The organism is Pseudomonas sp. N040 (assembly GCF_015637705.1).
Lineage (GTDB): Bacteria > Pseudomonadota > Gammaproteobacteria > Pseudomonadales > Pseudomonadaceae > Aquipseudomonas.
Genome location: NZ_JADOBE010000001.1, coordinates 57,672 through 114,069 on the forward strand (window position 1 = coordinate 57,672; position 56,398 = coordinate 114,069).

52 protein-coding genes and 3 tRNA genes (2 of these 55 only partly in view) are annotated in these 56,398 nt (G+C 62.8%); 23 read left to right on the forward strand and 32 right to left on the reverse strand.

All coding sequences use genetic code 11. The annotated features are described in order from the left end of the window. A protein-coding gene (locus ISX93_RS00255; protein ID WP_195776691.1) for a LuxR C-terminal-related transcriptional regulator crosses the window boundary here: on the forward strand, positions 1-494 show its final stretch. 2,239 nt of this gene lie to the left of the window's left edge; 494 of the gene's 2,733 nt are visible here — the last part of the coding sequence; its start codon lies off the left edge, out of view; the stop codon is at positions 492-494. Positions 495-673: 179 nt separating this feature from the next. Continuing rightward, entirely contained in the window at positions 674-1,003 is a 330-nt protein-coding gene (locus tag ISX93_RS00260) for a hypothetical protein (RefSeq protein WP_195776692.1), read from the forward strand. 29 nt (positions 1,004-1,032) lie between these two features. Here ISX93_RS00260 and folK read toward each other — a convergent pair whose 3' ends face one another. Together folK and folB are read right to left on the reverse strand one after the other, a co-directional pair. Next, positions 1,033-1,590 (reverse strand): 2-amino-4-hydroxy-6-hydroxymethyldihydropteridine diphosphokinase, encoded by a 558-nt coding sequence (folK, locus tag ISX93_RS00265; protein WP_195776693.1) that lies wholly within the window; start codon positions 1,588-1,590, stop codon positions 1,033-1,035. Next, positions 1,581-1,934, reverse strand: a complete 354-nt coding sequence (folB, locus tag ISX93_RS00270) for a dihydroneopterin aldolase (RefSeq protein ID WP_195776694.1) — start codon at positions 1,932-1,934, stop codon at positions 1,581-1,583. The genes folK and folB overlap by 10 nt, the downstream gene beginning before the upstream one ends. 178 nt (positions 1,935-2,112) lie before the next feature. Here folB and plsY point away from each other — a divergent pair, with 178 nt between their 5' ends. Further along, positions 2,113-2,682, forward strand: a complete 570-nt coding sequence (gene plsY / locus ISX93_RS00275) for a glycerol-3-phosphate 1-O-acyltransferase PlsY (protein WP_195776695.1) — start codon at positions 2,113-2,115, stop codon at positions 2,680-2,682. Positions 2,683-2,695: 13 nt separating this feature from the next. On the opposite strand, the gene tsaD is transcribed toward plsY, so the two are convergent. After that, positions 2,696-3,721, reverse strand: coding sequence for a tRNA (adenosine(37)-N6)-threonylcarbamoyltransferase complex transferase subunit TsaD (gene tsaD, locus ISX93_RS00280; protein WP_195777170.1), 1,026 nt, complete (start codon positions 3,719-3,721; stop codon positions 2,696-2,698). Positions 3,722-3,917: 196 nt separating this feature from the next. On the opposite strand from tsaD, the gene rpsU reads away from it, so the two are divergent. From rpsU to ISX93_RS00305, 5 genes are all read left to right on the forward strand, one after another. Then, positions 3,918-4,133 (forward strand): 30S ribosomal protein S21, encoded by a 216-nt coding sequence (rpsU, locus tag ISX93_RS00285; RefSeq protein ID WP_090192604.1) that lies wholly within the window; start codon positions 3,918-3,920, stop codon positions 4,131-4,133. A 163-nt stretch (positions 4,134-4,296) separates the two neighbouring features. Continuing rightward, on the forward strand, positions 4,297-6,183 hold the full coding sequence (gene dnaG, locus ISX93_RS00290) for a DNA primase (protein ID WP_195776696.1): 1,887 nt from the start codon (positions 4,297-4,299) through the stop codon (positions 6,181-6,183). A gap of 65 nt (positions 6,184-6,248) precedes the next feature. Then, complete coding sequence (gene rpoD, locus ISX93_RS00295; RefSeq protein WP_195776697.1) at positions 6,249-8,084, forward strand: RNA polymerase sigma factor RpoD; 1,836 nt, start codon at positions 6,249-6,251, stop codon at positions 8,082-8,084. A 97-nt stretch (positions 8,085-8,181) separates the two neighbouring features. After that, the gene (locus tag ISX93_RS00300; protein WP_195777171.1) at positions 8,182-11,904 is read left to right on the forward strand and encodes a PAS domain S-box protein; all 3,723 of its coding nucleotides are present in this window, start codon (positions 8,182-8,184) and stop codon (positions 11,902-11,904) included. A gap of 16 nt (positions 11,905-11,920) precedes the next feature. Further along, positions 11,921-11,997 (forward strand) — tRNA-Ile (locus tag ISX93_RS00305). A 173-nt stretch (positions 11,998-12,170) separates the two neighbouring features. Here the strand turns inward: ISX93_RS00305 and ISX93_RS00310 are convergent. The 8 genes from ISX93_RS00310 to bioB form a co-directional block, all read right to left on the reverse strand. Beyond that, a complete protein-coding gene (locus tag ISX93_RS00310; RefSeq protein ID WP_195776698.1) occupies positions 12,171-13,949 on the reverse strand; it encodes an acyl-CoA dehydrogenase C-terminal domain-containing protein in 1,779 nt (592 codons plus the stop codon). Positions 13,950-14,077: 128 nt separating this feature from the next. After that, positions 14,078-15,367, reverse strand: a complete 1,290-nt coding sequence (locus tag ISX93_RS00315; protein WP_229731957.1) for a GGDEF domain-containing protein — start codon at positions 15,365-15,367, stop codon at positions 14,078-14,080. A gap of 162 nt (positions 15,368-15,529) precedes the next feature. Further along, entirely contained in the window at positions 15,530-17,335 is a 1,806-nt protein-coding gene (locus ISX93_RS00320) for a phenylacyl-CoA dehydrogenase (protein ID WP_195776699.1), read from the reverse strand. Between the two features lie 399 nt (positions 17,336-17,734). After that, complete coding sequence (gene bioD / locus ISX93_RS00325; RefSeq protein WP_195776700.1) at positions 17,735-18,424, reverse strand: dethiobiotin synthase; 690 nt, start codon at positions 18,422-18,424, stop codon at positions 17,735-17,737. A gap of 2 nt (positions 18,425-18,426) precedes the next feature. Next, positions 18,427-19,236 carry a malonyl-ACP O-methyltransferase BioC gene (gene bioC / locus ISX93_RS00330; protein WP_195776701.1) on the reverse strand — a complete coding sequence of 270 codons (810 nt, stop codon included), beginning with the start codon at positions 19,234-19,236 and terminating at the stop codon, positions 18,427-18,429. Next, a complete protein-coding gene (locus tag ISX93_RS00335) occupies positions 19,229-19,960 on the reverse strand; it encodes an alpha/beta fold hydrolase (protein WP_195776702.1) in 732 nt (243 codons plus the stop codon). The genes bioC and ISX93_RS00335 overlap by 8 nt, the downstream gene beginning before the upstream one ends. Continuing rightward, on the reverse strand, positions 19,953-21,131 hold the full coding sequence (gene bioF, locus ISX93_RS00340) for an 8-amino-7-oxononanoate synthase (protein ID WP_195776703.1): 1,179 nt from the start codon (positions 21,129-21,131) through the stop codon (positions 19,953-19,955). The genes ISX93_RS00335 and bioF overlap by 8 nt, the downstream gene beginning before the upstream one ends. A 92-nt stretch (positions 21,132-21,223) precedes the next feature. After that, positions 21,224-22,279: a biotin synthase BioB gene (gene bioB, locus ISX93_RS00345; protein ID WP_195776704.1), complete on the reverse strand. Its 1,056-nt coding sequence runs from the start codon at positions 22,277-22,279 to the stop codon at positions 21,224-21,226. Between the two features lie 222 nt (positions 22,280-22,501). On the opposite strand from bioB, the gene ISX93_RS00350 reads away from it, so the two are divergent. Both ISX93_RS00350 and ISX93_RS00355 read left to right on the forward strand, forming a co-directional pair. Continuing rightward, complete coding sequence (locus ISX93_RS00350) at positions 22,502-23,236, forward strand: ComF family protein (RefSeq protein ID WP_195776705.1); 735 nt, start codon at positions 22,502-22,504, stop codon at positions 23,234-23,236. A gap of 43 nt (positions 23,237-23,279) precedes the next feature. After that, entirely contained in the window at positions 23,280-24,257 is a 978-nt protein-coding gene (locus ISX93_RS00355) for a serine/threonine protein kinase (RefSeq protein ID WP_195776706.1), read from the forward strand. A gap of 74 nt (positions 24,258-24,331) precedes the next feature. Here the strand turns inward: ISX93_RS00355 and ISX93_RS00360 are convergent, their stop codons facing one another. Beyond that, positions 24,332-27,253: an EAL domain-containing protein gene (locus tag ISX93_RS00360; protein ID WP_195776707.1), complete on the reverse strand. Its 2,922-nt coding sequence runs from the start codon at positions 27,251-27,253 to the stop codon at positions 24,332-24,334. 329 nt (positions 27,254-27,582) lie between these two features. On the opposite strand from ISX93_RS00360, the gene desA reads away from it, so the two are divergent. Next, positions 27,583-28,770: a delta-9 fatty acid desaturase DesA gene (gene desA / locus ISX93_RS00365; RefSeq protein ID WP_195776708.1), complete on the forward strand. Its 1,188-nt coding sequence runs from the start codon at positions 27,583-27,585 to the stop codon at positions 28,768-28,770. Between the two features lie 33 nt (positions 28,771-28,803). Here the strand turns inward: desA and ISX93_RS00370 are convergent, their stop codons facing one another. Beyond that, positions 28,804-29,910 (reverse strand): helix-turn-helix domain-containing protein, encoded by a 1,107-nt coding sequence (locus ISX93_RS00370; RefSeq protein WP_195776709.1) that lies wholly within the window; start codon positions 29,908-29,910, stop codon positions 28,804-28,806. A gap of 128 nt (positions 29,911-30,038) precedes the next feature. On the opposite strand from ISX93_RS00370, the gene ISX93_RS00375 reads away from it, so the two are divergent. Both ISX93_RS00375 and ISX93_RS00380 read left to right on the forward strand, forming a co-directional pair. Then, positions 30,039-30,878 (forward strand): alpha/beta fold hydrolase, encoded by an 840-nt coding sequence (locus ISX93_RS00375; RefSeq protein WP_219840968.1) that lies wholly within the window; start codon positions 30,039-30,041, stop codon positions 30,876-30,878. Continuing rightward, a complete protein-coding gene (locus ISX93_RS00380; protein ID WP_195776710.1) occupies positions 30,875-31,552 on the forward strand; it encodes a hypothetical protein in 678 nt (225 codons plus the stop codon). The genes ISX93_RS00375 and ISX93_RS00380 overlap by 4 nt, the downstream gene beginning before the upstream one ends. Positions 31,553-31,657: 105 nt before the next feature. On the opposite strand, the gene ISX93_RS00385 is transcribed toward ISX93_RS00380, so the two are convergent. Beyond that, positions 31,658-33,295 (reverse strand): AMP-binding protein, encoded by a 1,638-nt coding sequence (locus ISX93_RS00385; protein ID WP_195776711.1) that lies wholly within the window; start codon positions 33,293-33,295, stop codon positions 31,658-31,660. Positions 33,296-33,599: 304 nt separating this feature from the next. Here ISX93_RS00385 and ISX93_RS00390 point away from each other — a divergent pair, with 304 nt between their 5' ends. Continuing rightward, the gene (locus tag ISX93_RS00390) at positions 33,600-34,421 is read left to right on the forward strand and encodes a tetratricopeptide repeat protein (protein ID WP_195776712.1); all 822 of its coding nucleotides are present in this window, start codon (positions 33,600-33,602) and stop codon (positions 34,419-34,421) included. Positions 34,422-34,492: 71 nt separating this feature from the next. Continuing rightward, the gene (locus ISX93_RS17060) at positions 34,493-35,017 is read left to right on the forward strand and encodes a tetratricopeptide repeat protein (RefSeq protein WP_308705263.1); all 525 of its coding nucleotides are present in this window, start codon (positions 34,493-34,495) and stop codon (positions 35,015-35,017) included. A gap of 109 nt (positions 35,018-35,126) precedes the next feature. On the opposite strand, the gene ISX93_RS00400 is transcribed toward ISX93_RS17060, so the two are convergent. The 7 genes from ISX93_RS00400 to ISX93_RS00430 all read right to left on the reverse strand — a co-directional run bounded on the left by ISX93_RS00400 (position 35,127) and on the right by ISX93_RS00430 (position 39,744). Further along, positions 35,127-35,202 (reverse strand) — tRNA-Thr (locus tag ISX93_RS00400). A 44-nt stretch (positions 35,203-35,246) separates the two neighbouring features. Beyond that, entirely contained in the window at positions 35,247-35,471 is a 225-nt protein-coding gene (locus tag ISX93_RS00405) for a hypothetical protein (protein WP_195776713.1), read from the reverse strand. A 15-nt stretch (positions 35,472-35,486) separates the two neighbouring features. Beyond that, entirely contained in the window at positions 35,487-36,710 is a 1,224-nt protein-coding gene (locus tag ISX93_RS00410; RefSeq protein ID WP_195776714.1) for a methyltransferase, read from the reverse strand. A gap of 61 nt (positions 36,711-36,771) precedes the next feature. Next, positions 36,772-37,461 (reverse strand): ABC transporter permease, encoded by a 690-nt coding sequence (locus ISX93_RS00415; protein ID WP_195776715.1) that lies wholly within the window; start codon positions 37,459-37,461, stop codon positions 36,772-36,774. Then, complete coding sequence (locus tag ISX93_RS00420; RefSeq protein WP_195776716.1) at positions 37,458-38,153, reverse strand: ABC transporter permease; 696 nt, start codon at positions 38,151-38,153, stop codon at positions 37,458-37,460. The genes ISX93_RS00415 and ISX93_RS00420 overlap by 4 nt, the downstream gene beginning before the upstream one ends. Before the next feature lie 50 nt (positions 38,154-38,203). Then, a complete protein-coding gene (locus ISX93_RS00425) occupies positions 38,204-38,956 on the reverse strand; it encodes an ABC transporter substrate-binding protein (RefSeq protein WP_195776717.1) in 753 nt (250 codons plus the stop codon). Positions 38,957-38,970: 14 nt separating this feature from the next. Next, positions 38,971-39,744 carry an ABC transporter ATP-binding protein gene (locus ISX93_RS00430; protein WP_195776718.1) on the reverse strand — a complete coding sequence of 258 codons (774 nt, stop codon included), beginning with the start codon at positions 39,742-39,744 and terminating at the stop codon, positions 38,971-38,973. Positions 39,745-40,016: 272 nt separating this feature from the next. Between ISX93_RS00430 and ISX93_RS00435 the strand changes: the two genes are divergently transcribed. Continuing rightward, positions 40,017-40,451: a CBS domain-containing protein gene (locus ISX93_RS00435; protein ID WP_195776719.1), complete on the forward strand. Its 435-nt coding sequence runs from the start codon at positions 40,017-40,019 to the stop codon at positions 40,449-40,451. Between the two features lie 127 nt (positions 40,452-40,578). On the opposite strand, the gene ISX93_RS00440 is transcribed toward ISX93_RS00435, so the two are convergent. The 6 genes from ISX93_RS00440 to ISX93_RS00465 form a co-directional block, all read right to left on the reverse strand. Next, entirely contained in the window at positions 40,579-40,920 is a 342-nt protein-coding gene (locus ISX93_RS00440) for an excalibur calcium-binding domain-containing protein (RefSeq protein WP_195776720.1), read from the reverse strand. A 160-nt stretch (positions 40,921-41,080) separates the two neighbouring features. Then, a tRNA-Phe gene (locus ISX93_RS00445) sits at positions 41,081-41,156 on the reverse strand. 77 nt (positions 41,157-41,233) lie between these two features. Then, positions 41,234-41,506: an oxidative damage protection protein gene (locus ISX93_RS00450; protein WP_195776721.1), complete on the reverse strand. Its 273-nt coding sequence runs from the start codon at positions 41,504-41,506 to the stop codon at positions 41,234-41,236. Then, the gene (gene mutY / locus ISX93_RS00455; RefSeq protein ID WP_195776722.1) at positions 41,503-42,570 is read right to left on the reverse strand and encodes an A/G-specific adenine glycosylase; all 1,068 of its coding nucleotides are present in this window, start codon (positions 42,568-42,570) and stop codon (positions 41,503-41,505) included. The genes ISX93_RS00450 and mutY overlap by 4 nt, the downstream gene beginning before the upstream one ends. Next, positions 42,567-44,783, reverse strand: coding sequence for an AsmA family protein (locus ISX93_RS00460; RefSeq protein ID WP_195776723.1), 2,217 nt, complete (start codon positions 44,781-44,783; stop codon positions 42,567-42,569). Before ISX93_RS00460 ends, mutY begins: the two co-directional genes overlap by 4 nt. Positions 44,784-44,845: 62 nt before the next feature. Continuing rightward, entirely contained in the window at positions 44,846-45,952 is a 1,107-nt protein-coding gene (locus ISX93_RS00465; protein WP_195776724.1) for an NAD(P)/FAD-dependent oxidoreductase, read from the reverse strand. 211 nt (positions 45,953-46,163) lie between these two features. Between ISX93_RS00465 and hisB the strand changes: the two genes are divergently transcribed. The 4 genes from hisB (at position 46,164) to hisF (ending at position 49,114) form a co-directional block, all read left to right on the forward strand. After that, positions 46,164-46,757 (forward strand): imidazoleglycerol-phosphate dehydratase HisB, encoded by a 594-nt coding sequence (hisB, locus tag ISX93_RS00470; RefSeq protein ID WP_195776725.1) that lies wholly within the window; start codon positions 46,164-46,166, stop codon positions 46,755-46,757. Further along, the gene (gene hisH / locus ISX93_RS00475; RefSeq protein ID WP_195776726.1) at positions 46,758-47,396 is read left to right on the forward strand and encodes an imidazole glycerol phosphate synthase subunit HisH; all 639 of its coding nucleotides are present in this window, start codon (positions 46,758-46,760) and stop codon (positions 47,394-47,396) included. 111 nt (positions 47,397-47,507) lie between these two features. After that, positions 47,508-48,245 carry a 1-(5-phosphoribosyl)-5-[(5-phosphoribosylamino)methylideneamino]imidazole-4-carboxamide isomerase gene (gene hisA / locus ISX93_RS00480; RefSeq protein WP_195776727.1) on the forward strand — a complete coding sequence of 246 codons (738 nt, stop codon included), beginning with the start codon at positions 47,508-47,510 and terminating at the stop codon, positions 48,243-48,245. Positions 48,246-48,343: 98 nt separating this feature from the next. After that, complete coding sequence (gene hisF / locus ISX93_RS00485; RefSeq protein WP_195776728.1) at positions 48,344-49,114, forward strand: imidazole glycerol phosphate synthase subunit HisF; 771 nt, start codon at positions 48,344-48,346, stop codon at positions 49,112-49,114. Positions 49,115-49,222: 108 nt separating this feature from the next. Here hisF and ISX93_RS00490 read toward each other — a convergent pair whose 3' ends face one another. The 3 genes from ISX93_RS00490 to gpmI all read right to left on the reverse strand — a co-directional run bounded on the left by ISX93_RS00490 (position 49,223) and on the right by gpmI (position 53,443). Further along, complete coding sequence (locus ISX93_RS00490; protein ID WP_195776729.1) at positions 49,223-50,536, reverse strand: S41 family peptidase; 1,314 nt, start codon at positions 50,534-50,536, stop codon at positions 49,223-49,225. Positions 50,537-50,561: 25 nt separating this feature from the next. Continuing rightward, positions 50,562-51,794 carry a murein hydrolase activator EnvC family protein gene (locus ISX93_RS00495; RefSeq protein ID WP_195776730.1) on the reverse strand — a complete coding sequence of 411 codons (1,233 nt, stop codon included), beginning with the start codon at positions 51,792-51,794 and terminating at the stop codon, positions 50,562-50,564. Between the two features lie 113 nt (positions 51,795-51,907). Then, positions 51,908-53,443, reverse strand: a complete 1,536-nt coding sequence (gene gpmI / locus ISX93_RS00500; RefSeq protein WP_195776731.1) for a 2,3-bisphosphoglycerate-independent phosphoglycerate mutase — start codon at positions 53,441-53,443, stop codon at positions 51,908-51,910. A gap of 138 nt (positions 53,444-53,581) precedes the next feature. Here gpmI and ISX93_RS00505 point away from each other — a divergent pair, with 138 nt between their 5' ends. The 3 genes from ISX93_RS00505 to secB are packed head-to-tail and all read left to right on the forward strand — an operon-like array spanning position 53,582 to position 54,776. Further along, positions 53,582-53,995 carry a rhodanese-like domain-containing protein gene (locus ISX93_RS00505; protein WP_195776732.1) on the forward strand — a complete coding sequence of 138 codons (414 nt, stop codon included), beginning with the start codon at positions 53,582-53,584 and terminating at the stop codon, positions 53,993-53,995. After that, positions 53,996-54,247 (forward strand): glutaredoxin 3, encoded by a 252-nt coding sequence (grxC, locus tag ISX93_RS00510; protein WP_195776733.1) that lies wholly within the window; start codon positions 53,996-53,998, stop codon positions 54,245-54,247. A 52-nt stretch (positions 54,248-54,299) separates the two neighbouring features. After that, positions 54,300-54,776 carry a protein-export chaperone SecB gene (secB, locus tag ISX93_RS00515; protein ID WP_195776734.1) on the forward strand — a complete coding sequence of 159 codons (477 nt, stop codon included), beginning with the start codon at positions 54,300-54,302 and terminating at the stop codon, positions 54,774-54,776. Between the two features lie 239 nt (positions 54,777-55,015). On the opposite strand, the gene dtd is transcribed toward secB, so the two are convergent. Both dtd and pip read right to left on the reverse strand, forming a co-directional pair. After that, positions 55,016-55,453: a D-aminoacyl-tRNA deacylase gene (gene dtd / locus ISX93_RS00520; protein WP_195776735.1), complete on the reverse strand. Its 438-nt coding sequence runs from the start codon at positions 55,451-55,453 to the stop codon at positions 55,016-55,018. Next, a protein-coding gene (gene pip / locus ISX93_RS00525) for a prolyl aminopeptidase (protein WP_195776736.1) crosses the window boundary here: on the reverse strand, positions 55,450-56,398 show its 3' portion. Its footprint extends 17 nt past the window's final position; only the last 949 of its 966 coding nucleotides appear in the window; its start codon lies beyond the right edge, outside the window; it ends in the stop codon at positions 55,450-55,452. Before pip ends, dtd begins: the two co-directional genes overlap by 4 nt.

Here is a 56,398-nt window from a genome sequence, read left to right on the forward strand (position 1 = left end):
ACCGCGGCCGCGAGATGGTGCAGATCCAGGCCATGCAGGCACTTCTGCGCGACGCCGCAGGCGAGTCACCGGACGAACTGCTGAATGCCGCGCTGGGCCGGGCTGAGTCCGGAGGACAGGTTCGCGTGTTTGCCGACACCCTGCCGGAACTGATAGAGCTGATCAGCCGCTGGGCGGGCACGGAAAATACCGGCGCAACCGTCAGCCCCGGGTTCATCCAGCAGGTTCTGGATGCCGCCCGCTCCAGCCCGGATCCCGTACCCGCAACGCAGGACCTGGGTGTCACGGCGGCGGCCTCCGCCTTCCTCACCCCCAAGGAAGCCGAGGTGCTGAACCTGCTCGCCAGCGGACTGCCGAACAAACGCATCGCCTCGACCATGGGATTGAGCAGCGAAACCATCAAATGGCATATGAAAAAGCTGTTTATCAAGCTCAATGCCGGCAATCGCCAGCACGCCGTCGACCGCGCCCGGCTACTGGGGCTGATCAGCTAGGAGGCTGTCGGACTCTCGTAGTAAGGGAAAGTCCGGCAGTCTCGCAGGCCATGCGGCGGGGGGACCCCACCCATACCCCACCCATACCCACCCGATGCGGGTGATCGTTTGCTGCGGGCAACAAACCTATGCTTTCTCCACAGCCCCACCAAACCATTTCAGGGGCAAGGAGAAACATCATGCGTGCACCAACCAACCTGCATATTCTGGCTACCTCTTCCGGCCTGACTGACGAAGCAGTAGTTGCGCTCTGGGACGAAGCCCGCGCAGCAGCCATCAGCGAGCTCGGTGATGACAGCCACCCCGAGTACAAGCGTACGGCCGAAGGCTTCATGATCCGTCTGATTGAAGACAAGGCCACCGCCGATGTCCCGGCCAACCTGGTTCCTTGGGTCCTGTTCGATATCCACATGGGCATGGCCCTCGTGGAAGTTCGCAACAGCATCAAGAGCGCCAGCGGCCAGGTACGCAGCTACATCGCCAACCTGCGTGGCAAACAAGCGGCCTGAGTCCAGGCTGCACCAGCAAAAAAGCCTGACTAGTCAGGCTTTTTTGCATTTGCGGGTGTCGCACACGACTGCAGGAGCGTTGCAGGAGTCAGTTCCCGGCCACGCCAGGCGAAGGGAACCGGGCATAAGTGCTGCTCAATCTGCGCCGTGCGCCACAACTCCGCAAAACTGCGGCCAACGCCCGGATGCATTCCCTCAGGCTCCAGTAATGCCAGCGGCCAGAGCACAAAGGCGTTGCGCAGGATTTCCTCGCGCGGCAGCAGCAAGCCCTCGAAGACCCCCACCTGGCTGCCATACAGCAGGATATCGATATCCAGCGGCAGACCTTTGCGCTGCGCTGCGTAGCGGCCATTTTCCGCTTCAATGCGCTTTAGCTGATGGTCCAGTTCGGCCAGTGACAGGTCGGTCTGCGCCATAACCACCAGATTGAAGAACGGCCCGCTCTTGATACCGACCGCCGCGCTCTCGAACACCGGCGAGCAGCGCAGGCCAGGCAGTAATGCCGCCAGCGCCTCAAGACCGGCAAGCAGGTGGGCCTCGCGCTCGATATTACTGCCAAGTCCGAGAAAAACCGGGGTCAACGACATCCGCGCTCGATCTCCACACCTACCGCGCTGGCGGCGGCTACCGCACCCGGCTTGGTTACCCGGAGGCGCAGCCAGGGCATTCCAAACTCCTGCAGCAATACTTCTGCAAGACGCTCGGCAAAAGTCTCCACCAGAGTGAAGCTGGCTGCTGTGGCGAAACCCTCGACTCGCCGGCAGACCGCTGCGTAGTCCAGCGCAGCCGCCAACTCATCGTTGCGCGCGGGCAGAGCGATATCCCAGCCCATTTGCAGATCCAGGCGCAGGCACTGGCGGATCTCCCGCTCCCAGTCATAGGCACCAATCACCGTATCGACTTCAAGCCCTTCAATAAATACCGTATCCACTAACAGCCCCTGCTCAAACACGACGGCACAGTACACCGCAGGAAATATTGCCTGGTCAGCAAACAGTCACTCTTGCCACACCCTGGAAAACCTGCCTCACACTTCTGTGCGGTAAAAAATAACGCCTTGGCCTCATCGACAGCTAGAATCGGGGCTCTTTCGCCCCGGATTGCCACTTATGTTCTGGCTACTGGTGTTGCTCGCCTACCTGCTGGGTTCACTATCCTTCGCGATCCTTCTGAGCCATTTGTTTGCCACGGCAGACCCGCGCGCGCAGGGCTCAGGCAATCCGGGCGCAACCAACATGCTGCGCGTTGCCGGAAAAAAACTCGGCTTCCTTACCCTGCTCGGCGACTTGCTCAAAGGCCTGCTACCGGTGTTCTTCGCCTCCATCATGGGGCTGGACACACAAGAGCAGGCATGGATCGGCCTGGCGGCAGTCTGCGGGCACCTGTATCCCCTGTATTTCAACTTCCGCGGTGGCAAGGGTGTCGCCACTGCCGCCGGCATGCTGCTGGGACTCTACCCTCCTGCAGCTTTACTGGCCATCGCCAGCTGGGCCCTGACCTTTATCCTGACCCGGACCAGCTCACTGGCATCACTTATCTCAACCCCGCTGACACTGCCGCTGCTGGCTTGGCAACAACCGGAAGCCCTGCTACCGATGAGTGCCCTGACCGCACTGATAGTCTGGCGCCACCGGCGAAACCTGCGTGATCTGCTGGATGGCCGCGAGCGACACTTCTAAGCTCGCCCGGAACTCATAGCGCCGGCAAACTTTCCATGGGCCAGCGCGCATGTACCGTGATCGCGGGGCCTTCGTGCTGGCCCGCCAGCAGGCGCTGGCAGCCCGCATAGGCGATCATGGCGCCGTTATCGGTACAAAAGCGCGGTCGTGCATAGAACACCTGACCACGAATCTCGCCAGCCATGCTTTCCAGCGCCTCTCGCAAGGCCAGATTGGCGCTCACGCCACCGGCGATTACCAGGCGCTTCAGGCCAGTGTGCTTGAGCGCCCGCTTGCATTTGATGGCCAGGGTCGCAACAACGGCCTGCTGAAAAGCCAGGGAAATATCGCAGCGCGTCTGCTGTCCCTCATCGTCTGCCGCCTTGCAGGCCTGCCAGGTATTCAAGGCAAAGGTTTTCAAGCCGCTAAAGCTGAAGTCCAGCCCCGGACGATCGGTCATGGGCCGCGGGAAAACGAACCGCCCGGGCTTGCCGCTGGACGCCAGGCGCGCGATTTCCGGTCCACCCGGATAGTCCAGCCCGATCAGTTTCGCCGTCTTGTCGAACGCCTCGCCAGCCGCATCGTCCAGTGACTCGCCGAGCAGCTCGTAACGGCCGATACCGTCCACGCGAACCAGCTGGGTATGACCGCCGGACACCAGCAAGGCGACGAACGGAAACTCCGGTGGCTGCTCCTCCAGCATCGGTGCCAGCAAATGACCTTCCATATGGTGCACGCCAACTGCCGGAATACCCCAGGCAAATGACAGTGCCTGGGCGCACGATGCACCAACCAGCAGCGCCCCGACCAACCCCGGGCCGGCGGTGTAAGCGATGCCGTCGATGTCGCTGGCAGTACATCCGGCATCCGCCAGCACCTGCCGGATCAGCGGCAGCATGCGCTTGACGTGATCCCGCGATGCCAGTTCGGGCACCACCCCGCCGTACACGCGATGCAGATCAATCTGGCTGAACAGGGCATCGGCCAGCAGGCCTTGCTCGCTGTCATACAGGGCTACACCGGTTTCATCGCAGGAAGTTTCCAGCCCCAGCACACGCATGGACTTGCAAGCCCCGACAGAATGAATGAAGAGGCGCATGATATGCGGGCAGGTGGCAGGCGACCAGTTCTTTTCCATCAGAACCTTTGCATTCGCCTCCGCAAGGGGTTAATATCCGCAGCCCTTGAAATCCGACGCCCCGTGCCACTTGCCGGAATGCGTCGGCCATTCGGATATCAGCGAAGGTACGACTTGGATGCCCGCCGTCAAACTTAAAGAGAACGAACCATTCGACGTAGCTCTGCGTCGCTTCAAGCGCTCCTGCGAAAAGGCCGGTGTTCTGGCCGAAGTCCGCAGCCGCGAGTTTTACGAGAAGCCCACCACTGAGCGCAAGCGCAAGGCAGCCGCCGCTGTCAAACGCCACGCCAAGAAAGTGCAGCGCGAACAGCGCCGTCGTGAGCGCCTGTACTGAGTTTTCAGTCCGGCAACTGACGCGTCTCCGCAAGCCCGGCTTTTGCCGGGCTTTGCATTTGCATCAGGCATGACTCCGCCTCGCCTACCGGCGTGCTCGCGGAGATTTTTTGTTTGGTCGCCAACTGTCCCGCGCACCGTTTCGGCACTACCCTGAATTTCCTATGGCCGGACTTATACCGCAATCCTTCATCGATGACCTGCTCAACCGCTCCGATATTGTCGAAGTGGTTGCCTCGCGCATCCAGCTGAAAAAAACCGGCAAGAACTACAGCGCCCGCTGCCCGTTTCATAACGAGAAAACCCCCTCTTTCAGCGTCAGCCCGGACAAGCAGTTCTACTACTGCTTTGGTTGCGGCGCTGGCGGCAACGCGCTGGGATTTATCATGGATCACGACCACCTGGACTTTCCCCAGGCGGTCGAGGAGCTGGCCAAGCGCGCCGGCATGGAAGTGCCGCGAGAAGAAGGCGGCCGCGACCACAAGCCCAGACCACCCACCGACTCCCCGCTGTATGCGCTGCTTGACGCCGCAACCGAGTTCTACCGGCAAACCCTGAGAAGCCACCCCGCGCGCAAGGCGGCAGTCGACTACCTGAAAGGCCGCGGCCTGTCCGGGGAAATCGCCAGAGACTTCGGCCTCGGCTTTGCCCCCCCCGGCTGGGACAACCTGCTGAAACACCTGGGCGGTGACGACCTGCAGCAGAAAACCATGATCGACGCCGGCCTGCTGATCGAAAACCCAGACACCGGCAAGCGCTATGACCGCTTCCGTGATCGCATCATGTTCCCCATCCGGGACAGCCGCGGCCGGGTGATCGCCTTTGGCGGGCGCGTGCTGGGCGACGACAAGCCGAAATACCTGAACTCCCCGGAAACCCCGGTGTTTCACAAGGGGCAGGAGCTCTACGGGCTGTTTGAAGCGCGCAAGCACAATCGCCAGCTCGACGAGATCATGGTCGTCGAAGGCTATATGGACGTCATCGCCCTGGCCCAGCAGGGGCTGCGGAACGCCGTTGCCACGCTCGGAACGGCAACCAGCGAGGAGCATGTAAAGCGCCTGTTCCGCCTGGTGCCCAATATCCTGTTCTGCTTCGACGGCGATCCAGCCGGCCGCAAAGCCGCCTGGCGCGCACTCGAAGCAACGCTGCCAAGCCTGCAGGATGGGCGCCGGGCGCGCTTTCTGTTCCTGCCTGAAGGAGAAGACCCGGACAGCCTGGTCCGTGCCGAAGGAACCGAGGTCTTCCGTGCCCGCCTGCAGCAACAGTCACAGCCCCTGGCCGACTATTTTTTCCAGCAACTCATGCAGGAGGCCGACCCCAGCTCACTGGAAGGCAAGGCCCACCTGGCAACTCTCGCCGCACCGCTGATCGAAAAAATCCCCGGCCCAAACCTCAAGGCCCTGATGCATCAAAGACTGCGCGAGATCACCGGCCTGCAAACCGAATACGGCACAACGCAATCAGCACCATCGGCAAATCCTGGTGACGATTACGCCAGCTATTACGATGCGAGCCCCGGCTTCCCGGAAAGCGCAGGATACGAAGAACCTGGTCGCCGCAATACTGCAGAAAAGCTGCGCAACAATAGCCCGGACCGCAAGCAAGCCGGCAAGTCCGCCGTCGAGCCGCCAACCCTGACCGCATTGCGCACATTGCTGCAAAGACCGAACCTGGCCAGCCAGGTGGAAAACGCCAGCCATTTCGCCGCAGAAGGTGACACCTATGCGCAGTTGCTGGTCGCCCTGCTGGAAGCACTGCAAAAGAATCCAAAGCAATCCGCCCTGCAGCTGATGGCCCGCTGGCACGGCACCGAACAGGGTCGTCTACTGCGCGCACTGGCCGAAAAGGAGTGGCTTATCGATGCCGACAACCTTGAACAGCAGTTTTTCGACACCATAACCAGCCTGTCCGCACGCCAGCGCGAGCGCGCACTGGAACATTTGCTACAAAAAGCACGTCAAAACGAGTTGAGTGCCGAAGAGAAAGCCCAGCTGCGCGGTCTGTTGAGCCGGGAAACATCTCCCGTTAATCCGACCTCGTCTGGCGTATAAGGCCATAGCTCGGCTATAATGCTCAGCTGTCTTCAGCCCGCCAAACCTTCAATGGATAGGGTTTTATGTCCGGAAAAACGCAACAGCAGTCTCGTATCAAAGAGTTGATCGCGCTTGGTCGTGAGCAGAAGTATCTGACTTACGCAGAGGTCAACGACCATCTGCCGGAAGATATTTCTGATCCGGAGCAGGTGGAAGACATCATCCGCATGATCAACGACATGGGTATCCCCGTGCACGAGACCGCGCCGGATGCCGACGCCCTCATGCTGGCCGATGCCGACACTGACGAAGCTGCCGCCGAAGAAGCCGCTGCGGCACTCGCCGCAGTAGAGTCGGACATAGGCCGGACCACCGACCCCGTGCGCATGTACATGCGGGAAATGGGCACCGTGGAACTGCTGACCCGCGAGGGCGAGATCGAAATCGCCAAGCGTATCGAGGAGGGCATTCGGGAAGTCATGAGTGCGATTGCGCACTTCCCGGGCACCGTCGACGGCATCCTTGCCGAATACCAGCGCGTCACCACCGAGGGCGGTCGTCTCTCCGAAGTACTCAGCGGCTATATCGACCCCGATGACGGCAGCATTCCGGAAGCCGAAGTCGAGCCCGTCGAACTGGCCAGCGAAACAGCTGAAGTCAAGGAAGGCGAAGAAGCCGAGGCCGAGGAAGAAGAGGAGGGCGATGGCGGGCCGGATCCGGAAGAAGCCCTGCGGCGCTTTAGCGAGGTTTCCGCGCAGCTGGTAAAAGCCAAGAAAGCCCTGAAGAAGTATGGCCGTGACAGCAAGCAGGGTATTGCTGCCCTGCAAGAACTGGCCGACCTGTTCATGCGCATCAAGCTGGTACCCAAGCAGTTCGAAGCGCTGGTTACCCATGTACGCGCTTCCCAAGCGAACATCCGCAGCCAGGAACGCGCGATCATGCAGTTGTGCGTGCGAGATGCGCGCATGCCGCGCGCCGATTTCCTGCGCCTGTTCCCGGGCAACGAAACCAATGAAGAGTGGGTGGTCAAACTTTCCAAAGGCAAGACCAAGCACGCTGCCGCCCTGCGCGACCTGAAAGACGATGTGCTGCGTTGCCAGCAGCAACTGATCAGCCTTGAACAGGAATGCGGCCTGACCATCGCCGAGATCAAGGACGTCAACCGGCGCATGTCGATCGGCGAAGCCAAGGCCCGGCGCGCCAAGAAAGAGATGGTCGAGGCCAACCTGCGCCTGGTTATCTCCATCGCCAAGAAGTACACCAACCGCGGCCTGCAGTTCCTCGACCTGATCCAGGAAGGCAACATCGGCCTGATGAAAGCGGTGGACAAGTTCGAATACCGTCGCGGCTACAAGTTCTCGACCTATGCGACCTGGTGGATTCGCCAGGCGATCACCCGCTCGATCGCCGATCAGGCGCGCACCATCCGCATCCCGGTGCACATGATCGAGACGATCAACAAGCTCAACCGGATCTCGCGCCAGATGCTCCAGGAGATGGGCCGTGAGCCGACCCCGGAAGAGCTCGGCGAGCGCATGGAAATGCCCGAGGACAAGATCCGCAAGGTATTGAAGATCGCCAAAGAACCGATCTCCATGGAAACCCCGATCGGCGATGACGAAGACTCGCACCTGGGCGACTTCATCGAAGACTCGACCATGCAATCGCCGATCGATGTCGCCACGGTTGAGAGCCTCAAGGAAGCCACCCGCGAAGTACTGGCCGGCCTCACTGCTCGTGAAGCCAAGGTTCTGCGCATGCGCTTCGGCATCGACATGAATACCGACCACACCCTCGAGGAAGTTGGCAAGCAATTCGATGTCACCCGTGAGCGGATCCGGCAGATTGAAGCCAAGGCGCTGCGCAAACTGCGCCACCCTTCAAGAAGTGAGCATCTGCGCTCCTTCCTCGACGAGTGATCCTGAACCCCCGGCCAGACCGGGGGTTTTCTTTTGCGCCGTCACAACGGTAATGCCCGACTACACTTCAGAAGCACTCTCCGCACTGGCCTGTCTCATGTTGCGATTGCCGACTGTCTTGCTCCTGTGTCTGGCACTGCTTTCCCTCCCGGCATCCGGTCTCACGCTAAGCACCGAGGAGCGCGACTGGCTGGCCGCGCACCCCGAAATCAGCCTTGGCATTGATGAAAACTGGCCACCCTTCGAATTTCGCGATGAGCAGAAGCACTATCACGGCCTCACCGCAGACTACATAAGCCTGATTGAAAAGCGCCTGGGCGTTGATATCAAACCAGTCGAGGCGCGCGACTGGAGTGCCGTGCTGGGCATGGCCAGAACCGGCGAAGTGCAGCTTCTTTCGGCCGTTATGGCCACCCCGGAACGCCACCGGTACCTGACGTTTACCGCCCCCTACCTGGACTTCCCCATCGTCATACTGGTGCGCAAAGACGGGCCGCAGCCCAGCAGCATCGATGACCTTCCCGGCCTGACTGTCGGCGTCGTCAAGGACTACGCACCCCACGAGATTCTCAAGAACCAGCACCCGGAGCTTAACCTTCACCCGCTGCCAAGCACCTTTGCAGCCCTTCAGGCACTGGCCACCGGTGAAGTTGATGTGATGATTGGCGACCTCGCCTCCAGCACCTGGAGCATGCGGCAAAGTAAAATCAGCGGACTGCGTATCAATGGGCAGACCCCATATCGCTATCAGTTGTCGATGGCCGCACCACGTGACCAGCCGATCCTTGTTGGCATTCTTGACCGCCTGCTGGCAGAGCTGACGCCACAGGAAGTCACTGGCTTGCAAGAGCGCTGGGTTGGCATGGACACGAGCTATGCAAAAGCCTGGGATAATAAGCTGCTGTTTGGCCTGCCCGTCCTATTACTCCTGGCTGGCGCTGTGCTGGCCCTGTATCTGGGCAACAGCCGCCTGCGCGCGAGCCTCAAGCGCAGTCAGGACCTGCAACACGGCCTGCAGCTCAGCGAGCAGCATTTTCGCGACCTTGTGGAAACGCTGGACGTCGTGACCTGGGAAATGCTGCCGGCAGAGGAGCGCTTCACTTACGTCTCGCCGCATGCCGAAGAACTCTTCGGTTACCCCCTGGAAGACTGGCTCAAGCCTGGATTCTGGCAAAGCCTGCTCCCTGCCACCGACAAGCAGCAAAGCCTTGCACCTCTCAGCGCGCGCAGGGGCCGGCCATTCCACCTGAGGCTGCTGAGCGCCGATGGCCGCACGCTCTGGGTACGCTGCATCGCCACGCAGGGCGAGGATGGCCCACGGCAGGTCTTGCGTGGCCTGCTGATCGACATGAGCGAGTCGAGGCAAGCGGAGCAGGCATTACGACAATCCGAACAGAAATTTGCGTCAGTCTTCAACAATTGTCCGGACATCATGGTCATCACCCGACAGGCAGACGGCCGCATCATCGCCATCAACCAGGCGTTCGAACAGCAAATCGGCTTCGCTGCCAACGAGGTTCTCGGCAAGACCCCCACCGAGATAGGCCTCTGGGGTATCGACGGAATTGGCGCCGATTTGATTGCGCGCGTGCAGGCCGCCCCGCAGCACAACCTTGAACTCCCCTTTATACGGCGCAACGGCGAACGATTTTATGGCCTGTTGTCTGCGCAAATGATCAAGTTCGGCAAGACGCCGGCAATTATTGGAATTGTGCGCGATATCAGCCGCCTGAAAGACGCTCAGCAAAAGCTGGCACTCTCCGAAGAAAAATTCGCCAAGGCGTTCCGCGCATCACCCGATGGCGTGCTGTTGACACGCATGAGTGACGGACTGCTGCTGGATGTGAACGATGGTTTCAGCCGCATCACCGGTTACAGCACAGCGGAGACCGCAGGGCAGTCGACCGCCTCGCTCAACCTCTGGGTCGACCCGGCTTCCCGCAACTGGCTGATCCAGCAGGTGCGCGCCTGCGGCAGCGTCCAGGCATACAAGGCGCTGATCCGCAACCGCGATGGCCAACAGCATCTCTGCGAGATTTCCGCCCAACGCCTGAGCATCAACGGGGTTCAGTGCATGTTGGCGATCGCGCGCGATGTCAGCGAAAGCACCCGCATGGAAGAAAAACTGCGCCAGGCCGCCACGGTCTTCGAAAGCACCGCGGAAGGCGTGCTGATTACCGACCTGGAGCAGCGCATTACTGCCGTCAACAAGGCGTTCACCACCATCACCGGTTACAGCGAAGCCGAAGTACTCGGCCTGACCCCGCGAGTGCTGGCGTCTGGTCAGCATGACAGCGCTTTTTTTGTCGGCATGTGGCACAGCCTTGCCAGTGAAGGACACTGGCAGGGTGAAATATGCAATCGGCGCAAGAACGGGGAACTCTTCCCCTGCTGGCTGACCATCAATGCCGTACGGGACAGCAGCGACGAAATCCGCACTTTCGTCTGCGTCTTCGCCGACATAAGCGCGCTCAAGCAGACCCAGGCCAGACTTGACCACCAAGTTCACCATGACCCACTCACCGGATTGCCGAATCGCCTGTTGTTCGAAAAACGCCTGCAAGATGCTCTGGATGAGGCGCACAGCGATGTTCGGCATGGTGCCGTGCTGTTCATCGACCTGGACCACTTCAAGCACATCAATGACAGTCTCGGCCACCCGGTCGGCGATCTGCTGCTCAAGGATATTGCCCGACGCCTGCTGGAACAGGTACGCGACATTGATACGGTAGCGCGCCTGGGCGGCGATGAGTTCATCATTCTGCTACCCGGCCTCAACCACCAGCAGGACGCCGAGCAGATTGCGACCAAGCTGCTGGCCCACCTGCAGGCTCCGTTCCATATCGAAGGGCATGAGTTCTTTGCGCGCGCCAGCATCGGTATCAGCTTGTATCCGGATGATGGTGCGGATGTAGCCAGCATTGTCAGAAATGCCGATGCCGCCATGTACCGCTCAAAATCGCGCGGGCGCAATCGCATCGAATTCTACAGCCACAGCCTGAGCCATGAAGCCAGCGAACGTGTGAGCCTGAAACAGGAGCTCCGGTTCGCGCTGGAGCGTAACGAACTGCAACTGCGCTACCAGCCCAAAGTGACGCTACTTGAGCACCAACTGGTTGGCGCAGAGGTGCTGATCTGCTGGAACCATCCACGCTATGGGGATGTGCCCCCGGAGCGCTTCATCCCCCTGGCTGAAGAGTGCGGCCTGGCTGTGTCTATCGACGAATGGATGTTGCAGCAGTGCTGCCAGCAGTTGGGCCGCTGGAAGATGCAGTTCGCGGAATTCGGAGCGTTGTCGATCACCCTGTCCAGCACCATGCTGCACTACCCGCAACTGACGGAGCTTGTTGCACGGCGGCTGAATGAGTGCAATTTGTCTCCCGCAAGCCTGCAACTGGAAATCGCTGAAGGCCTCCTCACGAATCCGCCGGACGACCTGCAGGGCCTGTTGTGCGCGCTCAAGGCGCGCGGACTGGGGCTCGCGATTGCGGATTTCGGTACCGGCCACGCATCGCTGAGCTACTTGAAAAGCTTGCCGCTGGACGAACTGAAGATCGATCAGTCATTCATAAGCAATCTGCCCGACTTTCCCTACGCGGCCGCTACCGTCCGCGCCATCATTGCCCTGGCCAGCAGCATGAACCTTAAGGTCACCGCCGAAGGCGTGGAAACCCTGGAGCAAGAGGCGTTCCTGGCCCGCGAAGGCTGCCACCAACTGCAAGGCCCGCTGATCCGTGCACCGCTATCCGCTGAAGCGTTTGCAGCAAGCTTTCTCTCCGCAACAGCCGAGCTTGGCGCCACCCAACCCCCACCGGTATAATCCGCCGGCTTTCTGGGGGCCCATAGCTCAGTTGGTTAGAGCAGAGGACTCATAATCCTTTGGTCCACGGTTCGAGTCCGTGTGGGCCCACCACCAAAGCACCGCCCCCGACCAGCCCGTGTGCTGGTCTTTTCGTTTGTGACTGCGCCATATCCTCGACTGCCACGCATGTCGGTCATTGCTGCCAACGGCTAGAGACAGCAAAAAGCCCGGCAAGCTCTCGCCTGCCGGGCTTTTGATTCAGCTGGACGCAGGCTGGAGCCTACTCAGAACTGTGCCGCATCCAGCAGATAGAGCGACTCGCTGCCAGCCTTGACTGCTGCGGTCAGCGAATGAATGCGTGGCAGCACGCGGGCAAAGTAGAAGCGCGCGGTGCCGAGCTTGCTCACGTAGAACTCGTCCTGATCCAGCTTGGCCAGCGCGGTGCGTGCCATCAGTGCCCACATGTAGGCATAGGCGGTGTAGCCGAACACCTGCAGGTACTCTACCGAAGCAGCACCCACTTCGCTCGGATTAACCTTGGAACGGGCCAGCAGGTCGGCAGTCATCTGCTCGAGGTTTTCGATGGCCGCCTTCAGTGGCTCGACGAATTCGGCCAGGGAAGCATCAGCGGAATCGGTGAACGCACGGATTTCATCGGCAAAGTGCTTGTAGAAAACACCGCCACTGCCAATCACCTTGCGCGCCACCAGGTCGAGTGCCTGGATGCCGTTGGTGCCTTCGTAGATCTGCGTGATCCGGCAGTCGCGGATCAGTTGCTCCTGGCCCCACTCGCGGACGAAACCGTGGCCGCCAAAAATCTGCTGGCCATGAACGGTCGCTTCCAGCGCCATATCCGTGAGGAAGGCCTTGGCTACCGGGGTCAGCAGGGCAACCAGCTCTTCCGCGCGCTTGCGCGTTGCCGGATCTTCGCTGTATTTGGCGGTGTCCAACTGCATGGCAACGTAGCTGGAGAATGCGCGACCGCCCTCGTTCAGCGCCTTCATGGTCAACAGCATGCGACGCACATCGGGATGCACGATGATCGGATCGGCGAGCTTGTCCTTGGCCACCGGGCCAGTGGGCGCACGGCCCTGGATACGGTCGCGCGCATACTCAACGGCATTCTGGTAGGAGCGCTCACCCAGCGACAGGCCCTGGATACCCACACCCAGGCGCTCGTAGTTCATCATGGTGAACATGGCGGCCAGGCCCTTGTTCGGCGCATCGACAATCCAGCCGGTCGCACCGTCGAAGTTCATCACGCAGGTGGCCGAAGCCTTGATCCCCATCTTATGCTCGATGGAACCGCAGGACACCGCATTCTGTTCGCCCAGGCTGCCATCGGCATTGACCATGAACTTCGGCACCAGGAACAGGGAGATGCCTTTCGGGCCGGCAGGCGCGTCAGGCAGCTTGGCCAGCACCAGGTGAATGATGTTCTCGGTCAGGTCGTGCTCGCCACCGGTGATGAAGATCTTGGTGCCGGACACCTTGTAGCTGCCATCTGCCTGCGGCTCCGCCTTGGTGCGGATGATGCCCAGGTCGGAACCTGAATGCGGCTCGGTCAGGCACATCGAACCGGCCCATACGCCGGCATACATGTTCGGCAGGTATTTGTCTTTCAGCTCTTCCGAGGCGTGGGCGTTGAGCGACAGGCAGGCTCCGGCAGTCAGCATCGGATACAGGCCAAAGGACAGGTTGGCCGAATTGACCATTTCCTCGACTTGCGCCGCGATGACCTTGGGCATGCCCATGCCACCATAGGCCGCATCGCCGCCGACACCGACCCAGCCACCCTCGGCGTAGGTCTTGTAGGCCTCGGGAAAGCCTGCCGGAGTTTTCACGGCACCATCCTTCCAGGAGCAACCCTCTTCATCGCCCGTACGGTTCAGCGGCGCCAGCACTCCGGCAGTAACCTTGCCAGCTTCTTCGAGAATGGCTGCTGCAGTCTCTTCATCAACCACTTCCGCCAGCCCCGGCAACTCGGCCCAGAGCTTGGAAACCTCGAAGACCTCGTTGAGGACGAAACGCATGTCACGCAGGGGGGCTTTGTAGTCTGCCATGTGAACCTCGCAAAAGAATGACGGCCGAACGGCCATTTCAACGCGCGAATCATACTGGACAATTCAATAGATATAAATCGTCATTTCGTGACCACTGACGACCGGATAGTCACTACGCGACTTTAATTCTACCCGGCAAATTCTGCCAGGCGGACAGCGCCACTGCGCCGCTGGCCATCGACCCGCACACAGTTTCGCCCGCTATTTTTTGCACTGTAGAGGGCCTTGTCAGCGGCCTTGATGACGTCTTCGGCGGTCCGCAGCGGCAAATGCCGCTCTGCCGCCCCGATACTGATGGTCACCGAGACACTGCCTCCACCCTGTTGCCTGCGCGTCTGCCGGCCTACCGCATCGTCCCTGGGTCGCTTGCTCTGGTCGCGCAACTGCAGGACATACATTTCGATGCTTTTGCGCAACAGCTCCAGATGAGGCAAGCATTCATCCAGCGTTTTGCCGGGGAACACCACGACAAACTCTTCCCCGCCATAACGATAGGCGCGGCCGCCGCCGCCGACCTTGCGCAACTGGGCCGCGACCACGCGCAGCACCTGATCACCGACATCATGGCCGTAGGTATCATTGAAGCGCTTGAAGTGATCGACATCGGTCATGGCGATTACGTACTGGCGGCCCAGGCGCAGCAGTCTTTCATTCAGTGCGCGACGTCCCGGCAAACCTGTGAGCTCATCGCGAAAGGCCATCTGGTAGGCCTCATGGGCTACCGCCGCAACCAGCATGAGCATCGCCAGACTGCTCATGACATGCAGGGCGTGCGCACGGATGAACACCTCTGGCAACATCCAGAACAGTCCCGCCAAGCCCAGCAACAGCGCCGCATGCAGAGGCCGCGGCCGGTGCACATATTGAATCGCCAGCAGCAGCAGAACAGCCAGGAACAGCGGATAGGCGAGCTGGATCAGGCGCATCCAGCTGGCATGCAGGGCTGGCCAGCGAATTTCGGTGAGCCAGGCTTGCACGCCCTGTGGAAAGCGGTTGGCCAACGCAACTGCCACGCCAATGACCAGCAACAGCACCGCGGCCCTGGCCAGCAAATCCTGAAACAGGTGGGTACGCTCCTGCCACAAGGCGTACAGCCCGTACAGCAGCGGCAACAGCAATGAACCCAGATGAAAAACCAGTCCGGCATCTTCACGCGCCTGCTGGTGCAGCACGAAGTAATCAATCTGGGTATCCAGCTGGTAGTACAGCAGATAGACCACCAACAGCAGAAACAGCTCGCGCTGGCGTCCGTAGGCGGCACAGAAGGCACCTCCCAGCAGCACCAGCAGGGTTGGCAGCACATTGAACAGCGAGACAAAAAACTCGTTCAACTGCATGAAACTGACAGCCAGCACCCCACTCACCAGCAAACCCAGTGAGGGCAGCAAATGACTGAGACGCAAATCTGCTAACTGCAATAAGCTAACTCCAGGCTTCTCCTGCAAGCCGACATTGTGCCTGTCGACTGTCCGTATGACACCTTAGCATTTGAGCCCTTGTGACACGCTAGCCAGTTGCCATGCCGAAAGCAAAACGCCCACCGGAGAGGTGGGCGCTTGCATTACCAGGACGGCCCGGAATCAATACCCCAGGGCAAAGTCCTCTTCCGCCATCTCCATCAGGTTGTTGGCACCTGACAGCATGGCTTCCGCATGCATGCGGGTTCTTGGCAGGATGCGCGCGTAATAGAAGCGCGCAGTCTGCAGCTTGGCCTTGTAGAAGCCTTCCTCGGCAGTGCCTGCAGCCAGCTTCTCGGCCGCCACACGAGCCATGTCCGCCCAGAAGTAGGCCAGGCAGACATAACCCGAGTACATCAGGTAATCCACCGATGCCGCGCCGACCTCCTCGCGGTCCTTCATGGCAGCCATGCCAACCTTCATGGTCAGGTCGCCCCATTCCTTGTTCAGACTGGCCAGTGGTGCAACCAGATCCTTGATCGCCTCGACTTCGGCGTTGGCCTTGCAGAACGTGTGGACGATCTTGGTAAACACCTTGAGTGCCGCACCTTGGCTCATGAGGATCTTGCGCCCCAGCAGGTCAAGCGCCTGGATCCCTGTAGTGCCTTCGTACAGCATGGAAATCCGGCTGTCACGGACGTTCTGCTCCATGCCCCACTCAGCGATGAAGCCATGCCCGCCGTAGATCTGCACGCCATGGTTGGCCGCCTCAAAACCGACTTCGGTCATGAATGCCTTGGCAATCGGGGTCAGGAACGCCAGCATTGATTCGGCAGATTTCTTCTCTTCTTCGTCCTGGCTATAGCTGACGATGTCGACCTGCTTGGCAGCAAAGAAGGCCATTGCCCGATTGCCCTCGGCAAAGGCTTTCATGGTCAGCAGCATGCGGCGCACGTCCGGATGCACAATGATCGGATCGGCAGCCTTGTCCGGCGCCTTGGGGCCGGTCAGGGAGCGCATCTGCAAACGATCGCGGGCGTATTTCAGGCCGCCCTGGAAGGCCAGTTCGGCATGAGCGATCCCCTGCAGCGCGGTACCCAGGCGGGCAGTGTTCATGAAGGTGAACATGCAGTTCAGGCCTTTGTTGGCCTGGCCGATCAGGTAACCCGTGGCTTCGTCGAAGTTCATCACGCAGGTTGCATTGCCGTGGATGCCCATCTTGTGCTCGATCGAGCCGCAGTTGACACCGTTGCGCACTCCGATCCCACCATCAGCACCCGGCAGGAACTTGGGAACGATGAACAGCGAAATGCCCTGTGTGCCCTGCGGGGCGTCGGGCAGGCGCGCCAGGACGATATGGACAATATTGTCGGCCATGTCATGTTCACCGGCCGAAATGAATATCTTGGTGCCGCTAACCTTGTAGGTGCCATCCGCCTGCGGCACTGCCTTGGTACGCAGCATGCCGAGGTCGGTACCGCAATGCGCTTCGGTAAGGCACATGGTGCCGGTCCACTCGCCGGACACCAGCTTGGGCAGGAAGGTAGCTTTCTGCTCGTCTGTACCGTGCGCCATCAGGGTATTCATGCAGCCATGCGACAGCCCGGGGTACATACCCCACGACCAGTTGGCTTCGCCGATCATTTCACTCATGACCAGGCCGAGCGACTCGGGCAAGCCCTGGCCGCCATGTTCGACATGCAGCGCCAGGCTTGGCCAGCCGCCTTCGACGAACTGCTTGTAGGCTTCCTTGAAGCCGGTCGGGGTTTTAACACCGGACTCGCTCCAGGTGCAGCCTTCAAGGTCGCCAACACGATTCAGCGGTGCCAGAACCTGCTCACAAAACTTGGCGCCTTCTTCAAGAATGGCGTCAACCATGTCCGGAGTAGCCTCTTCGCAGCCCGGGAGGCTCTGATAGTGCGCTTCATAACCAAGCAGTTCGTCACGGACAAAACGAATATCGCGCAGGGGGGCCTTGTAGTCAGGCATAGCAGTTAACCTCAGCGGAAGTTTGCAGGTTGGCGACCAACAGCGTGGTCGGCATGTCAGTAGGTTTAACGCCTGAGCACGAAATGCGGCAAGCAATCAAACAGGCGTTTGAAACATACGTTTACGCCACCCCCTTGTCAAGCGCCGACATGGCGCTGCCTGCAACCCTGCTGTGCGGATACGTGACCCTCGGGGCGGGATCGTGAGCATGCATAACCCGTTGATTCGAGGCCTGCGCAGGCCCGAACCAGGGGATATCGAAGGTTTCCCTTGCGGTTTTTATGTGTAGCTGCAGCCTGCCGTTCGTCGACTGGCGCACCGCCAGCTTGCGTTAGCGGGCAAAGACCGGAACTGCCCAACCGAATCGCCAGGCTACGCGGGGCTATGCGTGCGCCGAACTCAGCGCGGAAGGCCGAGTGGCTGCAAAGTCAGGCGCTCTGCCACCGCGGCGGCGCTAACCTGCACCAGTCGCGGCACATAACCCAGGCATGGCGCCGGCAAGCGCTCTTCAAGAGTGGCGCAGATCTCATCCAGACAGGACGCCTGCGGGTCGACCACATTGGCTACCCAGCCGGCCAACTGCAAGCCATCCGCAACAATTGCCTCGGCGCTGAGCAGGGCATGATTGATGCACCCCAGGCGAATGCCGACCACCAGTATCACCGGCAGGCCCAGCGCAACCGCCAGATCAGAGAGGGAATCAGTGCCGCCCAACGGCACCCGCCAGCCGCCAGCGCCCTCCACCAGGGTGAAATCAGCCTGCAGATCCAGTACCTGCCGAATCGGGGCGAGCAGTGCCGGAATACTCAGCAGCACCCCGGCCTGCCGGGCCGCCAGATGTGGCGCAATGGCCGGGGCAAAGGCAAACGGATTGACCTGGGCATAGTCGAGCGCAATCGAGCATTCGGCCTGCAGAGCCAGGGCATCCGCATTGCGCAGGCCTTGCGCGCTGACCTCGCAACCCGAGGCCACCGGCTTCACCGCAGCAGTCGTCAATCCGGCGCGCCGCGCCGCATGCAGCAGGCCCGCGGCAATGGTGGTCTTGCCAACCTCGGTATCGGTCCCCGTGACGAAAAATCCGCTGGGCATGTTCAATCCGCCTTCTGCAGGACGCCATACACGACCTGATAAGTCGCCGGCAGCCCCTGTTGTTCACGCAAGCCTTCGTAGGCATCCACCAGCGCGCGGATGCGGGCGCGGCCGGTAAGCCCGCCGGGGCGTCCCGGATTCAGGTTGTGCGCACCCAAGGCCTTGAGCTCACCGGTGAGCTGGCGCAGGTCGGTGAAGTGCAGCAGCTCGGCACGTCGCTGCAACTGCAGGATTTGCAGACCACTGGCTGCGCACAGCCGCTGGTAATCCTCGAAGTGGCGAAAGCGATTGACGTGCACCAGGCCATCCACAGCCTGCCAGCTATCGCGCAACTCCTGCAGGGTACCCACGCACAGGCTGCTGAACGCCAGGATACCGCCAGGCTCGAGTACGCGCCGCGCCTCGCCGAGCACCGCGGCAAAATCGCCGCACCACTGCAGCGCCAGGCTACTGAAAATCAGCTGCTGACTGGCCGAACGCAACGGCAGGCGCTCCGCATCGCCACCGATGAAATGCACCGCGCCGCCCAGCTTCCGGGCATGCACGAGCATGCCTTCGGCGATATCCAGCGCACTGCCACTCGCCTGCGGAAAACGGCTGGCCAGGGCGCGACTGAAATAACCGGTGCCACAGCCCAGGTCGAGCCAGCGCTGCGGCGCGCAATGTGCCGGCAAACTGTCGAGCAGTTGCTGGCCGACCTTGCGCTGCAAGGCAGCCACCGCGTCGTAGCTACCCGCCGCACGGGAAAAGGACGCCGCCACCTGGCGCTTGTCCGGTAGCAAGTTCTGCGGTGTCTGCAGCAGGTCAGTCATCCTTGGCCTCGCTGAGAAACGCCTGGATGGCCGCCGCCACTTCATGCGGGCGCTCCAGTACAAACGCGTGGCCGGCCGACGCCAGCACGCCCACTTCGATATCCGGCTGCAAGCCCAGCAATGCACTGCTCACGGTCTCCGGCACCAGTGCATCGTCAGCCGCCAGCAGGTGCAACTGCGGTCCGCGAAACTGCTGCAGGGCCTGGCGCGTATCCAGTGCCGCCAGCAGGTCCAGCCCGGCCAGCAGGAACTCCGCGCGCGGCATGGGTGCGCTGGCGGCCAGCAGGCGCCCCAAGGCGCGTGGTTCGCCCGCGCCCTGCGCGCAGAGCAAGGCAAAGCGTTTCAGGGTCGATCCCGCATCGGCCTGACAGCCTTGACGGAAAGCCGCGAAGGTGGCCGCCGGCATAGCCTCTGGCCAGTCGGCCCGGGCGACGAAACAGGCATTGCTGGCCAGCGTGACCAGCCCGCAGCAATGCTCGCCGCGGCGCGCCGCGAGGCTGGCGGCCAGCATGCCCCCGAGCGACCAGCCGCCCAGCCAGCAATCCTGCGGCAGGCTGGTATCCAGCTCTTCCAGCCACTCATCCGGATCCGCACTGGCAAGCGCGGGCAGTGCTTCAACGTGCACGTGCAGGCGCTCATTCAAGCCTTGCAGGGCTGCCGCCAGCGGTTCCAGCGGCGCACTGCCGAGCCCCCAGCCCGGAAGCAGGATCAGCCGATCACGCATCATTCACCTCGGGCGCAAGCAATGGCCAGCATTCGGCCAGCGCCTGCAACAGGCGCTCAAGCTGCGCCTCACTGTGCGCCGCGGACAGCGTCACGCGCAGGCGCGCACTGCCGGCCGGCACCGTTGGCGGACGAATCGCACCCACCAGGATTCCGCGCTGCCTGAGCAGGGCGGACAGCTGCATGGCCCGCTGGCTGTCGCCGATCAGGATCGGCTGGATCGGTGTCGGGCTGTCCAGCAACTGCAGGCCGATCTCGCTGGCGCCCTGGCGGAAACGTGCGATCAACCGCTGCAGATGCTCGCGGCGCCAGCCTTCGCGGCGCAGCAGCTCGAGGCTTTTCAGGGTGGCACAGGCCAGGGCCGGCGGCTGGCTGGTGGTATAGATATAGGGCCGGGCGAACTGGATCAGTGTCTCGATCAGCTCCTCGCTACCGGCAACGAAGGCGCCCGCCGTGCCGAAACCCTTGCCCAGGGTGCCAACCAGCACCTGCACATCATCCAGGCCCAGGCCGAAGTGCTCGACGATGCCGCCGCCGCTGGCTCCCAGCGGGCCGAAGCCATGGGCGTCATCGACCATCATCCAGGCGTCTTTCTGCCTCGCGGCAGCACACAGCGCCGGCAGGTCGGCCAGATCACCGTCCATGCTGAACACGCCGTCAGTGACCACCAGGGTATTACCGCTGGCCTTGTCCAGCCGGCTGGCCAGGCTGCGCGCATCGTTGTGCAGGTAGCGCGAGAAGCGCGCGCCGCTGAGCAGGCCGGCATCCAGCAGCGAGGCATGGTTGATGCGGTCTTCCAGCACCGTATCGCCCTGCCCGACCAGCGCGGTCACAGCTGCCAGGTTGGCCATGTAGCCGGTGGAAAACAGCAACGCGCGCGGCCGCCCGGTGAACTCGGCCAGGGCCTCCTCCAGCGCGTGGTGCGGCGTGCTGTGGCCGATCACCAGGTGCGAGGCGCCACCGCCAACGCCCCACCTGTCCGCACCCTGCTGCAGTGCGCGGATCACCTCGGGGTGACTCGCCAGGCCCAGGTAGTCGTTGGAACAGAAGGCCAGCAACGGTTTGCCGTCGACCACCACCTCCGGCCCCTGCGGGCTTTCCAGCAAGGGCCGCAGGCGAAACAGGTGGGCGGCGTGGCGTTCGGCGAGGCGGGAGGCGAGATCAAAGCTCATGGCAAAATCCGGTGGATAACCGCAAGCGGGTTATCCACCCTACATAAGGCTGGCGTAGGGTGGATGACGCAAAGCTCATCCACCAACTGGTTTCAGACCGCGGCGTTGTAGAACAGCTTGGAATCGCGTTGCTCGAGCAGGGCCTGCTCGATCGCCGCCTGATGCACCTCGTCGGCGTGCTCCTCGCGCTCCTCGGGCTTGATGCCGAGCCGGGCAAACAGCTGCATGTCCTTGTCCGCCTGCGGATTGGCGGTGGTCAGCAGTTTCTCGCCGTAGAAGATCGAGTTGGCGCCGGCCAGGAAGGCCAGGGCCTGCATCTGCTCGTTCATCTGCTCGCGGCCGGCGGAGAGGCGCACGTGGGACTTCGGCATCATGATCCGCGCCACCGCGAGCATGCGGATAAAGTCGAACGGATCGACATCCTGCTCCTCGGCCAACGGCGTGCCCTTGACCTTGACCAGCATGTTGATCGGCACCGACTCCGGATGTTCCGGCAAGTTGGCCAGCTGGATCAGCAGACCGGCGCGGTCGTCCAGCGACTCGCCCATGCCGAGGATGCCACCGGAGCAGATCTTCATGCCCGCCTCGCGTACATAGCCCAGGGTCTGCAGACGCTCGCTGTAGGTGCGGGTGGTGATGATATTGCCGTAGAACTCCGGCGAGGTATCCAGATTGTGGTTGTAGTAGTCGAGGCCGGCCTCGGCCAGTGCCCGGGTCTGTTCCTGGTCGAGCTTGCCGAGGGTCATGCAGGTTTCCAGGCCCATGGCCTTGACCCCTTCAACCATCTTCAGCACATACGGCATGTCCTTGGCCGACGGATGCTTCCACGCAGCGCCCATGCAGAACCGGGTCGAACCGATGGCCTTGGCCTCGGCAGCCGCCTCCAGCACCTTCTGCACCTCCATCAGCTTCTCTTTATCCAGCCCGGTGTTGTAGTGACCGGACTGTGGACAGTACTTGCAGTCTTCCGGGCAGGCGCCAGTCTTGATCGACAGCAGGGTCGAGACCTGCACGCGGTTGGCATCGAAGTGCTGGCGGTGCACGCCCTGCGCCTGGAACAGCAGGTCATTGAACGGCTGCTCGAACAGGGCACGCACTTCGGCGAGATTCCAGTCATGGCGAAGCGAAGGAGAATGGGTAGCGCTCATGGCGACTCCTCGGATGGAACAGACAGCGCCTGCTAGCAGGCCGTTGAAAAATGTTGGCGAGGCAGCCGAGACAAGGCGAAAACAGGCGAGAAAGCGCAGTTTACGAGTGGTAAATGAGCATTTCGAGCCTGTTTTCAACGCCGTATCGGCAACGCAGGTAGTTTTTCAACGGCCTGCTAGGCTGGACGCAACATGGATGGCCGGCATAGTCAGGGAAGCTGTATGAGCTGTCAACCCAGCAGGATGAATACGGTTTACAAGTGGTTAAATAACAACCAACACTGCCTGCTGTGTGCCCAGCCCGCACACTCGCCCGTGCCGCTCTGCACCGACTGCGAAGTGGAGTTGCCATGGCTTGGTCCACACTGCCGCATCTGTGCCATTCCGCTTGCGGCAGAAGGGCTTGCCTGTGGCGAATGCCTGCGCAAACCACCCGCTTTTACGCATGTCGAAGCTGCCTGGCGCTATCGCTACCCCGTAGACAGCCTGATCACCGGCTTCAAGCACCAGTCGCGCTGGCCGCAGGGACGACTGCTCGCTGAACTGCTGGCCGCGCACCTGCGGCATGCCTTTGACCACGGCCTGCCGCGCCCCGCCTTCCTGCTGCCAGTCCCGCTGACAAAACGACGCCTGCGCCAGCGTGGCTTCAACCAGGCCGGACTGCTGGCCAACTGGCTGGGGCAGGCACTCGAGCTCCCGGTCGAGAGCAGCTGGCTGCTGCGCCTGCAGGATGCCCCAGCCCAGCAGCAACTGGACGCCGCGGCGCGCAAACGCAATCTGCGCCAGGCATTCGGCCTTGCCGGCCATGCACGCATAACCGGCCAGCACCTGGCACTGGTGGATGACGTCATGACCACCGGGGCTACCGCCGAAGCGGCGGCACGGCTGCTTATAAAGGCCGGGGCCGCGCGCGTCGACCTCTATTGCCTGGCACGCACACCACGGCCCGGCGACTGACGGCAGCCTGTTACACTCCCGGCCCCTTGCCCGGAGCACGCCCATGTCCCACCCCTTTGCCGCCCTGACCCCCGATCTGGTGCTGGATGCCGTGGAAAGCCTGGGCTACCTGAGCGATGCCCGCGTGCTGGCCCTCAACAGCTACGAAAACCGCGTGTACCAGGTCGGCATCGAGGACGCGACGCCGTTGATTGCCAAGTTCTATCGCCCGGATCGCTGGAGCGATGCGGCAATCCGCGAGGAACATGCCTTCAGCGCCGAACTGGCCGAATGCGACATTCCGGTGGTGGCGCCACTCATGCGCGACGGCGAGACCCTGTTCACGCACGCCAGTTTCCGCTTCGCCCTGTTCCCGCGGCGCGGTGGCCGCGCACCGGAGCCGGGCAACCTGGAGCAGCTGTACCGCCTCGGCCAGCTGCTCGGCCGCCTGCACGGGGTCGGTGCGACCAAGCCGTTCCTGCACCGCGAAAGCCTGACCGTGGCCAATTTCGGGCACGCTTCGCTGGCCACCCTGCTGGACGGCAACTTCATTCCGCGCAGCCTGCTGCCCGCCTACGAGTCGGTGGCGCGCGACCTGCTCAAGCGCCTCGACGAGCTGTTCGCCCGCGTGCGCTACACCTCGATTCGCCTGCACGGTGACTGCCACCCGGGCAACCTGCTGTGCCGTGATGACAGTTTCCATATCGTCGATCTCGACGACTGCCGCATGGGACCGGCCCTGCAGGACCTGTGGATGATGATCGGGGGTGGCGAACGGCACGAACGGCTCAGCCAGCTGGCCGAACTGATTGACGGTTACCAGGAATTCCACGACTTCGACAGCCGCGAACTGCCGCTCCTCGAAGGCCTGCGCAGCCTGCGCCTGATCCACTACAGCGCCTGGCTGGCACGGCGCTGGGATGACCCGGCCTTTCCCATGAGCTTTCCCTGGTTCGGCAGCGAGCGCTACTGGGGCGAGCAGATCCTGATCCTGCGCGAACAGCTGGCAGCGCTGGACGAAGAGCCATTGCGCCTGTTCTAGGCGCCTGCCCCGGGTGGAGCGGTCGCGTTTCTCGGCCTTGCCCGACCACCGCGACTAAAACTGAGGCCTAGGCGCTAGGACGCTTTCGGACCACTCAGCAGCAGGTCGGCGACATTCTCCGGCAGACTCTCCAGCGGCAGATCGGCCAGTTGCTCCAGCGGTTGCGGCCGGCCAATGAAATAGCCCTGGGCGTAATCGATGCCCAATTGCTTCAGGCAATCGAGGCTGGCCTGGTTCTCGACAAATTCGGCCACGGTCCGCAGGCCAAGCTTGCGGGCAATCTGCACCATCGAGCGGACCATGGCCTGATTGATCGGGTCGTTCTCGATGTTGTTGATGAACGCTCCGTCGATTTTCAGCAGGTCCAGCGGCAGCTTGCGCAGATAGGCGTAGGACGCAAAGCCGCTGCCAAAGTCATCGAGGGCCACTTTCAGGCCGCGGGCGCGCAGCCCGGCGATCCACTCCGCAGAGGCGCCCAACTCGCCGAGGGCGACCATTTCCGTAACTTCGATACAGATCTTTTGCGCTGGTAACTGATGCTGGTCGAGCAACTGGCCAAGCAGGTCATGGAAACCCTGATCGAGCAGCGAAGGGGCGGTCAGGTTGATATTGACCTGCCCCAACTGGGCGCGGTGCTTCGGATTTTCCGCCAGCCACTGGCACAACCGCATCAATACCCAGCGATCGATGGCCACCAGAAACCCGTAGCGTTCGGCGGCCACCAGAAATTGTCCGGGGGCAATCCATTCATGGGTGCGCGGATCGCGATAACGCAACAGCACCTCATAGTGCCAACCAGGCTCCTGCTGCTGCAGCGATAGCACCGGCTGGAAGAACAACTCGAACTGATTCAGCTCGATGGCCTCGCGCAGACGGGAAATCCATTGCAGCTGACGCTGGTTCTCGAGCAGAACCCGGTCCTCGGGGTTGAAGCAGTGCACCCGATTGCGACCGTGATGCTTGGCCAGTTGGCTGGCGCTGTCGGCCCAGCTGAGGGCGGTCTGCCAGTCGCTGACGTTGTCATTCAGCTCAAGCAGACCGATGCTGACAAACAGACGGAAAGGTCGTCCCTCCCAGCTGAAGACAAACTGCTCGACGCCGTTGCGCAGCACTTCAGCCTGCCGGATGGCCGCCGACAGGTCGCTTTCGCCGAGCAGGATGGCAAATTCATCCCCACCGATCCGCGCCAGCACCGCATGCGCCGGCAACTGCGCCTGCATGCTGCTGGACAGCTGCCGCAGCAGCAGGTCGCCGGCGGTATGCCCGCACAGGTCATTGACCTGCTTGAACTGGTCGAGGTCGAGGTAGAGCAGATAGGCAAACCGCCCCCCGCTACCATCGATGCTTTCCTGCAGTTGCCGCTCCAGTTCGCGACGATTGAGCAGGCCGGTCAGCGGATCATGTGCGGCCAGCCTGGAGAGTTCCTGCTCCAGCTGCCGGCGTTCACTGAAATCCACCACCACGCCTTCGACATTGTCCTGCCCGGACTGTATGTGCAGTGACAGATGCACCCAGTGGGTCGCGCCGTCCAGGCCGCGCAGCTGGAATTCGCCACTGGCGTGCGGGCGCTGGACGCTCAACTGCGCGACCAGCGCCGCCCACTCCCCGGGCTTGAGCATGGCGGCCAGCGAATTGCGCCGCAGGCTGCGCAGGTCGCTCTGGTGCAAGCCGAGCATGCGCATCATGCTCGGGTTGGCTTCCAGCAGATTGCCTGCGGGGGTGCTGCGGAAAATACCTTCCGAAGCATTCTTGAACAGCGCGCGGTACTGCTCCAGGTTGTCAATAGCCTCGGTCTGGCTGCTGATCAGCTGCTTGCGCACATTCTCCAGCTGACGGCCATTGAGCAGGCCGAACAGGAACACACTGATGACCGGCAGATAATTGGTCAGCGCCAGCAGCAGCGGATGGCGTGGCAACACGCCGGTGCGCACCAGAGGCAGCAACAGCATGACCAGCAGGACTGCCGACCAGATCAGGATCACTTCCTTTGAATATTGGCGCTTGAGCCTTAGCGCATACAGCGAGACGCCTAACTGGAATATGCCAGCCACCAGGGTCATCAGGGTGGACAGACGGGCCCAGCGGTGGTCGCTGAGGTCCAGCAGTACCAGCATTTCAATTACGAGAATCAGGCAGAACAGCAGGTTGCGCAGATTGCTGATCCAGCGTTGCTGCAAATTCAGCGTACTGAGAATGAACAGGGTGCTGAAGCACAGCGTCAGCCCTCCGGTCAGGTTGGTCTCGATCGGCTGGGCCAGTGGCAGGTCCGGCCACAGCAGCAGGCTGGTCAGGCCGCTGATGCTGGCGTAGTACCAGGACACCAGAAGCACGCTGATGGTGTAGTAACCCAGTTGGCGCTCGCGCAGCACCGTGAACTTGGCCAGATGGAACAGCCCGATAATCAGCAAGGCGCCGAAAATCAGTCCGCTTTGCGTCCAACCAGCCGCTATCAGGTTGGCCTTGGCGCTCTCCGGTACCAGCCTGAGCGGCAGGCTGAGGTTCGAGCTGCTGTGTATCCGCAGGACGATATCCTGGGTGGAAGCGCGTCCCAGCGTGGGCAATGGCAGCAGAAAGGCAGGGAAGGGTTCGGCGCGAGCGGAAAATGCATGCAGGTCGCCAGTAGCGCGATACAAGGCCAGTTGACCCTCGATATAGACCCACATTTCAATTTCGTCGATAAACGGGTTGCCCAACTCCAGCAGGAACTGGCTGCCGGATGGCCCGCTTAGGCTGAAGCCCGCCCAGTACGTGCTGCTGCTGTACCCCAGCGAGGTCCGGCCATGCACTGTTTCGCCAGCGTCCTTCAGCAGCGGCAAGGCCGTACGAATCTGCAGTGCGCTGTCTTTGTCCTCCAGCAGGCGCAGCACTGCAATTTCGCTGATTTCCTCCGCTTGCGCCTGGCTCAAGGCAGTCAGCGGCAAGCTCGCATGGGCCATTTGCGCAGACAGTGCCAACCAGCACACCAGGCCTAGCAGCCAGCGAAGGGAAAGCGCCATCGGGTCGAGTCCTGAAAAATAGTTGCTAGGCAGTCCGTGAAGTGCCGGGCTCGTATGCTTTTTTCTGACAGTCTAGCCCAGACTGCCAAGCAGATTGTGCGCTTATTGCGTGGAAAGTCAGGCTGCCCTGCGGCGAATGGGCAAATCACCGCCCTGCGCTGAATTATCTGCCGGGACAGTTGTCGACTTTTAACTGGCGTTGACCTTGAGTGACAGAAGCCCTGCCCGGTTCGACTGAGCCGCCGACAGGAGAAGATGCATTTTTTCCCGACCTGCGGGACAATGTGTACAAGTGTTCACTTGTTGGTGTTTTCGAGGTAACTCTCCTTATGTGGTACTACGGCCTTCTCGACCTGTCCGCCTGGCAACTGGTAGCGGTGACGCTGGTGCTGACGCATATCACCATTGTCAGCGTGACGGTCTATCTGCACCGGTTTTCCGCGCACCGTGCGCTGGACCTGCACCCTGCCCTGCAGCACTTCTTCCGTTTCTGGCTATGGCTGACCACGGCGCAGAACACCCGCGAGTGGACGGCCATCCACCGCAAGCACCACGCCAAGTGCGAAACCGTCGACGACCCGCACAGCCCGGTGATCAAAGGGCTGCGCACGGTACTGCTGACCGGCGCAGAGCTGTACCGGGCCGAGGCGGAGAACCCGGAAACCCTGCGCATCTATGGCAAGAACTGCCCGGAAGACTGGATCGAGCGCAACCTCTACTCGCGCTTCCCGATCGGCGGCATCGCAATCATGGCGCTGCTCGACCTGGCCCTGTTCGGTGTGCTCGGCATGACCGTCTGGGCGGTGCAGATGATGTGGATTCCGGTGTGGGCCGCGGGTGTGGTCAACGGCCTTGGCCACGCAATCGGCTACCGCAACTTCGAGTGCCGTGACGCCGCGACCAACCTGTCGCCCTGGGGCATCCTGATCGGCGGCGAGGAGCTGCACAACAACCACCACACCTACCCGAACTCGGCGAAACTGTCGGTGAAGAAGTGGGAGTTCGACCTGGGCTGGGCGTGGATCCAGCTGTTCAGCTTCCTGCGCCTGGCCAAGGTCCAGCGTGTGGCGCCGATCGCGCATCGCGTGGCCGGCAAGCAGCACCTGGACATGGACACGGCGATCGCCATTTTGAACAACCGTTTCCAGATCATGGCGCAGTACCGCAAGCTGGTGATCGGCCCGCTGGTCAAGCAGGAACTGGCCAAGGCCGACGACTCGGTGCGTCACCTGTTCCGCCGCGCCAAGCGCCTGCTGGCCCGCGAAACCAGCCTGCTCAGTGAGCAGCATGAGGCGCGGATTGCCGCCATGCTGGCGCAGAGCCAGGCACTCAGGGTGATCTACGAGAAGCGCCTGGCCCTGCAGCAGATCTGGGTCAGGACCAGTGCCAATGGCCACGACATGCTGGCGGCGATCAGCGAGTGGGTACATGAGGCCGAGGCCAGCGGCATCCAGTCATTGCGCGAGTTTGCGCTGCAGCTGCAAAGCTACTCGCTGCGACCGGCCGGCGCACGCTGATCTGCGCCCCTGGCTGAGCAACCAGCCCGGGGCTCAGCCTGGCAGCGCCGGCTTATCCCCGCTGTCACCCGCTTCCCCGCTAGCACCCAGCGCCTGCCGATAGCGGCGCGGGCCTTGCCCTGCCTGCTTGCTGAAGGCATGACTGAAATTGGCCACATCGCCATAACCGAGCCGGTAGGCGATCTGCGAGATCGACTGCTGACGGTCGGCGAGCAACTGGCAGGCGCGCGCATGTCGAATCCGCTTGCCCATGTCCCGCAGTGACTGCCCTTCGGCAGCCAGGTAACGCGTCAGGGTCGCCGGGCTGATGCTGAGCAGTTCGGCAATCTGTTCCCGGGTTGGCTGGCAGCCTTCGGCCTCGCGCAGGATCAGCGCAACCCATTCCCCCCAGCGCGTCGTGCGGACAAATTTGCGATGCAGCACTTGCAGCTCTTCAGCACTGGTTTCCGGATGCGGGGTCAATACCTCGCCAGTGATCAGCGGGGCGACCAGTTCCGGCCACTGTAATGGCAAGTCGAGCACCTCGGCCTTGAACACGCAGCGCACCGCCGGCATCGGCAGCGCGGCAAAATGCACGCGGGTCGGATGCAGCTCCGCATAGCGCGCGACATGCGGCGGGGCTTCCATCGACAGGTAGATGTCAAGGGCCGGCAGGCGCTGGTGAAACATGCCCAGGTACTCGGTATGCACGGCCAATGCGTATTGTTCCTCGAAGAAGCGCAGGGTGGCTGCGCTCATGTAGGCTGCCGGGCGCCAGGTAAACTCGCCGGTGCTGGCGCTGCGCTGGTAGTGCAGGATAAAGCTCGGCGTCACCAGCCGGTAAAAGCGGCAGAGCATGCGCAGCAGTTCGTCGATGCTGCGGCAGCGTCGCAGCATCGCGACAAGCCCCAGATGGTGATCCATCTTGATCCGCCGCCCCAGCTCGAAGCCCAGATCGGTGCGCCCCAGCTGCTGGCTGGTAGCGCAGACCAGGGCGTCGACCTGGGTCATGGTCAGCGCATAGTCCGGCTGGCGGAAAACCTCCTCCTCGATCTGCGCCGCAGCCAGGGCCACCTGCAGGCACTCTGCCGGGGCATTGCGCAGAAACTCCAGCAGCGGCGCGGCATAGCGCGCGGGATAGAGGGGTTCGAAAAGGGGCATGGCCGGGCTCGCTGCGGATATGTCTGCACGCTAACACTTTGCGCTTAAATCACAAGTTTGCCGGGCTAGCCGGTTGCATACTTGCCCTACCATTGGGTGGTGCCGCTGCCCAAGCCTGCGAGGCGAACATGAACCTGACTTACGAAGAACGCACCTGCCGAGTCAATGGCATGGACATGCATGTGGTGATCGCTGGTGAAGGGCCGCCAGTGCTGCTGGTACATGGCTTTCCGGATACCCATCAGGTATGGCGCAAGCAGATCCCGGCTCTGGTCGAGGCCGGCTATCGGGTGATCGCGCCGGACACCCGCGGTTGCGGCGACAGCAGCCTGTCGCCGCGGGTCGCCGACTACCGTTTGGACAATCTGGTGGCCGACCTGGTTGGCCTGCTCGACGTGCTGGAAATCGACCAGGTGCGCCTGGTCGCCCACGACTGGGGCGCCATGCAGGCCTGGCACCTGGTGCTGCAGCAACCGCAGCGCGTAGAACGCTTCATCGTGCTCTCGGTCGGCCATCCCACCGCGTACGGCAATGGCGGCCTGGTGCAGAAGTTCAAGGGCTACTACATCCTGCTGATGCAGTTGCGCGGGCTGATGGAATGGCTGTCGACCTGCGCCAACTGGTTCCTGTTCCGCCAGATGACCCACTTTCCGGCGGAATTCCCGCACTGGCAGGCCCAGCTGTCCAAACCCGGCCGGCTGACCGCCGGGATGAATTACTACCGGGCCAATCCGGGCATGATCCTGCCGCGCGAGTGGCCTTCGGCGCGGGTGCCGGTGTTCGGCGTCTGGAGCAGCGGCGACCGGTTTCTCGCCGAGGGCCAGATGATCGCCAGCGAGCGCTACGTCCGCGGCCCTTGGCGCTATGCGCGGATCGATGGCGCCAATCACTGGCTGCAGCTGGATGCCGCGGAAAAATTCAACCCCTTGCTACTCGACTATCTCGCCACCCCCAAGGAGTCCCTGTGAAAAACTACCGACTGGAACTGATTCTCGCCGTGCTGTTCATGGCACTTTACCTGGCCTTTGCCCACTGGCAGGCACCGGGCAGCAAACTGAGCAGCGCCGAAATCGACGGCTATGTGCAGCGGATCGAGCAGGGCACGGCCTTCATGCCCGCCGAGCAGCGCGCGGCATTCATCAAGCATCTGCGCGCCTGGGGCGAATCCGATGACGGCCAGCCGGCCTACAACCTCAACCTGATGCGCTTCCACAAGGAACTGCAGCAGGTCCCAGGCGTGCAACTGCATGGCAGCACCCCGGAAGAAGCCAATGCCTTCTACGAGGCGACCACCCTCGGCATCGCCGCGCGCCTGGGTGTGTCCATGCCCTTTGGCGGCGCGGCCCAGGCGGTCCAGTCCGGAACCGAGCCAAGTACCAACCTGATCACTTACGAGCCGGCCCTGGACAACTGGAGTCGCGTGCTGATCGTGCGCTACCCCTCGCGTCGCGCTTTCTTCGAACTGGTCAGCGACCCGGAATACCTCAAGGTCATGCCCAACAAGCTGGGCTCGCTGATGGTGGTGCTGACGCCGGTGAACGGTGCTACCGTGCTGCCAGTGCCAAGCGTGATGTTCGGCGGCGCTCTGCTGTTCCTGTTCATGCTGATCGGCTGGATTCGTGCCGCCCGGCGGACTGCCTGAGCCACCCGCGGAGGCTGCCGGGCTGGCAACCTCCGCGACAGCATTTGCGCTTCACCAAAAACAAACCCACCTGTCGGTGGGTTTGTTTTTGGTAGCTGGGCCCGCTTACTCGAAAATCACCGCGCCCCGCTCCAGGCTGCTCTCAACCCAGGGCCGGTAGCGTTGCTCGATCTGCTTGCGCCGCAGCTTCATGGTCGGTGTCAGCAAGCCGTTGGGGATACTCCACTCGGCATTGGTGACAAACATCTGCGGCATGCGCTCCCACGCCGGAAGCTCGCTATTGACCTCGTCGAGCAAGGCACCAAGTTGCGCCTGCAGCTCGACGCGCTCGCGCTTGAGGCCGTTTTCCGACGGGTAGACCAGCAGTGCGGGCTGATCAAGCCCGTGGCCAAACACGCAATACTGCGAGAGCAAAGCACTCCGGCCAAGCTTGCTTTCCAGCTCGGTCGGCCGGATGAACTTGCCCTTGGTGGTCTTGAACACTTCACTGATCCGCCCGGTGACCCACAGGCAGCCATCTTCATCTATGCAGCCAGAATCGCCGGTGTGATACCAGCCATCCACGATGGCTTGCGCAGTCTTTTCCGGCTCCTTGTAATAGCCCTTCATCAGACCCTTGCTGCGGAACAGTACCTCGCCGGCATCGGATATCTTCAGTTCGGCGCCCGGTGTTGGGCGCCCCACACAGCCCGCCTTGGGCTGATCGTTGTGCGTCCAGAAGCAGCCATGGATGAAGTTTTCGGTCATGCCGTAGCCGTCACGCAGGATCACCCCCAGTTTGATGAACCAGTCCTGCACATCGCGCGGGCACGGCGCGGCGCCGGTGATGATGGCGCGCGCCTCGGCCAGGCCCAGCGTACGCACGATCCCGGCCTTTACCTCGGTCGACAGGCCGGCTTGGGCCGCAGGCGGAATCTTCGCATCGACACCTTCCTTGAACTTGACCCACAGGCGCGGCACCGCGAAGAACAGGTGCGGCTGTACCGAGCGCAGCTCCTCGGCAAAGGTGGCCAGTCCCTCGCTGAAGGAGACTTCGCCGTTGCAATACAGTGAAGCCATTTCGACGATGATGCGCTCAGCGGCATGGGACATCGGCAAGAACGAGAAAAAGCGAGTATTGCCCACCTCCATTCGGGTGCCGGCAATCATGTCTGGCAGAACGTGGCCGGGGGTGGCATGCAGATGCTCGACACCCTTGGGATTGCCGGTGGTGCCGGAGGTGTAAATGATGGTGAAGGTGGCGTCCGGATCCGGCACAGGCGACTCACCGAGGGGCTGGTGAGTCGCGAGAATCTCCTCAACCGAGTACTCGCAGGGCACCTTGCAGCCCAGCATGGCAATCCGCTGAATGCCGGCGGGAATCGCCTGGTCGGCTTCCTGCCACTGGTCGAAACCACCCAGGAAAACCAGTCGGCTCTCGCTGTGCTCAAGGATGTAGCGGGCGGACTGGATATCCTGCCCCGGATAGAGTGGCACGCTGATATGGCCAGCCAGCATGATGGCCAGATCGACGATTGGCCAGTCCTTGCTGTTGGATGACCAGATCGCGATCCGGCTACCGGCCGGCAACCCCTGGCTCCTGATAAAGGCGCCAAGACGGCGCACCGCATCGCCCACCTGCGCCCAGGTGTACTCGGTCCATTGCAGACTCTGCGGCTGACGCAGGTAGACCTGATGCGGGGTAGTGGTTTCCCAGTGGTAGAGCATTTCCAGTGGAGTCTTGACGGTCGCTGTGGTGGTCATTTTTTATTGTCCATTTGCTGTCGGCAGGCGCTGATCCGGGTAACGTCGATAGACTCTAGTGGTTATTCGACCCGACTGGCCAGCTTATCCATGCCCGCGTTACAACTTGCTTTGACAATTGTCGCCGGGGCCGACCGCGGGCATACGGCTATTGCGCACAGCAGCCACGCTGCGGACTGTGCACTTGGTCAGAAATCAGGGCAGTAGCTCACGCGCTGTTTGGCTACAGATGCCATGGGGGATAAAATGAAAAAATGGACGGGCAGCTCGCTCGTTGGCTCGTTGTCTGCGTGAAGGAATAACCATGCGTTTAAGCATTGCTCTGGCTGGACTGGTATCGATCGGATTGGCGCACGCGGCCCAGGCTGACTACAAGCTGGGGCTTGATGCCTATCAGAAAGGTGACTTCAAGACCGCCCTGGAGGAAGTGAAGCCGTCCGCCGAACAGGGCAACCCTTCCTCGCAGTTCGGCATGGGCCTGATGTACCGCAACGGCCAGGGCGTTCCACTCGACTACCAGCAGGCCCACAAGTGGTTCCAGCTAGCCGCGGAGCAGGGCAATGGCGCAGCACAGTTCAACCTCGGCATGATGTATCACAACGGCCAGGGCGTGACCAAGGACCTCAAGGAAGCTGCGCGACTCTACCGCCTGGCCGCAGACCAGGGCAATTTCCGGGCACAGTTCAATCTCGGCATCATGTACCAAATGGGTCAGGGTGTGCCGCAGGACTACAAGGAAGCCGCCCGCCTGCTGCGCCAGGCGGCCGACCAGAAGATGGCGGTGGCGCAGTTTGCCCTGGGCGGCCTGTATTTCACCGGTCATGGTGTGGCCCAGGACTACACCGAGGCGGTCAAGTGGTATCGCCTTGCCGCTGAACAGAAGACCCCGATCGCACTTATCGCCCTGAGTGGCATGTACGCCAATGGCCAGGGCGTGGCCAAGAGCCCGGTAGTGGCCTATGCACTGGCCAACGTGGTTGCCGAAAAGAACAAGACTTACGCCGGGCAGCGCGACACCCTGGCCGCCAAGCTGAATGCCGCGCAACTCAAGGAAGGGCAAAAGCTCACCCGCGAAATTGCTCTCGGCACGGCTGCGGTACTCGACCGCCATCTGGCGGCCAAGTAGTTCCGAACCCGGCAATTGTGACGCCCGGCCGGCAAGCCGGCGGGGCCGAGTGGAAGGTTAATCTGGGCTGAGTGGTCATTCCTGTGCGCATCATCATCCTGCTTGCCACCCTGTTTCTCACCGTAGTGCTGAATACCGCTCAGGCCGGGCTGGCCGAAGGGGTCGCCGCCATCGCCAAAGGCGATTTCAAGACCGCCCTGGTAGAGCTGCAACCGCTGGCCGAGCAGGGCAACCCGGATGCGCAATTCAACCTGGGGCTGATGTACTTCAATGGCACCGGCGTCCCGCAGGATGACCAGGCCGCGCTGAAGTGGTTTCGCCTGGCTGCCGATCAGGGCGATGCGTTTGCCCAGTTCGCCCTGGGCAACATGTACTTCATGGGGCGCGGCGTGGAAACGAACCTTGTGGCGAGTTACGCGCTGGGCAATCTGGCCGCCGCCGAAGTTCCTGGCTACTTCACCCAACCGGCGCAGATGCGCGACTTTGCTGCCGGAAAAATGAACGCACAGCAGCTGGAGGAAGGCCAGGCCCTCACTCGTGCAATGCGCGAAGGCAACCTGCTGACCGCGCTGGATGACTACCTGCAGGACAAGTGAGGCCTTGCTGGCGGCCGGCGCGCAAGCCCGGCACGGCCATGCGCCCAACAGGCAAATCCCGGAAACGAAAAAGGCCCATCTTGCGATGAGCCTAAGTCGTTGTATTTGATGGTGCCGGCACCAAGAATCGAACTCGGGACCTACTGATTACAAGTCAGTTGCTCTACCAGCTGAGCTATACCGGCATCAGGGGGCGCCATTATATCCATTGATGCAGGCGAGTAAACCGTCAAATGCGTGAGATCAGCTGGTTATGTTGCCCGGCATCGTTATGCACATTTGCAATGAAACCGTAACCTGCAACTAAAGACGGTTCCGCGCCATTTAATGAAAAATGCAACTCGTTGTTTTTAATGGCTTTAATTTTATGCGCCAAAAGCGTGCAGCCCGCTAAAGGCCTGTGCCGGCAAGGTCTTGCGGGCTTTTCCACAAAAGCATCAACAGACTTATCCACAGCCAGGCCCGGATTTCACTCGCGCTCGGCCAGCAGCAACAGGTTGCGCGGGGTCAGGCGGGTATCGCAGAAGCTGCCCAGGCGCACCCGGTAACCTTCAGCCTGCAGAAACAGTGCGCGATCCAGCAGTAACCAGACTTCCAGCGGCCGCCGGAACAGGCTGCGCAGCAACTCCAGGTTGCGCACATTGGCCAGCCGTTGCCAGCCAGCCGTTTCCAGTGTCGCCCAGTCATGTTCCCCACCGAGGTCAAGCTGCTTCACGCGAGCCAGTTCCGTACAGTAAGCGGCAAAGTCGCGCTGCAGCCAGGCCGGCGCCAGCGCTTCTGCCGGCAGGTACTCATCGACAGCGCGGACTTGCCGCTGCAGCAGGTCAAAGCCGAGCCGGCGCGCCATGGACAGATCGCGCAGCTTGCGCACGCGCTGGCCGGCGGTGACGGTTTCGCACTGCAGCAGGCGCAGATCATCCCTCTCCAGCTGCAAGGCGGACGCCCGGGCGGCGGCCGAGAGCGGCTGATAATGCTCGGCCCGGATGCGGTTATAGCAACAGGGGGCGATCGCCAGCTGTCGGCAGCCGGCCGCGCTGGCCAGCTGCATCAGGCGCACGTGCAAATCGCCACAGGCATGCAAGGCCACCGGCGTCTGGGCAGACTCCAGATAGCCGGCGGCCTCTTCTTGCAGCACGTCCAGCTCGATATGCCGTGCCGGAATTCCCAGCTTGCCGGACAGCCGTTGTCCGCTGCTGACCAGCTGCGCATCCCGTTCGACACAGCTCAGAGCGCTACCGTCCTGCGCCAGATAGCGCCCCAGATGGCCTTTGCCGGCGCACCAGTCGAGCCAATGCGCGGGCTGCTGGTGGAATTGCAGGCAGCTGCCGAAAGCCTCGATCTGTTGCCACTTGCGGCCCGGAACATCTACGCCAAGGCGGGTACCGGTGGCGGCCCGCGAGCGGCGCGGCAGTTGCCCGAGCTGGCCGAGTGCAATGGCCTGGCGCGCCAGTTCGGGGAACGGCGCTGGTGCCGCCAGCAGATGTGGCTGATTGTGCGCCGCCTCCGCCTGTTCGAGGTTCCTGGCGCGCAGCCAGCGGGCCAGTTGCGGGTGTTCAGTCTCCCAGCCCAGCTGCAGCGCGGTAAACGGCTTGGGCCGCCAGAGCTGCTGATGGGCGAACAGGAACTGATCCAGCGCGCGAAAGTGGGCCAGCAGTTGCGCGGGCGTTGCTAAATTGGTTTCAGGCACGCTCATGAGCATCCGGGAGACTGGCCTGCGCCTGGGTTGCCGGCCACCTCACGGGACCGGCACCACGTCAGCGGCCCTGGCAGGCGTCGACCCGCAAGTAGCGCTCGAGCTGCTTGAAGCCACGCACCATGACGTAGGAGATCAGCAGGTAGAACAACCCGGCAGCAAAAAATATCTCTACCGGCAGATAGGTCCGCGCAATGATGGTGCGCGCCATGCCGGTCAGTTCCAGCAGGGTGATGGTGCTAGCCAGCGCGCTGGCCTTGAGCATCAGGATCACTTCGTTGCTGTAGGCCGGCAACCCGATTCGCGTGGCCCGTGGCATGGTGATGTAGAACAGCGTTTGCCACTTGGACATGCCCAGCGCGCGCGCCGCTTCGATCTCCCCTGGCGGAATGGCCTGAATCGCACCGCGAATGATTTCCGCGATATAGGCCGCGGTGTGCAGGGTCATGGTGATCACCGCGCACCAGAAGGGGCTGCGCAGGTAGGGCCAGAGCGGTCCGTCACGAATGATGTCGAACTGTGGCAAGCCGTAATACACCAGGAACAGCTGAACCAGCAGCGGTGTCCCGCGGAAGAAGAAGATGTAACCGTACGGAAAGGCGCGCACGTACCAGCGCTGCGAGGCACGCGCCACGCCCAGCGGAATAGCCAGAATCAGCCCGGCCAGCACCGCAATCGCAACCAGCTCCAGCGTCAGCCAGGCGCCATCCAGCAACTTGGGCAGATACTTGATGATCACTTCCCAGTTCATGTCGCGCTCCTGACAAAACCACGGCTAGCCCGCTTCTCGAGGAAATGCATGCCGGTCATGGCGATCACCGTCAGGCTCAGGTAGATGAAGGCGGCGACCAGGAAAAAGGTGAAGGGCTCCTTGCTCGACGTCACGGCGATTTGCGAGCGCCGCATGATTTCCTCCAGGCCGATGACAGAGACCAGCGCCGTGTCTTTCATCAGGATCATGAACAGGTTACCCAGCCCAGGCAGGGCGATGCGCCACATTTGCGGCAAGATGATGCGCCAGAAGATGCGGGCCTTGCTCAGCCCCAGCGCCAGTCCGGCTTCACGGTGGCCCTTGGGGATGGCCAGGATGGCACCACGGAACACCTCGGTGGCATAGGCACCGAAGCACAGGCCCAGGGCAATGGTGCCGGCCGCAAAGGCGTTCAGCTCCAGCCCGGGGTTGTTGAAGAACTCACCGATGCTGCGCATCAGGTTGACGGTGCCGAAATAGATCAGCAGCACCCAGAGCAGCTCGGGGACACCACGAACCAGTGTCGAATAGGTACCGCCCAGCAATTGCAGGGACTTGTGCGGTGAGGTTTTGCCCAGTGCGCCCAGCAAGCCGAGCACCAGGCCGACCGACAAGGCTGAGAGCGCCAGCTTGATGGTCATCAGGGTGCCGGCTGCCAGCGCCGGACCGAATCCGTAGAGATCGAAGTTCATGGTTGCTCGTTGGCCGGCGCGGCCTTAAGGGACCGCGCCGGTCAGGCAGGTCAGTAGATGCTGAAGGGGAAGTACTTGTCGTTGATCTTCTTGTAGGTGCCGTCATCGACAATGGCTTTCAGTGCGGCATTCAGCTTGGCAACCAGCGGGTCACCCTTGCGCACGGCAATGCCGATCTGGTCGTTGTCGAACACTGGCTCACCTTTGAACTCGAAGCCCTTGCCGGCGTCGCTCTTGAGCCATTCCCAGTTGACGAACTTGTCCGCCAGCACGCCATCGACGCGACCGGAGCTGAGGTCGAGGTAGGCGTTTTCCTGAGTGTCGTACAGCTTGATCTCGACCACGTCGCTGAGGTTGTCTTCCAGCCAGGTACCGGCGATGGTGGCACGCTGGGCGCCGATCACCTTGCCTTTCAGGCTGGCCTTGTCGGTCTTGAAGTCGGCAGCTTTCGGGCCGATGAACTGCAGCTTGTTGGTGTAGTAGGGGTTGGTGAAATCAACCGCCTGCTTGCGCTCGTCGGTGATCGACATGGAGGCGACGATGAAGTCGAACTTCTTGGCGTTGAGGGCCGGGATGATGCCGTCCCAGTCAGAAGTGACCACTTCGCAGTCGGCTTTCATCTGGGCGCACAGCGCATTGGCGATGTCGATATCAAAGCCGACGACCTTGCCGCTGGCATCGATCAGGTTGAAGGGTGGGTAGGCGCCCTCGGTGCCGATCTTCAGTTTTTCGGCAGCCACTGCGCTGGTGCCCAGGGCGAAAGTGGCAACTGCGGCGAACAGAATCTTCTGGTAGCTCTTCATGCGGTATTTCTCCGTTAGCGATTACTGGACATGAACTGTTTACAGCGAGCCGACAGCGGGTTGTCAAACACCTGCTCAGGCGTTCCTTGCTCCTCCACCAGGCCCTGGTGAAGGAATACCACTTCGCTCGAGACATTCCGGGCGAACTGCATTTCGTGGGTAACCAGCAGCATGGTGCGCCCTTCCTCAGCCAGGGCGCGGATTACTGCAAGCACTTCCTGGACCATTTCCGGATCGAGCGCCGAGGTAGGCTCATCGAACAGGATGACTTTCGGCTGCATCGCCAGCGTGCGCGCAATGGCCGCGCGCTGCTGCTGCCCGCCGGAGAGCTGGGCCGGATAGACATGCCGCTTGTCGGCGATGCCAACCTTGGCCAGCAGGGCCTCGGCCACCTCCGTCGCCTCGGCCTTGCTCTGCCCCAGCACCCGGCGGGGCGCCTCGATGATGTTGTCAAGCACGCTCATGTGCGGCCACAGATTGAAATTCTGGAAGACGAAGCCGATTTCGCTGCGAATCCGGTTGATCTGCCGATTATCGGCAGCCACCAGTTCGCCATTCTTCGAAGGTTTGAGCTTGAGCTCTTCACCGGCAACGATGATCTGGCCCTGATGCGGGTTTTCCAGCAGGTTGATGCAACGCAGAAAGGTGGACTTGCCGGAGCCGGAGGAACCGAGAATGGAAATGACATCCCCGTCACGCGCGGTCAGGGAAATGCCCTTGATGACTTCGAGGTCGCCATAGCGTTTGTGCAGGTTGCGAATTTCCAGCGCGGGCGTAGCCTCGGCCATGGGTAATCCTCATTTTGACAAGTGCGCTTCCGCGCTGGTTATGGCCTTCCTGGCGAGTGGTGAACCTAGCATAGCGTCAGGAGCCGCGCCAAGCGCCCACGGCAGGCTGAGCGCCCCGCTGGGGACATGTTGTCGCATCACCACAGTCAGCTGTCGCTTCAGCTAACAATCTGCGCACCCAACTTCATTCGCAACAGCGATTTTCGTCTTGAGCTGGATAGTCTGCGCGGCAAAGCTCTGCTAAAACACACAACAGCGCCCGGAGGAAACCCATGAAGAAAGTTTCAGAAATCCTAAAGTCGAAAGACAGCAATCTTCTGTTCACTGTAACTCCCGCCACCACTGTGCTGGAAGCCGCGATGCTGATGGCCGAGAAGGGCGTTGGTGCACTGCTCGTTCTGGAAGGCGAACAGATGGTCGGAATTGTCAGCGAGCGCGACTATATTCGCCGGGTAGCCCTGTTCGAGCGCTCGGCGTTAGGTACCACAGTGGGCGAGATCATGACTGCCGACGTACTGACCGTGTCGCCACTGGACGGCACCCAGCATTGCATGCAACTGATGACCAACAAGCGCCTGCGGCATCTGCCGGTAGTCGAGGAGGGCAAATTGCTCGGACTGCTCTCGATCGGCGACCTGGTCAAGGATGTGATGCAGGAACAGCAGAACATGATCAATCATCTGGAGAAATACATCCGCGGGGAGTGAGCCAGGCCTTGCGTATAGTCCTTCTCGCCAACACACCGCAGCAGTTGCAGACAATAAAAACCCGCCGCAGGCGGTTTTTTGTTTTCAGGGTGCTTTGCAGTTGCTGAAGAACAGTCCCCCTCAGGAATCAGTGGCACCACTGCCTTTCGCAGGGAATGCCATCAGCTTCTCCATCCATTTGCGTGCCCGGACAGTTGCGCAGGAAGTACATGGCCTCCTCGCAGGAATGCATCTGCGAGCAATGTGTTCGACCGTCACAGTGATAGCTCTCCGCGGCTTTCGCTGAAGAGCGCACAGCCGCCGGCGCCGCACCCAGGGGCAGGAAGCTCGGCTGCGGCGCCTGCAGCACTGGCGCACTCAGGACACTGCCGTCCTCGGCAATGTTGGTGAGTACCGGACTCTCGGACGGCTTCAGGTAGTAGTCCCACAGGCCATAGCCAATGGCGAGTGCTATGAGAATTCGCTTCATCTTTACTGCCGTCATCCTTTGGCCCAAGAGGCCATGAAGCATGCTGCCGGTTCTGCAATCAATGGCCGCGAACTGCTGTGCTGCCGGGCCCGGATCATTGAATCGCAGCCAATAAAAAACCCCAAGCAATTTGGTTTCGCTTGGGGTTTTTCGGTATTAGTGGTGCCCAGGGACGGAATCGAACCGCCGACACGGGGATTTTCAATCCCCTGCTCTACCGACTGAGCTACCTGGGCAACGGGGCGCCATTAAACGGATTTGGCCTTTAAGTGTCAAGCCGCCGCGCAAAATAAACCCGCTGCCAGGCCAGCCCTCAGGCGCTTGGCGGCACGTAGCCTTCGGCCTGGGCGTACTCCTGGCCGGAGAGGAACTTGTCCATTTCAACCTGCAGGAACTTGCGGTCCTCGGCGTTCATCATGTTCAGCCGGCGCTCGTTGATCAGCATGGTCTGATGCTTTTGCCATTCGTCCCAGGCCTTCTTCGAGACATGGTTGAAGATGTCTTCGCCCTTGGCTCCCGGGTATGGGGGGCGCTCAAGGCCGGGCAGCACTTCGTTGTACTTGCGGCAGGTTACGGTGCGGGTCATCGGGTTTCTCCGGCATTCAGGACGTCGGCGGCGCGCTTGAGCAGTGTCTTCACCGGGGCGGCGAGGCCCAGGCGCGGCGGGTTGGCGAGTTTATACCAGAGCCAGTCGGCCTCGGCCACGCCGCTGCCCAGCGGAGTGACCTGCATCAGCCAGGGCTGGATGGTCAGCTGGAAGTGGCTGAAGGTGTGCTTGAGCGCTGCCAGCGCCTGCGCCGGGCCGGGCTGCAGCGCGCGCGCCTCGAGCAATTCGTCGAGTGCCTGCAGGTCGGCCAGTTCGGGCAGGCTCCAGAGTCCGCCCCAGAGGCCGCTGGAGGGCCGCCGGTAGAGCAGCACCGCGCGCTCCGGGCTCACCAGCAGCGGCATCAGGGTGGATTTCTGCGGCAGGGCCTTGCGCAGCTTGCTCGCCGGCAAGCTGGCCTGGCGCCCGTGCCGCCGGGCCTGGCAACCGGACTGCAGGGGGCAGCGCGGGCAGTCCGGCTTGCTGCGGGTGCACAGGGTGGCGCCCAGATCCATCATCGCCTGGGTGTAGTGATTGACCCGCTGCGCCGGGGTGAAGCGCTCGGCGGCGGCCCACAGCTGCGCGGCTACCGCGGGCTCGCCCGGATAGCCATCGACGGCCAGGTAGCGCGCCAGCACCCGCTTGACGTTGCCGTCGAGAATCGCTGCGCGCAGGCCCATGCTCAGACTGGCAATGGCGCCGGCGGTCGAGCGGCCGATGCCGGGCAGCGCGGTCAGTTGCTCGACCGAACGGGGAAATTCGCCGGCGTGTTCGGCCACCAGCAGGCGCGCGGCTTTCTGCAGGTTGCGTGCGCGGCTGTAGTAACCGAGCCCGGTCCACAGGTGCAGCACTTCATCCTCGCTGGCGGCCGCCAGGGCCTCGACCGACGGCAGTGCCGCCATGAACCGTGGAAAGTAGTCGAGCACGGTACTGACCTGGGTCTGCTGCAGCATGATCTCCGAGACCCAGACCCGGTACGGGGTGATGTCCAGCTGCCAGGGCAGATCCTTGCGGCCGTGCCGGTCATACCAGGCGAGCACAGCCGCGGCGAACGGCTCGGGGCTCATTGGTTGAACAGGCCCTTGAGCGCGTCCTTGAGTTCCGGGCTGACCTTGTCGCCGAGCTTCTCGTCGATCTTGTTGCTGAGCTTCTCGCCCACGATCTTGCCTGCCACCTTGTTCATGCCGTCCTTGTCCAGGCGGCAGGCCTTGGCGCCGAGTTCCAGCGGGCCACGGCACTGCAGCGGCCATTCGATGCCGACGAACTGTTTGCTGACTTGGCAGGCGGGGTCGGGCATGGCGCCCTTGTCGCCTTCGATGATGACCCCCAGGCGGTAATCCAGCCCCAGGACGCGCAGGTCCAGGTCGCCATTGCCGCTGACCGCCAGGCCGGGAATGCTGGCTTGCAGATCCGGGTTGCTTGCCACGCCATTATTGATGGTCAGGCGGCCCTGCAGTTGCTGGAATGGCGTGTCCTTGCCGCGCGGGGTGCTGCTCAGGGTTTTCCGGTTGAGCGTGGCAATCCCGGTACAGAGTTGCTGCTCCAGATTGGCATCTACCAGCACGCCGTCATTGAGCTGGAAGTTCGCAGTGCCGTTGAGGCTGTCGATCAAGGTCTTCTCGCTGTCGCCACTGCTGCGCAGCTGGCTGTCCAGATCCAGACGGCCCCTGATTGGCGCCGGTTTGCCACTGATTTGCAGCAGGCTCTCGATCGGCAGGTTGCTCAGCTTGATCTGCCCGTCGAGCAGCGGGATTGCCGGACGCACATCCAGCCGGGAACTGCTGGCGAAACTGCCGCCCTGCAGTTCGCCGCGCAACTCGCTGATCTCGACCAGGCCATCCTTGCCGCGGAGCAGCAGGCTGGCATCCTCCAGCGGCAGCTTTTTCACGCCGAGCTCGGCGAAGTCCAGGTCGAGCTGCAGATCCAGCTGGCGCAGGCGCTCCACCGGGAACACCGGCGACTCGCTCCAGGCCTGCTGGGTCGGCGCCGCCGGCAAGGCGCTGTTGCCCTGCTTGCTGGCGCTGGCCAGGGTGGCTTTGACTTCGGCGGCAAGCGCACCGCCGCTGTCCCTGGCCACAGGCGGCAGATAGCGGTCGAGATCCAGATGGTCGGTTTTCAGCTGCAGGCGCACGGCTCGGCGGGTCAGGTCGGTGATTTCCAGCTGGCCGCTGCTGCTGCTGTCATCGAGCTTCAGCTTGAGCTCTTGCAGGGCCGGGGCGCCCAGGGTGCCGCCCAGGCGGCTGACCAGCTCGAAGCGGCTCAGGCTGGCCGGATCCGCCATGGGTGGCAGGGTAACGCCGATCCCGGTAAGAAAATCGCGCAAGTTGAGTTCGGCAATCGATAGGCCACCGCTCAGCCGGGGGGCCTGGCCGAGGTCGTAGACTTTGATCTCGCCCAGCGCGCGCAGCTGGTTGGCGGTCAGCTTCAGGCTGTTCCATTCGGCGATGCCGGCAGCCTGATCAAGCAGCAACTGGCCCTGGGTGGCAAAGGTCAGGGTTTTACCCTGCAGCGGTTCGCCGGACACTTCGCCACTGAGCTGGGCGTCTTCCAGCTGGTAGCGCTGCAGCTGGCGATCGAAGCGCAGCTTGGCGCTGAGTTCCGCCTGGCCGCGCAGCTGCGGCTCGCTGAGATTGAGGTGGGTGAACAGCTTGAAGGGGATCGCGCTGCTTTCGCGGATCGAGCCGCTGCTCAGCTGCAGGTTTTCCAGGGTGTAGTGCTTGCCGCTGCGGGCGTCGGCGTAGTCGATACTGGCATTGCGGATATTCAGGCTGTCGATATCCAGTTGCAGCGGCCGGGCGGCGTCCTTGGCCGGCGCGGCGGAGCCGGCCACTGCCGGGTTGGCCGCAGCCGTCAGCGCCGGCGCCGCAGACGCTGGCGCCGGACGACCCAGTCCCTCCCAGTTGCCACGCCCCTGCTGGTCGCGCTGCAGGTTCAGCCTGAGACCCTCGATGCGCACGTCGCTCATCTGCACTTCGCGGCGCAGCAGCGGCAGCACGCGCACCGAAAGCCCGAGCAACTGCAGGTCGGCAAACGGCTGTTGCGGGGTAGCCGCGCTGGCCAGGGTGGCGTCATGCAGTTCGATGCCCAGCCAGGGGAACAGGCTCCAGCCGATCGGCCCGTTCAGGGTCAGCTCGAGGTTGGCCTTGTCGCGCGCCAGTTGGCGGATCTCGTCCTTGTAGTCATTCGGGTCGATCAGGTGGGTAAGCGCAAAACCCAGGGTGACCAGAAGCACCAGAAGGCCGAGAAGAATGAGGCCAAACAGCCTGCCGAGCGATTTCATGCATGCATCCTTGATGGAATATCGGGGTAAGCGCGGTCGAGTATAACGCCGTCACCGCCGCCCTACAGCGTGCCGGCAAGGCGTTCGGCAATTGCCAGGCTGGCCGTCAGTCCCGGGGATTCGATACCGAACAGGTTGATCAGCCCGGGCAGGCCATGCACAGCGCTATCTTGGATGACGAAGTCTGCCGCCGGTTCCCCGGGGCCGCAAAGTTTGCTGCGCACCCCGCTGTAGGCCGGCTGCAGGCGCTGTGCGTCGAGTGCCGGGAAATAGCGGCGGATCGCCATGGCGAAGGCTTCGCCCCTACTCGCGTCGACCCGGTAGTCGAGCTGCTGCAGGTACTGCACATCCGGACCGAAGCGCAATTGCCCGCCAAGATCCAAGGTTGCATGGATGCCCAGCCCGGCGCTGTTGGCCTCGGGCAGCGGATAGATCAGCCGGCGGAACGGCGAACGGCCGCTGTAGCTGAAGTAATTGCCCCGGCACAGGTGCAGGCGCGGAATATGGGCAGCGGCAAGGCCTTCGGAGTGCGCCGCCAGCCGCTGGGCGAAAGCCCCGGCGGCATTGATCACCAGCCCGGCCTCCAGGGCGAAGGCCTCGCCCTGGCTGCTGCCCTCGACCCGCCAGCCGCTGGCGGCCCGCTGCAGGCGCTCGACCCGGCTGTGCAGGGCCAGCTGCGCACCGCGCTGCTCGGCACAGGCGAGCAGGGACTGCAGGTAGGCGTGGCTGTCGAGGATGCCACTGTCGGGCGAGAGCAGCCCGGCATGGGCACGCAGCGCCGGTTCGAGCGCGCCGACCTGCCGGGCATCCAGCACCTGCAACGACTCCACAGCGCAGGCGCGGGCATTGGCGTGCAATTGCTCCAGGCGCGCCTGTTCGGCCGGCTCGACCGCCACCAGCAGCTTGCCGAGGCGCTGGCACGCCACCTGATGCTGCCCGCACCAGGCGTACAGCCGCGCCCGCCCTTCGATGCACAGCTCGGCCTTCAGCGAGCCCGGCGGATAATAGATCCCGGCGTGAATCACTTCGGAATTACGGCTGGACGCGTGGCTGCCGACCTGCGCTTCCTGCTCGCAGATCAGCAGGCTGCGTCCCGCCGCGGCCAGGCGCGCCGCACAGGCCAGGCCGACGGCACCGGCGCCAATCACCAGGATGTCGATCCGCTCCACGCACACTCCACCGCGGCGCGCGCCGCAATTGTTCAGTCGAAAACCCGAGAATAGATCAAGCGCCGGACGGATTCGCCGGGAATCCGCGGCGTGGCCGCCGGCCTTGCCGGCGCTGAACGATTTCGCCCCCCGGCGCCGGCGCCGGTAGCCGCGTGCGGCGCGGCACGCCTATAATGGCGGCCTTTCCCGCGGGCAATTTCTGGAGCTGGTGATGGCCGAACGTACGGCATTCGTCGAGCGCAACACCCTGGAGACCCAGATCAAGGTCTCGATCAACCTGGATGGCAGCGGCAAGGCCAAGCTGGACATTGGCGTGCCGTTCCTCGAGCACATGCTCGACCAGATCGCCCGCCACGGCCTGATCGACCTGGACATCCAGTGCAAGGGCGACCTGCACATCGACGACCACCACACCGTGGAAGACGTCGGCATCACCCTGGGCCAGGCATTTGCCAAAGCGGTCGGCGACAAGCAGGGCATGACCCGTTACGGGCACTCCTATGTGCCGCTGGACGAGGCCCTGTCACGCGTGGTGATCGACTTTTCCGGGCGTCCTGGCCTGCAGATGCATGTGCCCTATACCCGCGCCACGGTGGGCGGCTTCGACGTGGACCTGTTCCAGGAGTTCTTCCAGGGTTTCGTCAATCACGCGCTGGTAACCCTGCACATCGACAACCTGCGCGGCTACAACAGCCACCACCAGATCGAGACCGTGTTCAAGGCCTTCGGCCGCGCCCTGCGCATGGCCATCGAGCTGGATCCGCGCATGGCCGGGCAGATGCCCTCGACCAAGGGCTGCCTGTAAGTGCAAACGGTAGCGGTAATTGATTACGGCATGGGCAACCTGCACTCGGTGGCCAAGGCGCTTGAGCACGTTGGCGCCGGTAAGGTGCTGGTGACCAGCGATGCAGCGGTGATCCGCGAAGCCGATCGCGTGGTGTTCCCCGGGGTCGGCGCGATCCGTGACTGCATGGCCGAAATCCGCCGCCTGGGCTTCGACCAGCTGGTGCGTGAAGTCAGCGCCGACCGGCCGTTTCTCGGCATCTGCGTGGGCATGCAGGCGCTGATGGAGCGCAGCGAGGAGAACGCCGGGGTCGACTGCATCGGCCTGTTCCCCGGCCAGGTACGCTTCTTCGGCAAGGACCTGGTCGAGGATGGCGAACGCCTGAAGGTGCCGCACATGGGCTGGAATGAAGTCACCCAGGTGCTCGACCACCCGCTGTGGCATGAAATCCCCGATCACGGCCGCTTCTACTTCGTGCACAGCTACTACATCGAAGCCGGCAATCCGGCGCAGGTGGTCGGGCGCGGTCACTACGGCAAGGATTTCGCCGCGGCGCTGGCCGAAGGCTCGAAGTTCGCCGTGCAGTTCCACCCGGAGAAGAGCCATACCCACGGCCTGCAGTTGTTGCAGAACTTCATTGGCTGGGATGGCCGCTGGTAACTCAACAGCCTGTAGGAGCCAGCTTGCTGGCGATCGGGCATGGCGAAATCGCCAGCAAGCTGGCTCCTACAATAATCGTGCTTGGCACAAGCATCAGGACATGACAAAGCAATGCTGATTATCCCCGCTATCGATCTGAAGGACGGCGCCTGCGTGCGTCTGCGCCAGGGCCGCATGGAAGATTCCACGGTGTTTTCCGACGACCCGGTGAGCATGGCCGCCAAGTGGGTCGAGGGTGGCTGCCGGCGCCTGCACCTGGTCGACCTCAACGGCGCCTTCGAGGGCCAGCCGGTCAACGGCGAGGTGGTCACCGCCATCGCCAGGCGCTACCCGCAGCTGCCGATCCAGATCGGCGGCGGCATCCGTTCGCTGGAAACCATCGAGCACTACGTGCGCGCCGGGGTCAGCTACGTGATCATCGGCACCAAGGCGGTCAAGCAGCCGGAGTTCGTCGCCGAGGCGTGCAAGGCCTTTCCCGGCAAGGTGATTGTCGGCCTGGATGCCAAGGACGGTTTCGTCGCCACCGACGGCTGGGCCGAGGTCAGCAGCGTGCAGGCGGTGGACCTGGCGCGACGCTTCGAAGCCGACGGGGTAGCGGCCATCGTTTATACCGATATCGCCAAAGACGGCATGATGCAGGGCTGCAACGTCGAGGCCACCGCGGCCCTGGCGGCGGCCAGCCGGATTCCGGTGATCGCCTCCGGCGGCATCCACAACCTCGGCGACATCGAGAAGCTGCTGCGCGCCCGCTCGCCGGGCATCATCGGCGCCATCACCGGCCGCGCCATCTATGAAGGCACTTTGGATGTCGCCGAGGCGCAGGCCTTCTGCGACAGCTTCAAGGGTTAAGTCGGGCGTAGGGTGGAAAACCGCGTAGCGTTTTCCACCATGAATTTCCCGGTGGAAATGGCTTGCGTCCGTTTTCCACCCTACTCGAGGACACCTTAATGGCACTGGCCAAACGCATCATTCCCTGCCTCGATGTCGACAACGGCCGCGTGGTCAAGGGCGTGCAGTTCGAGAACATCCGCGATGCCGGCGACCCGGTGGAAATCGCCCGCCGCTACGATGAGCAGGGCGCCGACGAGATCACCTTCCTCGACATCACCGCCAGCGTCGACGGCCGCGACACCACCCTGCACACGGTGGAGCGCATGGCCAGCCAGGTGTTTATCCCGCTGACGGTTGGCGGTGGGGTCAGGACTGTTCAGGACATCCGCAACCTGCTGAATGCCGGCGCCGATAAGGTCTCGATCAACACCGCGGCGGTGTTCAACCCCGAGTTCGTCGGTGAAGCCGCCGCGCGCTTCGGCTCGCAATGCATCGTGGTGGCCATCGATGCGAAGAGGGTCTCGCTCCCCGGCGAAACCCCGCGCTGGGAAATCTTCACCCACGGCGGGCGCAAGCCGACCGGGCTGGATGCGGTGCTCTGGGCGAAGAAGATGGAAGACCTGGGGGCGGGCGAGATTTTGCTGACCAGCATGGACCAGGATGGCGTGAAGAACGGCTACGACCTCGGCGTGACCCGCGCCATCAGCGAGCTGGTGGGCATCCCGGTGATTGCTTCCGGCGGCGTCGGCAACCTCGAACACCTGGCGGCCGGCATCCTCGAAGGCAAGGCCGATGCGGTGCTGGCGGCGAGCATCTTCCACTTCGGCGAGTACAGCGTGCCGGAAGCCAAGGCCTACCTGGCCAGCCGCGGCATCGTGGTGCGCTGATTCGGCGTAGCTGCAGGGCGGAAAACGGCAACGGCCTTTTCCACCATTGCACGGCTGGCGGGCATTCGCTTCGCGAGATGCCCACCCTGGGAATTAAACCGCGCCTGCCTACTTCGCGCCGCGGGTGACGTTCAGCCCCTTGAGCAGGCTGAGCGCCTGATTCAGCTGGTAGTCATCGTCCTGCGGCCGGGCAACCGGCGCGGCTGGCTTGCCGGTGGGCTTGTCGGCGCCGCCATTGCCGTTCCCCAGATGGCCGGCCAGATCGGCTTCCTTGTAGCTCTCGTGATCCTTTTCGCGGGTCACCTTGGCCGGTTTCACCTCGATATCCGGGGTGATGCCCTGGGCCTGGATCGAGCGTCCGTTGGGTGTGAAGTACAGCGCCGTGGTCAGCTTCAGCGCGCGTTCGTTGGTCAGCGGCAGCACCGTCTGTACCGAGCCCTTGCCGAAGCTCTCGGTGCCCATGACGATGCCGCGCTTGTGGTCCTGCAGGGCCCCGGCGACGATTTCCGAGGCGGAGGCGCTGCCGCCATTGATCAGGATGACCAGCGGGACATTCTCGCTGGCATCGCGCGGGTCGGCCGAGAAGCGCATCTCCGAATTGGGAATGCGGCCCTTGGTGTAGACGATCAGGCCCTTGCGCATGAAGTGGTCGGCCACCTCGACGGCCGCCTGCACCACCCCGCCGGGGTTGTTGCGCAGGTCGAGGATCAGGCCGTTGAGTTTCTTCCCAGCGTTTTCCTTCTTCAGACTGGCCAGCGCGCTGCCCACTTCGTCGCCGCTGTTGACCTGGAACTGGCTGATGCGCAGGTAGCCGTAGCCATCCTCCAGCAACAGGCTTTTCACACTCTTCACCGGGATACTGGCGCGGGTCAGCTCGAGGTCGAAGGGTTCGTCATCATTGCGCACCAGGGTCAGCTCGACCGTGGTGCCGACCTTGCCGCGCAGCAGGTCGACCACTTCCATCATCGACAGGTTGCCGGTCGGCTTGCCGTCGATCTTGACGATCAGGTCGCCCGGCTGGATGCCGGCCTTGGCTGCCGGGGTATCGTCGATCGGCGCAACCACGCGGAACATGCCGTCCTCCATGCCGACTTCGATGCCGATGCCGCTGAACTCGCCGCTGGTGTTTTCCTGCAGGTCGCGGAAATCCTCCGGGCCCAGGTAGCTTGAATGCGGGTCGAGGTTGCTGAGCATGCCCTTGATCGCATTCTCCAGCAGGGTCTTGTCATCCACCGGCTCGACGTAGGCACTCTTGATGCGGTCCAGCACCTCGGCAAAGGTGCGCAATTCGTCCAGCGGCAACTCGCCCCTGGCGCTGCTGGTGGCAGGGCTGGAAGGGGTCTCGGCAGCCTGGCTGGCAGCACTCCCCAGCAGCAGGGCAAGGCTCATGGCCAGCGGCGTGAGGCGAGGCAGATAGGGCATGTGAGACTCCTGATAAAGCGCGGGCTTACCCTTGCGCACGGCACCATTGCGCCGGGTTGGTCGGCCGGCCTTGCTGGCGAATGGCGAAATACAGTGCCGGGGTTTCCTGCCCGCCGCTGTTGCCGACGGTGGAGATCGCCTCGCCGGCCTTGACGAGATCGCCGGCGTTCTTCAACAGGCTCTGGTTGTGCCCGTAGAGCGTCAGGTAACCGTCACCATGGTCGACGATGACCAGCAGCCCGGCGCCACGCAGCCAGTCGGCAAACACCACCCGGCCGCCATACACGGCCTTCACCGGGCTGCCGGCGGCGGCGCTGATCATGACGCCATCCCAGGTGCTGCGCGAGTCGCCGCCGCGGGCACTGCCATAACGGGCCACCAGGCGACCATTCACCGGCCACGGCAACTGGCCGCGCGCCTTGCTCATCGGCCCGGCATAAGCGCTACCGGCAGCGGACACCAGCGGTCCGCCAGCCTCTGTTGCCGGGCTGGCCTGTTGCGCCAGCAAGGCCTGCTGGCGCGCCTCTTCGGCTTCACGGGCCTGGCGGGCCAGGGTCGCCTCGATGGACTTCAGCACCGCGGCGAGCGCTTCCTGCTCCTGCTGGCGCTCCTTCAGGCGGCGATCGCGCGCCGAGTATTCCTTGTTCAGCTTGGCCAGGGCGTTGCGCCGCTCCTGGCGCAGGCCGGCCAGCTGCGCGCGCTGCTCTTCGAGGGTCGCCTTCTGCTGCTGCAGCCGGGTTTGCTGGATGACGATGGCCTGCTCGACATTGGCCAGCTGGCGCAGGGTCTCATTGAAGGTGGCCAGCTGTTCCAGGCGCGCCTTGCCCAGGTATTCGTAGTAGGTCAGTGTGCGCGAGAATTTTTCCGGCTGCTGCTGGTTGAGCAACAGGCGCAAGGGTTCCTGGTCGCCGCCCTGGTAGGCGGCGCGCACCTGGATGGCAATCAGCTTCTGCTGTTCCTGGCGCGCGCTCTGCAGTTTCTTCTGCTCGTCATCCAGGCGCTTGAGTTCGGACTCGCTGTCCTTGAGTTCCTGCTGCAAGTCCCTGACCTGTTTCTCCAGGGTGCCCATCTCGGTTTCGGTCTTCTGCAGCGCCTGTTGCACGCTGGATTTTTCTTTCTGCAGCTGCTGCATGAGCTGCTGCAGCTCGGCGATATCCTTGCTCGCCTGCTCCAGCTGGCGCTGGGCATCGGCGCGTTCATCCGCCAGGGCCGGATTGAGCAGGGCGGCGAGCATTACGAGGAAGAGGGCGCGAAACATGGGCTGTGCGTTACCAGGCTGGAGAGCAGACCCTAGTATGCCTAAAAAACCAGCGAGCGGCTGCTAGGCGTGTGCGGATGCGCCGGGAGGCAAACCGCCCGGCGCATCCCGGCCTAGCGCAGCTCGACCAGTGAACGCCCGGTCATTTCGGCCGGCTGCGGCAGCCCCAGCAAGGCCAGCATGGTCGGCGCCACGTCGGCCAGCACGCCGCCTTCACGCAGGCTGAGCGCGCGCTGGCCGACATAGATGAAGGGCACCGGTTCGCAGGTGTGGGCGGTGTGGGCCTGGCCGGTGCAGACATCCTCCATCTGCTCGACATTGCCATGGTCGGCGGTGATCAGCGCCTCGCCGCCGACCTTGTCCAGGGCGGCGACGATCTGCCCGACACAGCGGTCCAGGCACTCCACGGCCTTGACCGCGGCGTCGAACACCCCGGTATGACCGACCATGTCGCCGTTGGCGTAGTTGACGATGATCACGTCGAAGCGCTGCTGCTCGATGGCTTCGACGATGCGCGCAGTCACCTCCGGCGCGCTCATCTCTGGCTGCAGGTCATAGGTGGCGACATTCGGCGACGGAATCAGGATGCGTTCCTCGCCCGGGAACGGCTCCTCGCGGCCACCGGAGAAGAAGAAGGTGACGTGGGCATATTTTTCCGTTTCGGCAATGCGCAGCTGGGTTTTGCCGTGCTTGGCCAGGTACTCGCCCAGCACGTTGTCCAGCGAGGTCTGCTGGAACGCGCTCGGCGCCGGAATGCTCGCGGCGTACTGCGTGAGCATGACGAACTCGGCCAGTTGCGCTGCACGGGCGCGCTCGAACTCCTTGAAGCCCGGCTCGACGAAGGCGCGGGTCAGTTCGCGGGCGCGGTCGGCGCGGAAGTTCATGAACACCACGGCATCGCCGTCCTCGACCCGCACCGGCGCACCGATAACCGTGCTTTTGACGAACTCGTCGCTTTCGTCGCGGGCATAGGCAGCCTGCAGGCCTTCGACCGCCGTGGCGGCGCTGAACTGACCGGCACCGTCGACGATCAGCTCATAGGCCTGGGCGACGCGGTCCCAGCGGTTGTCGCGGTCCATGGCGAAGTAGCGGCCAATCAGGCTGGCGATGCGGCCCTTGCCGAGGCGGGCAAAGGTGGCATCCAGCAGCTCGATGGACGCTTGCGCACTGCGTGGCGGGGTGTCGCGGCCATCGAGAAAGGCATGCAGGTAGATGTTCTCCGCACCACGCCGGGCGGCCAGTTCGGCCATGGCGACCAGATGCTCCTGATGGCTGTGCACGCCGCCATCCGAGAGCAGGCCGAGGATATGCACAGCCTTGCCGCGGGCCACCGCCTTGTCCACCGCGGTGCAGAGCACCGGATTCTGGAAGAACTCGCCATCGCGAATGGCCTTGGTCACCCGCGTGAAGTCCTGGTACACCACGCGCCCGGCGCCCAGGTTCATGTGGCCGACCTCGGAGTTGCCCATCTGTCCGTCCGGCAGGCCTACATCCATGCCGCTACCGGAAATCAGGCCGTGCGGCTGGGTGGCCAGCAAGCCATCGAGGACCGGAGTCCGGGCCGCGTGGATGGCGTTGTACTCGGTACTTTCACTGTGACCAAAGCCGTCGAGGATGATCAGCACCAAGGGTTTGCGCGTGGCAGTCATATGTTCTGGCTCGATTCGGGGGGTGGAGTGGGCGGGCATTCTAAATCCCGGGGCGTCTGGAGTCACCGCCAGACGGGGCTTGGCCGACCTGCGGGGCTGTGTATACTGGCCGCCATTTTAGCTTTGTGGAACCTCCCGATGCTTGCCCACCTGATTGAATTCGCCACTAATCACTACATTCTGAGCGGCCTGTTCGCTGCCGCCCTGGCTTTGCTGATCGTCTCCGAAACCCGGCGCGGCGGCCGCAGCATCTCCAACCGCGAGCTGACGGCGCTGGTCAATGGCGCACAGGCCGTCATCGTCGACCTGCGCGCGCACAAGGATTTCGCCGGCGGGCACATTGTCCAGGCGCTGAACATCCCCTTCGACAAGCTGGCCGAGCGCATGGTCGAGCTGGAAAAGCACAAGGGCAGCACCATCATCCTGGTCGATGCGATCGGCCAGCATGCCGGCTCGGCCGCGCGCGAGCTGAAAAAGGCCGGTTACGATGCGGTGAAACTGGCCGGCGGCATTTCCGGCTGGCGCGGCGACAATCTGCCTGTGGTGAAGTAAATGCAGGCGGTGGTCATCTACAGCTCGGCGTGGTGCCCGTTCTGCATCCGCGCCAAGCAGTTGCTGCAGAGCAAGGGCGTGGCCTTCGACGAGATCTGTGTCGATGGCCAGCCTGCGCTGCGCGCTGAAATGGCGCAAAAGGCCGGACGTACGTCCGTGCCGCAAATCTGGATCGGCACTACCCACGTCGGTGGCTGCGACGATCTGTATGCCCTGGAACGTGCCGGCAAGCTCGACGCGCTGCTGGGTTGATCCAACTTCCCGTTACCAACCTGTTTCAACTGACCAACAAGAAGGCTCTGCCATGACCGAACAAGCTACCAATTCCGCCGCCGAAGACCAGGCTCCACAGTTTTCGCTGCAACGCATCTATGTGCGCGACCTGTCCTTCGAGGCGCCGAAAAGCCCGGAGATCTTTCGCCAGGAATGGCGGCCGAGCGTAGAGCTGGACATCAACACCCGCCATCGCGTGCTCGAAGGTGATTTCCAGGAAGTCGTACTGAAGCTCTCGGTGACGGTGAAAAATGGCGAAGAAACCGCCTTCATTGCCGAAGTGCAGCAGGCCGGCATCTTCCTCATCAAGGGCCTCGATGCCAGCGCCATGAGCCATACCGTGGGCGCCTTCTGCCCGAACATCCTGTTCCCCTACGCCCGCGAGGCGCTGGACAACCTGGTGACCCGCGGCTCCTTCCCGGCGCTGATGCTGGCCCCGGTGAACTTCGATGCGCTGTACGCGCAGGAACTGCAGCGCATGCAGTCGGCCAACCAGATCCCGGCCTGACAACTGCCGGGTTGCCGAAAACGCCCTGCGGGGCGTTTTTTTTATGCCGCTGTGCCAGTTACCTGTCGGGTGCAATACGTAGGGTGGGCCTCAGCCCACCGATATCAGCGCGCGCTTTGTGGTGGGCTGAAGCCCACCCTGCGCCCCACCTCTTGCAGCCATGCAGTCAGCGCCAGCAAGCGGGTACCTGGAGCAGGCGAAAAAGCGGCCAGCTACAACCAAGCCCGTACCAACCCCGCTCAGGTCTCCAGCAGGAAAGTCACCGGCCCGTCGTTCACCAGGTGCACCTGCATGTCGGCGCCGAAGCGGCCGCTGGCCACCGGGTTGTGCTGCTGTTGCGCCCGCTGCAACAGGTAGTCGAACAGCGCTTCGCCGTGGGCCGGCGCGGCGGCCGTGGAGAAACCCGGGCGCAAGCCGCTGCGCGTATCGGCGGCCAGGGTGAACTGCGAGACCAGCAGCAGACCGCCTGCGACATCGCGCAGCGACAGGTTCATCTTGCCCTCGGCATCGGCGAACACGCGGAAATTCAGCAGCTTGTGCAACAGCTTGTCGGCAGCGGCCTGATCGTCCTGCGGCTGCACCCCGACCAGCACCAGCAGGCCCTGCTCGATGGCGCCCAGCACCTCGCCGGCCACCTCCACCCGCGCGCCGCGCACGCGCTGCAGCAGTGCCTTCATGCCTCGTCCAGCGGCAGGTCGAGCAGGCGATGGGCTATCTGGTCGGCGGCACGCACCAGCGCATCGGTAATCCCCGGCTCGCCGGCCGCATGCCCGGCATCGCGGATGATCTGCAACTCGCTGTTGGGCCAGGCCTTGTGCAGCGCCCAGGCATTGTCCAGCGGACAGATCATATCGTAGCGGCCGTGCACGATGACCCCCGGCAGATGGGCGATCTTCGGCATGTCTCGGAGCAACTGGTCGGTCTCGAGGAAGGCGTTGTGCACAAAATAGTGGCACTCGATGCGCGCGATCGCCAGGGCCCGCTCGTGGAAGCGCTCGACCACCTGCGGATTGGGCCGCAGGGTCGCCGTGCGGCCTTCCCAGCCGGACCAGGCCCGCGCCGCCTGCATCTGGGCAATCTCGTCAGGCCCGGTCAGGCGCTGGTGGAAGGCCTGCATCAGGTCGCCCCGCTCGTCGGCCGGGATCGGCGCCAGGTAGTCTTCCCAGTAATCCGGGAACAGGCGGCTGGCGCCCTCCTGGTAAAACCACTGGAAGTCCTGTGGCCGGCACAGGAAGATGCCGCGCAGGATCAGCGCATGCACCCGCTGCGGATGTTTCTGCGCATAGGCCAGCGCCAGCGTCGAACCCCAGGAACCGCCGAACAGCACCCACTTGTCGATCCCCAGGCGCTGGCGAATCAGCTCCATGTCCGCCACCAGGTCCCAGGTGCTGTTGTTTTCCAGGCTGGCGTGGGGCGTCGAGCGGCCACAGCCGCGCTGGTCGAAGGTGACGATGCGGTACAGGTTGGGGTCGAAGAAGCGCCGGCTCAGGGCATCGCAGCCGGCACCCGGGCCGCCATGGATGAACAGCACGGGCAAACCGGCGGGCGAGCCGCTCTCGTCGACATACAGCACATGCGGCTCGTCGACGGCCAGCGCATGGCGGGCATAAGGTTTAATCTCC

Excerpts from the sequence above, each read along its gene's own strand:
- ISX93_RS00385 (WP_195776711.1), bottom strand. The coding sequence starts at position 33,295 with ATGACCACCACAGCGACCGTCAAGACTCCACTGGAAATGCTCTACCAC.
- ISX93_RS00450 (WP_195776721.1), bottom strand. The coding sequence starts at position 41,506 with ATGACCCGCACCGTAACCTGCCGCAAGTACAACGAAGTGCTGCCCGGC.
- ISX93_RS00350 (WP_195776705.1), top strand. The coding sequence starts at position 22,502 with ATGAGCTGTCAACCCAGCAGGATGAATACGGTTTACAAGTGGTTAAAT.
- ISX93_RS00410 (WP_195776714.1), bottom strand. The coding sequence starts at position 36,710 with ATGAGCGTGCCTGAAACCAATTTAGCAACGCCCGCGCAACTGCTGGCC.
- dtd (WP_195776735.1), bottom strand. The coding sequence starts at position 55,453 with ATGAAGGCACTGCTGCAGCGCGTGCGCGGCGCGCGGGTGGAGGTGGCC.
- bioD (WP_195776700.1), bottom strand. The coding sequence starts at position 18,424 with ATGCCCAGCGGATTTTTCGTCACGGGGACCGATACCGAGGTTGGCAAG.
- ISX93_RS00310 (WP_195776698.1), bottom strand. The coding sequence starts at position 13,949 with ATGGCAGACTACAAAGCCCCCCTGCGTGACATGCGTTTCGTCCTCAAC.
- ISX93_RS00300 (WP_195777171.1), top strand. The coding sequence starts at position 8,182 with ATGTTGCGATTGCCGACTGTCTTGCTCCTGTGTCTGGCACTGCTTTCC.
- secB (WP_195776734.1), top strand. The coding sequence starts at position 54,300 with ATGACCGAACAAGCTACCAATTCCGCCGCCGAAGACCAGGCTCCACAG.
- mutY (WP_195776722.1), bottom strand. The coding sequence starts at position 42,570 with ATGAGCCCCGAGCCGTTCGCCGCGGCTGTGCTCGCCTGGTATGACCGG.
- ISX93_RS00460 (WP_195776723.1), bottom strand. The coding sequence starts at position 44,783 with ATGAAATCGCTCGGCAGGCTGTTTGGCCTCATTCTTCTCGGCCTTCTG.
- bioF (WP_195776703.1), bottom strand. The coding sequence starts at position 21,131 with ATGAGCTTTGATCTCGCCTCCCGCCTCGCCGAACGCCACGCCGCCCAC.
- desA (WP_195776708.1), top strand. The coding sequence starts at position 27,583 with ATGTGGTACTACGGCCTTCTCGACCTGTCCGCCTGGCAACTGGTAGCG.
- ISX93_RS00440 (WP_195776720.1), bottom strand. The coding sequence starts at position 40,920 with ATGAAGCGAATTCTCATAGCACTCGCCATTGGCTATGGCCTGTGGGAC.
- ISX93_RS00415 (WP_195776715.1), bottom strand. The coding sequence starts at position 37,461 with ATGAACTGGGAAGTGATCATCAAGTATCTGCCCAAGTTGCTGGATGGC.
- bioC (WP_195776701.1), bottom strand. The coding sequence starts at position 19,236 with ATGACTGACCTGCTGCAGACACCGCAGAACTTGCTACCGGACAAGCGC.
- tsaD (WP_195777170.1), bottom strand. The coding sequence starts at position 3,721 with ATGCGTGTGCTGGGGCTGGAAACTTCCTGCGATGAAACCGGTGTAGCC.
- ISX93_RS00375 (WP_219840968.1), top strand. The coding sequence starts at position 30,039 with ATGAACCTGACTTACGAAGAACGCACCTGCCGAGTCAATGGCATGGAC.
- ISX93_RS00335 (WP_195776702.1), bottom strand. The coding sequence starts at position 19,960 with ATGCGTGATCGGCTGATCCTGCTTCCGGGCTGGGGGCTCGGCAGTGCG.
- ISX93_RS00355 (WP_195776706.1), top strand. The coding sequence starts at position 23,280 with ATGTCCCACCCCTTTGCCGCCCTGACCCCCGATCTGGTGCTGGATGCC.
- ISX93_RS00320 (WP_195776699.1), bottom strand. The coding sequence starts at position 17,335 with ATGCCTGACTACAAGGCCCCCCTGCGCGATATTCGTTTTGTCCGTGAC.
- ISX93_RS00435 (WP_195776719.1), top strand. The coding sequence starts at position 40,017 with ATGAAGAAAGTTTCAGAAATCCTAAAGTCGAAAGACAGCAATCTTCTG.
- hisB (WP_195776725.1), top strand. The coding sequence starts at position 46,164 with ATGGCCGAACGTACGGCATTCGTCGAGCGCAACACCCTGGAGACCCAG.
- dnaG (WP_195776696.1), top strand. The coding sequence starts at position 4,297 with ATGGCCGGACTTATACCGCAATCCTTCATCGATGACCTGCTCAACCGC.
- hisF (WP_195776728.1), top strand. The coding sequence starts at position 48,344 with ATGGCACTGGCCAAACGCATCATTCCCTGCCTCGATGTCGACAACGGC.
- ISX93_RS00490 (WP_195776729.1), bottom strand. The coding sequence starts at position 50,536 with ATGCCCTATCTGCCTCGCCTCACGCCGCTGGCCATGAGCCTTGCCCTG.
- folK (WP_195776693.1), bottom strand. The coding sequence starts at position 1,590 with ATGTCGTTGACCCCGGTTTTTCTCGGACTTGGCAGTAATATCGAGCGC.
- bioB (WP_195776704.1), bottom strand. The coding sequence starts at position 22,279 with ATGAGCGCTACCCATTCTCCTTCGCTTCGCCATGACTGGAATCTCGCC.
- ISX93_RS00425 (WP_195776717.1), bottom strand. The coding sequence starts at position 38,956 with ATGAAGAGCTACCAGAAGATTCTGTTCGCCGCAGTTGCCACTTTCGCC.
- plsY (WP_195776695.1), top strand. The coding sequence starts at position 2,113 with ATGTTCTGGCTACTGGTGTTGCTCGCCTACCTGCTGGGTTCACTATCC.
- ISX93_RS00260 (WP_195776692.1), top strand. The coding sequence starts at position 674 with ATGCGTGCACCAACCAACCTGCATATTCTGGCTACCTCTTCCGGCCTG.
- rpsU (WP_090192604.1), top strand. The coding sequence starts at position 3,918 with ATGCCCGCCGTCAAACTTAAAGAGAACGAACCATTCGACGTAGCTCTG.
- ISX93_RS00430 (WP_195776718.1), bottom strand. The coding sequence starts at position 39,744 with ATGGCCGAGGCTACGCCCGCGCTGGAAATTCGCAACCTGCACAAACGC.
- ISX93_RS00360 (WP_195776707.1), bottom strand. The coding sequence starts at position 27,253 with ATGGCGCTTTCCCTTCGCTGGCTGCTAGGCCTGGTGTGCTGGTTGGCA.
- ISX93_RS00495 (WP_195776730.1), bottom strand. The coding sequence starts at position 51,794 with ATGTTTCGCGCCCTCTTCCTCGTAATGCTCGCCGCCCTGCTCAATCCG.
- ISX93_RS00505 (WP_195776732.1), top strand. The coding sequence starts at position 53,582 with ATGCTTGCCCACCTGATTGAATTCGCCACTAATCACTACATTCTGAGC.
- gpmI (WP_195776731.1), bottom strand. The coding sequence starts at position 53,443 with ATGACTGCCACGCGCAAACCCTTGGTGCTGATCATCCTCGACGGCTTT.
- ISX93_RS00420 (WP_195776716.1), bottom strand. The coding sequence starts at position 38,153 with ATGAACTTCGATCTCTACGGATTCGGTCCGGCGCTGGCAGCCGGCACC.
- grxC (WP_195776733.1), top strand. The coding sequence starts at position 53,996 with ATGCAGGCGGTGGTCATCTACAGCTCGGCGTGGTGCCCGTTCTGCATC.
- ISX93_RS00370 (WP_195776709.1), bottom strand. The coding sequence starts at position 29,910 with ATGCCCCTTTTCGAACCCCTCTATCCCGCGCGCTATGCCGCGCCGCTG.
- ISX93_RS00390 (WP_195776712.1), top strand. The coding sequence starts at position 33,600 with ATGCGTTTAAGCATTGCTCTGGCTGGACTGGTATCGATCGGATTGGCG.
- hisA (WP_195776727.1), top strand. The coding sequence starts at position 47,508 with ATGCTGATTATCCCCGCTATCGATCTGAAGGACGGCGCCTGCGTGCGT.
- rpoD (WP_195776697.1), top strand. The coding sequence starts at position 6,249 with ATGTCCGGAAAAACGCAACAGCAGTCTCGTATCAAAGAGTTGATCGCG.